This is a genomic window from Streptomyces sp. NPDC030862, assembly GCF_055571835.1.
The window spans coordinates 47,575-104,555 of sequence record NZ_JBVIEN010000004.1; the positions used below are offsets into that span (position 1 = coordinate 47,575).

Consider the following 56,981-nt stretch of genomic DNA (forward strand, 5'->3'; position numbering starts at 1 on the left):
CCCGCCAGAAGAAAGGAGAAGATAGCAGGAAAAAAGAGGACACCAAAGAAAAGCCAGACCCCACAAAAACGTGACCTCCCCCCCTCTTCCCAAGGGGCCCCCCCCCCGCTGCTGTGGTGACGCGCCCGGCGGGCGTCAGACGGGCTCCGGGACCGGCGGCCCCTCGCCGCCCTCCGCCCGTACCCGGTCCGCCAGTTGCTCCGACGCCAGCCGCGGCAGGAGCAGCCGCCACACGCCGGTGGGCGTGTGCCGGTCCCACCAGCGCGGGTCCGTCCGGCCCAGCGCCTCCAGCCCGACGGTGGCCGCGGCGACGACCGTCGTGGCGTCCTCGGGCCGCACGCCGTCGGCGAGCGCGCCCCGGCGGGCCGCGAGGGACAGGCCCTCGTCCACCCAGTCCACCCAGTACTGCCGCAGGTCCGAGCGGCTCTTCCAGGTGGCGTCCGCGCTCAGCCCGAAGCCGGCCCGCAGGATCACGTCCCGCCGGAGCCGCGCCACGAGGGCGTGCGAGGTGTCCACCAGGGTCTGCAGGCCGCCGCCCACGTCCCCGTGTTCGCTCCAGGGGGAGGCGATGCCGCGCAGGACCGCCATCGCCTCGACTTCCACCTCCTCCGCCAAGGCGCCCTTGTTGACGAAGTGGAAGTGCAGTGCACCGTTGCTCACACCTGCGCGGCGGCTGATCGACGTGAGGGAGGACGGGGCGAATCCCTCCTGGTCGAACACCTCGGCGGCGGAACGAATCAGCGCTTGGCGCGTACGGGCCGCCCGCTCCTGTTTCGTCATGTCGTGCTCCGTGGTCACAGTGGTCGGGCTGAAAGGGGCGCGGAAAGCCAGTGTAGGAAACCGCACGGGCGGTTTGTTAGCCCGACGGTAACCTGGCTGGAACCCCCTGGTTCGATGCGTACAAATCGCTCCTCAGCTAAGCGGAAACCGTCGTACCGGTCATGCCCCGCTCATCATGCGGTCACTCCGCGGTCTGCCGCCAGGCGATCTCACGTGACGCACAAGCGCTGTGCCGGAGGCTTGCCCAGGTCTCGCCGGGTGAGCCCTCATCCGGGCGAGTGACAGAGCGGTGAGGGGAGCACGATATGGCCAGCGACTGGTTCCGGCGATTCGGCGCGGAGGCGCCCGGCAGCGGGGTACGCCTCGTCTGCCTCCCGCACGCCGGTGGTGCCGCCAGCGCCTACCTCGGCCTCCAGCGGGAACTGACCCCGGATCTCGACGTCCTGGCCGTCCAGTACCCCGGCCGGCAGGACCGCCGCGCGGAGCCGCCCGTCGACGACATCGGCCGCCTCGTCCAGGCCCTCGCCGGCGAGGTGGAGCGCGAACTCGCCCCCGGCGCCGCCGCGGTGGACACGCCGCGCCCGTACGCGTTCTTCGGCCACAGCATGGGCGCCGTCCTCGCCTACGAACTCGCCAGGGAACTGGACCGGCGCGGAGTGCCCGGGCCCTGCCACCTGTTCCTGTCGGGCCGGTTCGCGCCCACCCCGCAGGGCGACGACACCGACCGGCTCGACAGCGACGAGAAGATCCTCGCGATGATCCGCCGCCTCGGCGGCACGGTCGGCGCCGTGTTCGACGACCCCGACGTGCTGGAGATGGTGATGCCGCCGCTCCGCGCCGACTACCGGGCCATCGGCACCTACACCTGGCGCCCCGGCCCGCCGCTCGACACCCCGCTGACCGTCCTCGTCGGCGACCGCGACCCGGTGGTGCCCGTCGACGCCGCCGTCGGCTGGTGCGCACACACGACGGCGCCCGCACAGGTGAAGGTGCTGACGGGCGGGCACTTCTACCTCGACCAGCGCACCGCCGAAGTGGCCGGCATCGTGCGGGACGCCCTCATACGGCAGGCCACATCGACGGGTGGTCCTGTTCCCCTCTGATGGGTCCGCAGTGGGCACCCCGGCGAACAATCGGAGACGGACGCCCGGTTCTTACGGGCGTCCGGATCCACCACCACGGGGCAGCGCGCCAGGACAGGAGCATGAGACGTGCGGTTCAACCTCATCGGTCCGTTCGAGATCGTCGCCGACGACGGCAGCGTCCACCTCCCCACCACCCCCAAGGTGTGCCAGACCCTCGCCCTGCTCCTCACCCGGCCCGGCGAACTGGTCCCGGTCGACTCCCTCATCCGGGAACTGTGGGGCGACTGCCCGCCCCGCAGCGCGCCCGCCACCGTGCAGACGTACGTCCACCAGGCCCGGCGCATGCTCAACGAGCACCGCCTCGGCTCGCGCGGGGACCAGCCGCTCGTCACCCGCCCCCCGGGCTACGCGCTGGAGGTGGACCCGGACGACGTGGACATCACCGTCTTCGAACGGCTCGTCACCGGTGCCCGCGCGGCCCTGGAGGACGGCCGGCCCGAGGCGGCCGCCCACGACCTGTGCGCGGCGCTCACCCTGTGGCGCGGCCCCGTCCTGTCCAACGTCCCCGCCGGCAAGGTCCTCGAAGGGCGCATCGTCTATCTGAGCGAACTGCGCATCCGCGCCCTCGAACTGCGCATCGAGGCGGAGGACCGGCTCGGCCGCCTCCGCGAGGTCATCCCCGAACTGCGCGCCCTGGTCCACGACTACCCCCTCAACGAGTGGTTCCACGGCCGGCTGATCTCCGCCCTGCACCGGGCCGGCCGTCGCGCCGAGGCCCTGGAGGCGTACCTCGACCTCTACCGCATCCTCGACACCGAACTCGGCCTGGAGCCGTCCCCCGAACTCCGGCGCCTGCACGCCGAACTGCTCCACACCGGCGGCGCTCCGGGCGCCGGCCCGGCCGTGTCACCCCTCTGGATGGCGTCCTTCGCCGTCTGAACCGTTCGGCCCGACGCCCCGTACCCCTGCCGAGGCCCCGCCGTACCCGCCGTACCCCTCCGTCCCCGTCCCACCACAGGAGCCCCGCCCATGCCATCGACCGCAACCGCCCTCCAGGCCACGACCGCCTGGCTCGAGTCCGTCGAAGCGGACATCCTCCGCCGCAACCCCGGCGAGCCGGAGTTCCACCAGGCCGTACGGGAGGTGCTGGAGACGCTTGCGCCCGTCGTGGCCGCCCGCCCCGAGCTGCGGGGGGCCCGGCTGGTCGAGCGGCTGGCGGAGCCGGAGCGGCAGCTCGTCTTCCGCGTGACCTGGCAGGACGACCGGGGCGGCATCCAGGTGAACCGGGGCTTCCGGGTGGAGTTCAACAGCGCCCTCGGCCCCTACAAGGGCGGCCTGCGCTTCCACCCCTCCGTCAACCTCGGCATCGTCAAGTTCCTCGGCTTCGAGCAGATCTTCAAGAACGCCCTCACCGGCCTGGGCATCGGCGGCGGCAAGGGCGGCAGCGACTTCGACCCGCGCGGCCGGTCGGACGCCGAGGTCATGCGGTTCTGCCAGGCGTTCATGACAGAGCTCCACCGCCACCTCGGCGAGCACACCGACGTGCCCGCCGGCGACATCGGCGTCGGCGGCCGCGAGATCGGCTACCTCTTCGGCCAGTACCGGCGCATCACCAACCGGTGGGAGGGCGGCGTGCTCACCGGCAAGGGCACCGGCTGGGGCGGCTCGCTGATCCGCACCGAGGCCACCGGCTACGGCAACGTGCTGTTCACCGCCGAGATGCTGCGCAAGCGCGGCGAGGACCTGGCCGGCCAGCAGGTCACCGTGTCCGGCTCCGGCAACGTGGCCCTCTACACGGTGGAGAAGGCCCAGGCCCTGGGCGCGGTGGTGCGCACCGTGTCGGACTCCGGCGGGTACGTCGTGGACGACAAGGGCATCGACCTCGACCTGCTCAAGCAGGTCAAGGAGGTCGAGCGCGGCCGCGTCGGCGACTACGCGGCCCGCCGCGGCGGCTCGGCCCGGTACGTGGCCGGCGGCAGCGTCTGGGACGTGCCCGCCGACGTGGCGCTGCCGTCCGCGACCCAGAACGAACTCACCGAACGGGACGCCCTGACGCTGGTCCGCAACGGCGTCAAGGCCGTCTCCGAGGGCGCCAACATGCCCACCACGCCCGAGGCCGTGCGCGTCCTGCGCGACGCGGGCGTCGCCTTCGGCCCCGCCAAGGCGGCCAACGCGGGCGGCGTCGCCACCAGCGCCCTGGAGATGCGCCAGAACGCCTCCCGCGAGGCGTGGCCCGCGGCGCGCGTCGAGGACGAGCTGACCCGGGTGATGCGGCGCATCCACGACACCGCGTACGAGACGGCGGAGCGCCACGGCCGCCCCGGCGACTACGTGGCGGGCGCCAACATCGCCGCCTTCGAGCAGGTCGCCGACGCCATGCTCGCCCAGGGCGTCATCTGACCCCTCCTCCCCGGCCCCCGCCCCCAGACCCCTTGGCGGCGGGGGCCGGGGCGCGTACCTCGATGGTGCGCGGGCCTGACCTGGCGTCAACTCGCCATCCGCGTTCAGCGTTGGCCGGCGCCGGTGAAGCTCACCTCAGCCGGATACCTCCGGGCCCGCTCCCCCCACTCGGAGCCCCCATGCGCCGTCGCCTCAACGGTCCCGTCGCCAGACCGCTCGCCGGACCGCTCGCCGCGGTCGTCCTCGCCGTCCCCGCCGCCCTCCTGCCCGCCACCGACGCCGCGGCGGTCCCCGCCGACAAACCGCGGGTGCTCGCCGCCTGGACCCAGCCCGCGCTGAGCAGCTACCAGGCCTGGGACGCCGCCCGCAGGAACCAGGCCGCCTGGAGCGCGTACGCCTTCGACTGGACGACCGACTACTGCTCCGGCGCGCCCGAGAACCCGCTCGGCTTCCCGTTCAAGGACGCCTGCGCCCGCCATGACTTCGGCTACCGCAACTACAAGGCGGCCGGCGCCTTCCCGGCCAACAAGCCCCGCCTCGACAACGCCTTCCACGCCGACATGAACCGCGTCTGCGCGACGTACTCCGGTGAGCTGCGCACCCGTTGCCAGGGCATCGCCTGGATCTACTACCAGGCCGTCGTCGTCGGCGGCAGGTCCGCGGCACCCCACGGCTCCCCCCTCGCCTGACCGGCCCGGCCGTCGCATCCTGGAGTCATGGCCCGAGTCAACGACGAGGTCCAGTCGCTGCTCCAGGAGTACGCCGACCTCATCGCGATCACCGGAGGCGACGCCTTCAAGGCGCGCGCCTACGAGAAGGCCGCCCGCGCCGTCGGCGGGTACCACCGCGACGTCTCCACGCTCGACGCCCAGCAGCTCCGCGAGATCCCCAACGTCGGCAAGTCCATCGCCGACAAGATCACCGAGTACCTCGCCTCCGGCCACGTCTCCGCCGTCGAGGAGCGCCGCGAGGCCATCCCCGCCGGCGTCCGCGAGCTGATCACCATCCCCGGGCTCGGCCCCAGGAAGGCCCTGGTGCTCTACGAGGAGCTGGGCGTCTCCTCCGTCGACCAGCTGCTCGACGCCCTCCACCAGGAGCGGCTGCGCGACCTGAAGGGCTTCGGCGAGAAGACCGAGGAGAACATCCTCCACGGCATCGCCCTGATGCAGAAGGCCAGCGACCGCATCCTCCTCGACTCCGCCATGGACACCGCCGAACAGCTCGTCTCCGAGCTGTCCCGCGTCACCGGCTGTGCCGGGTGCTGCTACGCCGGGTCACTGCGCCGCATGCGCGAGACCATCGGCGACATCGACGTCCTGGTGGCGGCCGAACGGTCGGCGCCGTTCATGGAGGCCCTCGCGAGCCTCCCGTACACCGCGGAGATCCTCGCCCACGGCGAGAAGAAGACCTCCCTCCGCACCACCAAGGGCCTCCAGATCGACGTCCGCGTCCTGCCGCCCGACTCCTGGGGCGCGGGCCTGCAGTACTTCACCGGGAGCAAGGCCCACAACATCCGCACCCGCGAGATCGCCGTGCGCCACAAGCTCAAGCTCTCCGAGTACGGGCTCTTCGACGCCGGGAGCGGCGAGAAGATCGCCTCCGAGACGGAGGAGGACGTCTACGCCCGCCTCGGCCTGCCCTGGATCCCGCCGACCCTGCGCGAGGACCGCGGCGAGATCGCCGCCGGACTGCGCGGCGACCTCCCCGACCTCATCGAGGAACGCGACATCAAGGGCGACCTGCACACCCACACCGACCTCACCGACGGCCTCGCCCCGCTGGAGGACATGGTCGCCGCGGCCGCCGAACGCGGCTACGCCTACTACGCGGTCACCGACCACGCCCCCGACCTCGCCATGCAGCGCATGACCAAGGAGAAGATCCTCGCCCAGCGCGAGCGCGTACGCGCACTCGACCGCGCCCACCACGGGATGCGCCTCCTGCACGGCACCGAGCTCAACATCGGCCCCGAGGGCACCGTCGACTGGCCCGACGACTTCCTCGCCGGCTTCGACCTGTGCGTGGCCTCCGTCCACTCCCACTTCACCCTCGGCCGCCAGGCCCAGACCCGCCGCCTCGTCCGTGCCTGCGAGAACCCCCACATCGCCGTCATCGGCCACCCCACCACCCGGCAGCTCGGCAGACGCCCGCCCATCGACGCCGACTTCGACGCGGTCTTCGAAGCCTGCGCCCGCACCGGCACCGCCCTGGAGATCAACGCCCACCCCAATCGCCTCGACCTCTGCGACGAGGACATCCTGCGGGCGAAGCGGTACGGCGTGAAGTTCGCCGTCGACTCCGACGCCCACGCCGTCACCCACCTGCCCTACCTGCGCTACGGCATCGGCACGGCCCAGCGCGGCTGGCTCACCAAGGACGACGTCATCAACACCTGGCCGCTGGGCAGGCTGCGCCGGTTCCTCCACGGCCAGGGCCACGGCCGCACCGCCGGCGAGGGATGAGCGGGTTATCACCCCCCCCACCGGCGCGCCGTCAGGACGGGATCGCCCTCAGCTTCGTGGTGAAGACGTGCGCGGCGACGTCCTCGCCGAGCTTCAGCCCGTCCGTCGCGTCCCACGGGTAGTGGACGCCCAGGTACACGCGACTGTCGGCGTTCTCGCGCGCCGCCTGGCTGAAACTGGTGTACGACCGCGTCCGCACGGGGGCGTGCGGGTCCTCCGTCGTCAGGCTGAAACTCACCCCGTCACCGTCGAAGAAGCGCTGCATGATCCCCGCCCACGCGCCCGCGAACGCCGCGTGCCCGGACGCCCACGCGGGGAAGCACGGCGTGGTGTTCACCCCCGCCCGGTTCGCCGACAGCGGCTTCCACGCCGGGTCGAGGCCCCCGTCCCGGATCGCGGACACCGGCCGCCACAGGTCGATCGGCGTCAGGTACTTCACGTCCCACTCGGCGATGGCCGCGTCGGCCATGGCGATCGACACCAGCGCGAACAGCCGCGCGTTCTGGTACGTGTTCAGGCCGCGCGCCTGCGCGACCTCCTTGGTGTGCTGGAGCAGCTGCCCCGGCGGCTTGTACGTACCGTCCAGGTCGTTCGCCCAGAACCAGGCGATCGCCGTCTGGTCGGCCGTCCGCTCCGCCGAGTTCGCCGCGCCCAGCCTGCGCACCGTGTCCACCTGGCTCTTGTACGCGGGGCTCGCGAGCATCTTCTCGTACGTGCCGTACATGCCCGGCGTCGGCGGCCGGAACTGCGCGCCGGAGCCGAGCGCGAACGGCTTCACCTCGCCCCAGCGCGGCGTGGCCGCCTCGCTCGCCTGGTCGCAGCCCGGGTCGGGCAGATCGGGGTAGCTCGTCGGCCGCCACGCGCCGGGCACCCCTTCCGCCGTGTACACCCGCTGGTCGTCGGCCTTGTCACCGGCGCGGGCGTTGCGCATCTGGGTCACCATCTGGTTGACCACGGTGGTGTCCAGCAGGTCGAAGTCGGTCGGCTGCGTCCCGAACCGCTGCGTGAACCTGTTGTCGAGGTACGCCTTCTGCTCGGGGAAGAGGCCCAGCAGGATGTTGTAGGCGGTGCGCCCCACCACCCGCTCCTCCTCACCCGGGCCCTCGTTCCAGGCCGCGTAGTTCGAGGCGGCGATGTACGGCTCCGAGGTCATCCGGTGCCAGCGCAGGCGGTACGAGCTCTCCGCGTCGTACATCGCGGCGTTCAGCATCGCGGCGGCGCGGGCCAGCGGACCGGGGGCGCCGCCGCGCGTGCGCATGAGCTGCAGCAGCACGTCGTTCCAGTAGTGCACCGGGTCCCCGGTGTAGTTCGGGGGAGCGGCGACCGCGCTCTGCGGCGGTAACGCGAGCGAGGTCCCGGCGGCCGCGGCCAGCGCGACGGCGAAGGCGACGACGCGTCTTCGGTGGGTACGGCGGCGTGAGGCCACGGTGCTGATCCTTTCGGCGGAGCCAGCGCACTGAGGCGATGTCGCGCAGGTGCTACCCCCGGTACGCACCCGCACGCGACCGGCCTACGGAATGACCGATTTCGGTCACCTCAAGGTCCGGCCCACGCCGACAGCAGCGCCGCCGCCGCACCCACCAGCGGATCGTCACCGTGTCCCAGGCCCCGGGCCGCGCCCAGCACGGCGGCCACGACCTCCGTGTCCCGCGCCTGGACACCGGCCGCCAGCAGCGGCGCCCACACCTCAGGGCCTGCCCCCGGCACCTCGCGCGCCCAGCGGCCGATCCCCGCCGCGTCCGCCCTTGGCAGCGGCGGGCACCCCGGCGGCCGCTCGGCCGCGACGGGCCCGGCACGGACGGCGGCGGCCAGCGCCGCGGCCAGCGTCGTGTGGTAGCAGGTCCCGAAGACGTACGCCGCCGCCTTGCCGCCGTCCAGACCGGCGAGCACCTCCGGGCGGTGCACCGGGCTCGGCACCGCGCCGTCCGGCCGGGCCGCCCCCGCCAGCGCGGCCCACGCGTCGTACACCAGCGCGTCACACGCGTACGCCCCGGTGAGCGCCGTGTCGCACAGCAGCAGCTCCGCCAGCAGGTCCAGCCCGCCGCGCACCAGCTGCGCGCCCAGCAGCACCCGCACCGCCCCGCGCAGCCGCGCCACCTCCCCGGCCCCGCCCAACAGGTCCCGGCGGTGGCCGAAGTCCGTGGCGTAGAACAGCGCGTGCGTCAGGGCGTACGTCTCGCTCGCCGTCAGCTGGAGCACGTCCGGGTCGAGCGCCGCGACGCTGCCCCGGTACAGCGTCCCCAGGTCCGGCAGCCGCGCCGGAGCCGTGAAACCGCCGCGGTCGGCGAAGTACCGCAGCTCCAGCCGCCCCAGCACCGGCTTGTACGCCCGGCAGTGGCCCCCGGCGTCCGCCGCCAGCAGCTCCTCGCACACCGCGCGCGGCCCCGGCTGCGGCCGGCCCAGCACCTCCAGCAGCGCCACCAGGTTGAGGTGGTACGGGAACAGCTCGTCACCGCGGCGCAGCCCCCGCCCGAACTCCGCCTCCGCGACGGCCTCCTCCGCCAGGTCCAGCGCCCGGCGCGCGAGCGGCGCCTCCCTCGCCACCACCCCCGCCCGGTCCAGCACCCGCACCAGCCCCAGCAACTCCAGCAGCGGACCCGGCCGGAAGGGCCGCCGCGGCAGGAACTCCTCCCACCGGCCCGGCGCGAACCACTCCACGTGCGCCTCGACCCAGCGCAGCGCCCCCGCAAGCACCCGCCGGTCCGCCGGCGCCGCCCCTGTACTCACCGCCCGCTCCGTACCCGCAGCAGCGCCAGCACCGCCACCAGGATCCCGCCCAGCACGCCCAGATCCGCCCACCACGGCAGCAGCCCGCCCCCGCCCAGCAGCGTCTGCCGGGCCAGGTCGACGGCGTACGTCATCGGGTTGGCGTACATCAGCCACGCCAGCCACCGCGGCGCGTCCTCGGCGCTGAAGACCGAGCCCGACAGGAACAGCATCGGGAACATGGCCAGCTGGACCGTCGCCTGGAGCGTCTGCATCCGCGTGATCACGGTCGCCAGGCACAGCCCGATGACGCTGAACACGGTCGCGGCCAGCGCGTAGCACCCCACCGCCGCCACGAACCGGCCGGCCGTCAGCTCCACGCCCATCAGCGGCGCGAACGCCAGCATCAGCACGCTCTGCGCCGTCACCGTCCCGGCCCCCGCCACCACTTTCCCCAACGGCAGGCACACGCGGGGCACCGGCGCCACCAGCAGCTCGCGCAACACCCCGAACTCCCGGTCCCACGCGTACGACTGCCCCGACGCCACCCCGATGGAGACGACCTGGATGGCGACGATCCCCGGGAAGACGTACGCGCTGAACGGCACGGGCGCGGCGCCCACCGCGTCCACCGAGCCGATCATGCCGTCAAAGCCGACCGCGTACACCAGCACGAAGAACAGGATCTGCACGGCCTGGCTGAACAGCACCCCCGGCCGCTTCACCTGCCGCAGCAGATCGCGATGGGCGATGACACCGATCGCGGCGAGCGACGGCCGGACGGAGGGCGCCTTCGCCGGCGCGCTCGCGCCCGCGGCGCTCATGACGCGCTTCCCGCCGCCGCCACGTACACGTCGTTCATGGACGGATGGCGTACGGACACGGTCAGACCGGGCACGTCCAGGGCCCGCACCACCGCCGCGATCCGCGCCTCCGGATCGGCGCAGTGCACCGCCACCCCGCCCGGCTCGACCAGCGCCTCGAAGCCCGCCGCCCGCAACTGCCGCACCGCCGCCTCCTCGTCCGCGCAGCTCACCACGATCCGCGACGCCTCCAGCGCGCCCTTCAGCTCCGCCACCCCGCCGCGCCGCACGACCCGGCCGCCGCGCAGGATGACGATCTCGTCGGCGTACTCCGCCTCGTCCATGTAGTGCGTCGCGAACAGCACCGTCACGCCCAGCTCGGCGCGCAGCCGTAGCAGGTCCGCCCAGACGGTCGCGCGCGCGGCTGGGTCCAGGCCGTTGGTCGGCTCGTCCAGGACGATCAGACCGGGCCGGTGCAGCAGGGCGCGGGCGATCTCCACCCGCCGGGCCAGCCCGCCCGACAGTTCCTCCACCGGCTGGCGGCGCCGGTCCGCCAGGTCGAACAGGTCCAGCAGCAGCGCGATCCGCTCCCGCGCGTCCGCCCGCCGCATCCCGAACAGCCGCGCGTGGAACCAGAGGTTGCGCTCTACCGACAGCTCCTTGTCCAGCGTCCGCTCCTGGAACACCAGCCCCAGGCGCCGGCGCGCCGCCATCGGCGCCTCGCGCACGTCGTGCCCGAAGATCCGTACCGTCCCGGCGGCGGGCCGCGCGGCCGTCGACAACACGCCCAGCAGACTGGACTTGCCCGCGCCGTTGGGGCCGAGCAGCGCCGTGATCCGGCCCGGGGGAGAGGCCATCGACACCCCGTGGACGGCGGTCACCCGGCCATGGCGCACGACCACGTCGGCCAGTTCGAACGCCGGCGCCACGTCGCCCGTCCCGCTCGTCTCCGCGCCCCTCACGCCAGCCCCAGCGTCCGGTCCCACGGCAGCGGTACGCCGTCCTCGACGGGCAGCAGCGCCAGCGCCACACCCGCCGCGCCCTCCAGCATCCCTGCCGTGTCCACGGCCCGGTGCGGCACCGGTGAACGCGCCGCCGCCGGAAAGCGCATCAGATGCCGGAACCCGAACGGCGCCTCCTCATCGGCACACGCGAGCACCTTGGCCACGAGCCGTTCCCGCCCCGCCACCAGCTCCGCGTCGCCCGTCGCCGCCGCGGCCCGCGCCACGATCCGCAACAGGCCCGCGTAGCCGTGGCACACCGTCGCGCCCTCGATCGCCCACAGCGCCTCGTCGCGCCGCAGCGCCGCCCGCAGCCCTTCTACGGCCGCCGCGCACCACTCCGGCCGCCCCATCGCCCGCCCGGCCCGCAGCAGCGCCGCGGCCACGCCCGGAGTGCCGTAACACCACGCCGTCCGCGTGAACAGCGCGCTCGGGCGCCGCTCCGCCACCTCGTGCTCCAGGCCCGCGCGGGCCGGCCAGTACGGGCCCGCCTCGTCGCGCAGCGTCCAGCCGAGCAGCCAGTCGGCGATCCGCTCGACGGCCGCACGCATCCCCTTCACCTCGCGTCCCGCCTCGTACGCCTCGTACGCCTCGTACGCCTCGTATGCCGAGCACAGCACCGCCAGCGGGCCCGCGATACCGTGCGCCATCCCCAGGTTGAGGTCCCCGCGCGGATAGTCACGCCGGTCCCGCTCGCTGACCTGGAGCTCCGGCGGCACCCACCACCCCGGCACCTCCTGCCCGTCCACCCGTACCGGCTCGGTCAGGCGCACCAGGTGCCCGAGGGACGCGGTCAGCGCCGACGCGACGACCGGCGACGCCTCCGCCGGATCGGCCGCCGCGTCCAGCAGCAGCCGGGTCGTGCCGGAGACGCCGTTGATCAGGTCGTATGCCGCCCACTCCACGCCCGGCCCGGTACGGGTACGCAACACCGCCAGCCGGTCCAGCTGGTCCTCGGCCAGCCAGGTGGCCAGCTTCCCGCGCAGCCCGGCGTAGTGCCCCTCCGGCCCGGCGCAGGTCTGCGCGGCGGCGAGCAGCGCGGCCGGACCCGAGAACAGACCCCGGTTCGGCGCCGTGTTCATCACCCGCCCGGCCGCCGCCAGATGCCGGTGGGCCACCGGCCGCCACGCCTCGTCGGCGCGCGCGAGCTCGCCGTACAGTAGCGCGGTGCCGGGCAGCCCGTTCGCGAGCGTCAACGGCCCCCACATCACGGCGTCGTACACCGGGTCCCGGTTGTCGTCGCGCGAGGCGACCGCCGCGACCCGCTCCGGGTCGGCGAGCTGCCCCGCCACCCGCTCCACGGCCTCCGCCGTACCGACCGCTGTCGTCATGACCGGTGCCTCCGTCGGTTGAGGTGATCCTGTACGGCGCCCCGGGCGATGCCGAGCACGGTCAGCTCGCGGGCGCTCTCCCCGCCGAAGAGGCGGTTGCACACCATGTGCAGCAGGCTGCCCACGACCCGGCCCTCCGGCGTACCGCCCGCCTCCCGTACGACGCGGGCCAGTTCGCGCACGGCCTCGTCGCGCGGGCGCAGCGCCTCCAGCGCGGCGGCACCGGCCGGGTCCCCGCCGCCGGTGAACGCGGGCCAGCCGCCGTACGGATCGACCGTGCGCCGCCAGTGCCCGGCGCGGCCCCGGTACGCGGCCGGCAGGTCGCGGCGCCCGCCGGTCATCGACAGCCAGGCCGCCGCCGCGTCGTCACCGCAGTCCTCCGCGAGGAGCGGATGACCGGGGTCCGGAGGGCCGAAGGCGTGCGCCAGCGCGGCGCACGAGACGACGGCCAGATCGTCGACGCCGTACGCGTTGCCCGGGTCCTTCGCCAGCCGTAGCAGCGCGAGCGCGGCCTCGCTGTCGTACTGGAACACCCGCTCCGCGAGCCGCAGCGCGGCCGGGCCGCCGTACCGCTCCACCTCCGGGTCGTACGCGGCCACGGCGTGCCCGCGCAGCAGCCCCCGCTCCCGCCACCGCGCCAGCAGCGCCCCCACGGCGGGCGCCGCCTCGCCCCACAGCCGCCCCGGGTCGGGGCCGTGCAGCCGCAGCCGCAGGTGGTGGCCGCCCTCGTCGGTGTAGCGGATGAAGAACCAGCCGTCGGCACCGTGCCCGGCCGCCGCCGCGACCAGCTCGGGAACGTGGTCGCGCAACAAGTCGTCCTGGGTCCGCGCCGCGCCGAACAGCTTCAGGTAGAGCCACTCGCCACCCAGGCCGTGCACGGCCCGCGCGGGCCGGTGGCTGCCCGCGTACGGGCGCCGGCGCGGCCCCCCGGTGTCGCGGCGCGTCAGCGGCACCACCAGCTCCGCCAGATGCCCGGCCAACGGACTGTCCAGCCAGCCCTCGTACTCGCCCGGCACCTCCTGCGCGACCAGGTCCGGGCGGCGCGCGACCTGGTCCCGCAGCAGCTCCCGGTGGAACGCGTCGTCCAGGTCCAGCAGCAGCCGCTGGTCCGCCGTGACGGCCAGGACCCGGCGCGGCACGCCCCAGGCGGCGCGCCAGTCGGCCACCGCACGCGACCAGCCCCCCTCGTCGGCGTCCCGCAGCGCCTCGAGCCGCCACACGGCCGGGGCCAGGACGAACCTCCCGTACCGCACACGCGGCACGAAGGGCGCGTCGGCGAGCGCGCCCCAGTTCCACGGCTCCCATAGCCGCTGGCCCTCCAGGCCGATCTCCCACAGCAGCCGTACGGCGTTGGGCGCCTGGGCCGGCGCGCTCACCATGTTGCCGAGGACCGGGACGATCTCGCGGCCGGTGGGCAGGTGCACGGCCGTCAGCCGCTCCAGCGTCGCGCCGATGCCGATGTCGGCGAGCCGCAGCTCCTCGACGCCGCCACCCGGCACGTCGGGTACGCCGACGGCGATGCGGCGGCCGGTGGCCGGGACGGTGTGCGCCAGGTTCGCCGCCCGGCCCGAGCGCGGCCGGAACGCCAGGTCCACCGGGACCGCCCCCTCGACGTGCACCGGGTTGTCACGGTGCAGCGCCGCGAACTCCGCGCGCCAGGCCGGGTCCTGGTCCGCGAACCGCGCGAAGGTCGACCCGGCGCGGTGCGAACCGGGCGACGGCGCCAGGAAGACCCGGAACACCCCGTCGTCCAGCGCTTCCACGGACGGGGCCACGACCTGGACGGTCACCTCGCAGGAGCCGGGGAGGTCGGCGGGGTCGGCCTCCACCGGGCGGTCGTGGCGCTCGTGGTGCAGCTCGGCCAGGTGCGCGTCGGTCAGGACCACCTCGCGCCGCCCGGCGCGCAGCGCGCCCGCGACCAGCCGCGCCATCGCACGGTCCCGGCGCGCGGTGCGCGGATCGTCCGGCTCGCCGGGCGGGGCCTCGCTGTTGGGCCAGCCGTAACCGGCCGGAGCCCCGAGCCCCGTCGACTCGTCGACGAGCTCCAGGACCGGTACCACCCGGTCGGCGCCGTACACGTCGAGGAAGCGGCGGTGGTAGTCGCGCAGCGCGAAGAGCCCGAGCTTGGGCCGGGACAGCCGCCACATCACCTCGGTGGCCCGCTCGACCACCTCCCGTACGGAGTACGGGAGGTGGAGCGCGGTGTCGAGCCGGGTGTCGATGTGCAGCGGCGTGTCGTCCGGCTCCACCACCCGCGCCGTCGCCAGCAGCCGGCCCAGCTCGGCGTGGCCGGCCCCGACGGGGCGGGCGTCGTACGCGTGCCGCTCGCGCTCGACCGCCAGCAGGCCCTCGTACACGCGGTACGTCCCGGCGGACGCGCCCCGCACGGTCGCGAGCAGCCCGAGCACGTGGTGCAGCGGGTCACCGCCGTCCAGGGGCGGGCGCAGCGCGGTGATGAGGACCTCCTGGCGGACCAGCTCCGCCAGCAGCCCCCGGACCCGCTCGGCGGGCGCCCCGGGAAACCCCTGCGCGGTGTGGCGCACGAGCTCCTCGTACGGCACCGGCGCCACGGCCCCGGCCACCGCCCGCGCGACGACGGGGGTGTGCCGCACCGACACCGTGGAGCGGCCCTCGCCGGTCTCCGGGAGCCGTACGCCCTGGTTGGAGGGCGCGGTCAGGACCAGTCGGTCCCCGCGTACGACGAGGGCCTGGTGCGCCTGGACGGTGAGCGCGGCCAGCACGGCCGGGTCGCTCTCCAGGCGGTGCACGACACGCGTGAGCCACTGCAGGTCGACGTGCGTGCGGGTGCGGTGGGACGTGCCGCGCGTCGCCTTGGCGGTCGAGTCGAAGTGCCCGGCCGCCACACCCGCGAACAGCCCGAAGGGCGTGGGGCGGGTACGCATCCTGATGTCGTAGCGCGCCACCGCGAGCGCGGCCCGGCGCAGCCGGGCCGCCTTGACGCCCTCGGGGCCGTGCTCGGCGACACGGCGGACGAGGGCGCTGAGGCTGGGGGAGGCGAGTTCGAGCGCTTCGCCGAGCAGGGGGTCGGCGGCGGCACGGGCGAGCACCGCGGCGCACGCGCCGAGGCTCAGAGGCCCGTCGGCCGACGGACCGGACGTCTCCGTCTCCGGGGCCAGCGGTGCCCGGTACAGGAAGACGTCCTTCGCCTCGAACAGTGCCGGCCGTGCCGATGATGTCTCCGGTGCCGCTTCCCCCACGGGTCTCCCTCTCCTCCTCCGTACGGCCCTGAACGCCCGTGGGACCGGGGCGGGCGACCCGCCGGCCCCGGCCCCACGGACGCGTCACGCTAGGCGGTTCAGCAGCAGTGGCTGCAGCCGGAGCCGCCACCCTCGCTGGTGCAGCCCGGGGTGCAGTAGGAGATGCTCGTGATGGCCGGGCCGGCGACGGACTGCTCCACGCCGATCTCCAGGTCCAGGTCGAACAGGTTTCCGTCGTTCTGCGACGGAGCAGGGGCGTTGATTCCCATGCTGAACTCCTCCGTTGAAACCGAATGGACGTTCGTGGACCGCGATCCGGTGCCCCACGGAATCACGCCGCGAGATGCCCGTTCAATGGCTTCCGCCCGGCTTGGCAGTCATGGCAGTTCGCTGGCAGGACGGCCACACCGCCCTCGCCCGCACGTCGCTTTCCGGTCGTACATCAATTCGGTGGCGTGGGACCGTGAACCGACGCGCCCGTTCTGGATACGTACGTGATGTGTGTTCGGACGAAGCTCTGCTGACCGCCGTGGCCCGCGGCGACCAAACCGCCCTCCGCGCCCTCTACGAGCGGCACGCCGCCGCCATGCTCCGCCTCATCCGCAGACTCACCTCCGACCAGGGAGTCGCCGAGGAAATCCTCCAAGAGGCATGGCTCGCCGTATGGCGCTCGGCGGGCGGCTTCCGAGGCGACTCCAGCGTGCGCGGCTGGCTCCTCGGCGTCGCCAGACGCCAAGCCCACAACCAGCTCCGCAGATCCCGGCCACAACTCACCGACCTCGCCGAAGCCCAGGACGTCCCCGACCCCGCACCCAGCGTGGAAGACCACGTCCTAAAAGAAGCCGAGCGCACCGAACTCGCCGCAGCCGTACGCGCCCTCCCCGAACACCTCCGCGAAGTGCTCGCCCTCGTCCTCATCGAGGAACTGGCCTACCCCGAAGTGGCCACCGTGCTCGCCATCCCGGTGGGTACCGTCAAAAGCCGGATGTCCCACGCGCGAAGGCGGCTGGGCAGCATGCTCGCCGCCACGCGGCTGGAAGGAACGGGACGACGATGACCGACCACCACCACCCCCACCAGCCCCAGCAGCCCCACTCCCTCACCGAACACCTCACCGACGACGTCCTGGCCCGCCTCGCCACCCGCACCCCCCGCCCGGACGACACCACCCCCCACCGCACGCATCTCACGCACTGCCCCGACTGCCGAACCCGCCTCGCCGTCTGGCAGGACATCGGCGCGGCGGTACGCGTCACGGACACCCCGGCACCGGCCGAAGCGGCCACCCCGACCGAGGCCGTCATCACCCCGCCACCCTTCGACGCCCTGCTCGGCCCCGCCCTCGCCGACCTCACCAGCCCCACCGCCACCACCGGCGACCCTCGCCGAGCCGTTTCCCCCGCCGCGGCCCTGCCCCCGGCCCCGGCCCGCACCACCGGCGTCGCCCGCCCCTGGCGCACCGCATGGCAACTCGCCGTCAGACAGGCCACCCTGATGCCCAGCCTCTGGGCACCCCTCAGCGCCGCCGGATTCGTCGGAGCCGCCCTCCTCGCGTCCGCGCACGTACCGGACCGGTTCGCCGTACGGCTCTTCGGCGCCGTGGCCGTCCTGCTGGTGATGTTCGGCGCGCTCATGGTCGCCTCGCCCGCCCGGGACCCCCGGCGCGAACTGCTCTTCACCCTCCCCGTGCCGCCGGCCGCCGTGTTCCTCGCCCGCCTCACCGTGGTGCTCGCCGTCGACGTGGCCCTCGCCATGGCCTGCTCGACACTCGTCGACGGGCCAGGGTGGTGGCCCGTGGTGTCCAGCTGGCTCGGCGAAGCCCTGCTCGCTGCCTCCCTGGCCCTCGCCCTCGCCGTCCGGCACTCACCGGCCGTCGGCGCGGCATCCGGCGCCACACTCTGGATGCTGGGCGTGTTCGGCGGACCTCAGGGCATCCTCGCCACCCCCTTCGACGGCCTGCTCGACGTCCTGCTGGCCACCACGCCATGGACCCTCCTGCTGGCCGCCGCCCTGCTGGCCTGGGCCGCCACCGCCATGCGCTCCTTCGGCGCCCCCGCCACTCCGTCGTCGTAGGCCCCGCCCGCCCCCGACACCCCCGCGCCTGCGCCCGCGGCCTGTGCTCGTCGTCCACGTCGGCGCATTCGTACGCGCCGTCCGTGAACCACCACAGGCCGCGCCGCTACGTACAGGGTGTACCGCCGCTCCCGGCCGGCATCCCGGTAGCCGACACCGGGCGGCGGTACACCACGCACGGCCGGCCCCCTGAGGAGGGAGCCGAAACGGGAGGAGCCGACATGACCGCTGCGACCTGGTGGACGCACGAGGTGCGCCGCTGCGGGAGGCAGGCCTACGCACTGCCCCTGCTGGCCGCCCTCCTCGCGTACGCGGCGATGGCCACCGGCCCCGGCGGCGGCGCGCTCCTCGGCCGCGCCCTGCTGACCACCGCGCTGCCCGCCGCCACCGCACTGGCCAGCGCGGCGATCGTCGCCCGCGAGCCGATGCTCGAACTCCACCTCTCCCTGCCCACGCCGTACGCACGCACCGTCGCCCGCCGCCTCGCCTGGCCCGCCACCGTCACCATCGTCGCCGCCGTCGCGCTCGTGACACTCCTCGCGGCCGCCGGGCGCGACCTCGACCCCGCACCCGCCCTGCTCGAACTGGCCGGCCTCACCGCCCTGCTGAGCGGCGCCGCCGTCTGGGCGACCGTACGGACCGGCTCCGCCGCCCCCGCCACCGGCCTCGTCGTCGCAGCCGTCCTCGCCAAACTCCTGCTCATCGACCGCGTCGTACCGGACGGAGCCGCGCAAGCCGTGCCCGCCCTCCTCGCCGGGGCCTGGCTCACCGCCCTCGCCCTGCGCGCCCTCGGCCCCGGCGGACCGACCGGCACCCGCCTCCGCCACACCGCCGGACCGCACCTCGGCACCCAGGAGGAAGCATGACCGCACTGCTGTGGACCCTGCGGTACGAGGCCCTCATGGCCGCCCGCCGCAAAATCGTCTGGGGCGCCGTCCTGCCACTGGCCCTGCTCAGCCTGCTGCTCGCCGCGACCTCACCCGTCGTCACCGGACACGGCGACCCCGCCGCCCGCACCGGCGCCGCCGCCGTCCTCGTCAACACCCTCTGCACCCTCGGCGTCGGCCTCGCCCTCGCCGACCGCCTCCGCCGCGACATCGAAGCCCGCGGCATGCCCGAACTACTCGCCGCCACCCCGGCGCGCCCCCTCCCACGCACCACCGGAGCCCTCGCCGGCCCCCTCCTCACCGCCCTCGGCCCCGTCGCCGCCCTCTTCCTCCTCTACGCCACCGTCGTCTCGGCCAGCAGCGGCACCCTCGCCCCCCTCGGCTCCGCCGCCGTCGCCCTGACCACCGCGGTGCTCCCCGCCGCGCTCCTCGTCACCGCGCTCGCCGGACTCCTCGGCGTACTCCTGCCAGTCGCCGCCGCCCGCGCCGTCACCGTCGTACTGTGGCTCTGGGCCTGCCACTTCCCGCCGACCTTCTCACCGCTCCCCACCGCGACCGGCACCGTCCTGTCACCACTCGGCGGCTACGCCCTGGTGGCGTGGGCACACGCGCCGCACGTGTGGGCGACCCGGCAGGGCACCGGCGCGCTGCGCCCCGCCGTCAGCGACACCACCGCCCTGCTGAACGTCGCCCTCGTCCTCGCCATGGCCGCCGTCTGCTACGCACTCGGCCACCTCGTCGCCCGCGCCACACACCACGGAGCATCATGAACATCACCACCGAGCAGCTCACCAAGATCCACCCCGGCGGCCGCCGCGCCCTCGACGCCGTCGACCTCCACATCGAAAGCGGCACCGTCGGACTCCTCGGAGCCAACGGCGCAGGCAAAACCACCCTCCTCCGCATCCTCACCGGAGTCCTGCGCCCCACCTCCGGACGCGTCACCGTCGCCGGACACGACCTGTCCACCAGCGCCGGCCTCACCGCCGTCAAACGCACCCTCGGCTACCTCCCGCAGGAACTCGCCCTCTACCCCGACCTCACCACCCGTGAATTCCTCGACTACATCGGCGTCCTCAAAGGCATCCACGACAAACGCGAACGCCGCCGACAAGTCGACGAGCACATCGCCGAGGTCGGCCTCCAAGACCGCGCCCGCGAACGCCTCGCCGGATTCTCCGGCGGCATGAAACGCCGCGTCGGCATCGCCCAAGCCCTCATGGGCAACCCATCCGTCCTCATCGTCGACGAACCCACCACCGGCCTCGACCCGCACGAACGCATGCGCTTCCGCACCCTCCTCGCCGGACTCGGCCACGGCCGCACCGTCCTCCTCTCCACCCACATCCTCGACGACGTCGCCCAGACCTGCCCCGAAGTAGCCGTCCTCTCCACCGGCCGGCTCGTCTTCCACGACACCACCAGCGCCCTCGTCAGCCAGGCCGCCGGCTGCACCTACATCACCCGTGCCACCGGCCCCGGCGGCCCGCCCGCCGGCGCCGAAGTCGTCAGCGCCGTCACCACCGCGGAAGGCACCGAATACCGCATCGTCACCACCACCCCGCCCGCCGGAGCACGCCCCGTCGAGCCCTCACTCGAAGACGGCTACGCCGCACTCCTCGCCGCCGACGGCGCCATCCACCACCCCACCAACGCACTCCGACAGTGAGGCAGTCACACCCGTGAAGACGACACACACCACCACCCGCCACCGCACCCACACCACCCTGGCCCTCCTCCTCAGCGGCCTCACCCTCACCCTCACCGTCGGTCTCACCGCGTGCGGAGGTGGCGGCCGCACCGACCCCGCCACCAAAGAACCCGTCCCCCTCCCGAGCCCCACCGCCGCCAGCCAGCAGCTGAGCGAGAAGAACCTCGGCTACATGTGGCCCCTCACCGTCGACCACGGCACCGCCGAATGCCGAAAAGGCGAACAAGCCGTCTTCACCGCCCCCGACGGCACCACCTACGCCCTCAACGACCGCGCCGAAGAAGCCGGCTACCGCGACATCGACGCCGTACGCGCCACCGGCGACGGCGGCGACAAAGTCAGCCTCGGCACCCTCCTCAGCACCACCATGAAACTCTGCCGATTCTCCCGGTGACAGCACCCGGCACGGGACACGGCCGGGCACGCGCACCCCACCAGCAGCACCACGCACCCGATCATCGGCCCGACCACCGATGACCACGGGACGACCACGGGGGACACGCCCTTGCACCCGCACGCCACACACACCAGCCACATCCACGTCCTCGCCCACGCCGGCCTCCAAACCCACCTCGACTCCCCGAACGCCCCACTCAGCACGGTCCGCACCATCCTCGACCGCGTCGACTTCGTCGACGACGAAGACCTCACCGCACCCGGCGACGCCATCGAGCTGCCCGTACTGATACCGGTCACCAGCGAATTCCAGGCCGAAGGCCTCCGTGCCGTACGCGTACGGCACCCCCTCTCCCTGCTTATCGCCGTCACCACCGACGTCTCGGGATACCGCACCTACTACGCCATCCGCTCCGGTGCGAACTTCGTCCTCAACCTCGCGATACCGGCCGAAAGCCAAATCGACATGCTGTACGCGCAGTTGCGGGCCCACAGCATGACCGCCACTCGGTGCGAGCCTGCCGAACCGGCCGAACCGGCCGACCCGGCTGCGGCCGAACCTGCCGCGCCCTGGCTCCAGGCCATCCGCAGCCACGACGAGCACCAGCACCAGCACCAGCCTGAGGAGCCGGCCCGTCCCAGGACGTATCAACAGGCGTCGCACCCGCCGGCCCTGTGCGAGGGAGACCTGGAGCTGGCGCGCATGCTCTGTACGTCGATGACCGTGTCGGAGATCGCCCGACGCCACTACTGCTCCGAGCGGTCCATGTACCGCCGCATCCGCAGGCTGTACGACGATCTGGGCGTCACCGGCCGTGCCGAACTGATGTCGATGGCCGCCGTGTTGGGCACGCGCCTGAGCCCGGGCCGCCAGGCGTTGACGGCCCGCGCGGGCTGAAGCCCCCGCTGATGGGCCCCGTGACGCTCGCGTCGGCGGGGCCCATCAGCGGTGCCGTCCACCGGGCCGGTCAGCGGATACCTGCATCGGCGCTTTCGAGCAGCCGGAAGAAGCCGGCTTCCACGTCTCCGTCGACGGCGAGGCCCGCCAGCGGCCCTTCGTACTGGGTGCGGCCCGACGCCAGGACCTGGACCCGGTCACAGACCTGGGCGACTTCGGCGAGCTGGTGGCTGGCGATGAGCACGGCCACACCTTCGCCGGCCAGCGAGCGGATGATGCCCCGCATCTCGCGGATGCCGACGGGGTCGAGGCCGTTGGTCGGCTCGTCGAGGACGATCAGCCGCGGCCGGGCCAGCAGGGCGACGGCGATGCCCAGCCGCCAGCGCATGCCGAGGGAGTAGGCGCCGACCCTCCGGTCGCGCGCGTCGGTCATCTTGACGAGGCTGAGCGCCGGTTCGATCCACTCCTCGGGCACGCACCGCAGCTTGGCGTGTACCTTGAGCGTCTCGTCCCCGGTCAGGGTCGGCCACAGCCCCGGTACTTCGATCAGGGCGCCGACATCGGCCAGCGACTCCCGCCCCACGGGCTTGCCGAAGATCTCGATGGATCCCGAGGTGGGCCGCTGAAGGCCCAGCAGCGCCTTCATCAAGGTCGTCTTGCCGGCACCGTTGGGCCCGAGCAGGCCGTAGACCTCGCCCGTCCTGACGGTGAGGTCGACCCCGTCGAGGGCGCGGTGGGAGCCGTAGTGCTTGTGCAGCTCGCGGATGCGCAGCGCGGGCGTCGGCGTGACGGGGGAGCCCGGCGCGGCGGGGGTGGTCGGCGTGGTCATGGGTCAGATCTCCTTACGGCGCATGTGCAGACTGCCGACGACCAGCAGGATCGCGGTCAGGGCGAAGGCGAGGACCACGGCGACCGGAATGGCCGACATCGCCGTCACCGGACTGTCCTTGGGCAGCGGTACACCGTTGGGCCCGATCCCGGCGAGGGGCAGCACCACCCGCATGGGCCAGGCGAAGGGAACCGCGTACCAGAAGTCCTTGTCCGAGATGAGGGCCCCGCTCAGCAGCCCGGCCACGCCCACGCCGATGCTGGGGCCCATGCCCCACACCACGGCGACGAGCACGGCCAGCGCGGTCATGGACAGGCCCACCAGCCACGGCAGGTACACCGCCGCGACCACCGTCCCCAGGGCGCCCGGGAACCGCCCGCTGACCGCCGCGCCGAGCGAGAGCATGACCAGCAGCACGGTCGAGGAGACGAACCCGAGGACACCGAGTGCGGCGACCTTGCCGACGAAGTACCGCCCGCGGGGCACGCCGTACGACAGCAGCAGCCGCCAGGCGTCCTGGTCGGCCCGGACCGACAGCGCCGCGGCCAGGCCCGCCGTCATCGGCACGAGCACGCCCCAGAACTCCAGGGTCACGTTCCGGAAGACCTCGAAGGTCTGGCCCGCCTTCGCCTCGGACGAGCCGAGCGCGCCGAGGAACAGCGGGACCGTGATGATCACGGGCGCGAGGAGGTGGTACCAGGGGATGAACCCCCGCTTGTGGCGGGCGAGCTCGGTGCCCACCACGGTCACCAGCGAGGGATTGTCGCGCCGACCCGCCAGGGGCGGGGCAGCCGTGTCGTACGCCATGGGTTCTCCTACCCGGCCCCGTGGGCCTGGCCGCTTGCGGTTACGCCCTGTACGTAGCGCGGCCGCGCGGCCCGGTTCACCGCCGGGAACGCCGGATGCTGCCACCGTGCGCCGTGTCGGCTGGCAGTCGGCGGACAGCTGACACGGGACTGCCAACCCCGCTGCCAGGGGGCGCACGGGGCGGGGCCGGAGTGCGAGGGTCGTAGGGCCCGGACCGGTCGAATCCCCCGTCGGCCGGTCCGCGGCATGGCTCATCGTCGTCCCACCAGTCCTCGGGGAGGACCCATGAAGACACTCCGCCCGCTCCACCGCACCCTCGCGGCCGCCGCCCTCGCCCTCACCCTCGGCGGCCTCCTCGCGCCCGCCGCCTCCGCGGCCCCCGCGGCCCCCGCGGCACCGGCCACCCTCGGCGGGATCCAGGTCATGAGGACCTGGCACGCCACGGTCCAGTGCCAGATCGTCCGCATCAGCGACAACAACGTCGTCGGGTACGAGCGCGCCGACGGCACGGGCAACAGCAAGGAAGCGGCCATCCACGACGCCCAGCGCAACGTGCCGGTCCCGCAGGGCCACTACAAGCGCCACTGCGACACCAAGCGCGTCTGGTAGCGTCGAACGTCCCTTCTCACCGGCACGAACTGGCACAGGAACAGGTGCGCGATGTCCGAGGACCCGAGTGTCTGGGAAGTACGGCTGGGTATCTACGCCACCGAGAAGCAGGCCGAAGAGGTCAAGGAGCGCATCACCAGGCTGCTGTGCCCGGACCCCGACCACGCGCCGCCCTGCCCGGTCCCGTGGTCGGTGATGCTGCTGCACGGGACGGACCTCGACGACGCCGAGGCGTACGAGGAGCTCGTCGAACAGGCCCGCATCGAGCGGGCCGCAGCCGAGGACCGCGACGGCGGGTAAGACGCTCGGCTAAGGCCGCGGGACCCCCGAGGTCCGCTCGCGCAGGGCGTGTTCCGCCCAGACGACCTTGCCCGTCCCGGTGTACCTGGTGCCCCAGCGCTCCGCGAACTGGGACACCAGGAACAGCCCCCGCCCGCCCTCGTCCGTCTCCGCCGCCCACCGCAGGTGCGGGGCCGTGCTGCTGCCGTCGGAGACCTCGCAGATCAGCGCCCGGTCACGGATCAGCCGTACGCGGATCGGGGCGGCGGCGTGGCGTACGGCGTTGGTGACGAGCTCGCCGAGGACGAGCTCGGTGGGGAACGCCTCGTCGGCCAGCCCCCACGCCTCCAGCGTCCGCCGGGCCTCCGCCCGGACGCGCCCCACGGCGGCAGGTTCCGCGGGCACGTCCCAGGTGGCGGTGCGGTCCGGCGCCAGCGTCCGGGTCCGGGCGACGACGAGCGCGACGTCGTCGCGGGGCCGCTCGGGCAGCAGGGCGTCCAGGAGCGCGCGGCAGGTCTCCTCGGGTGTCCGGCCCGGGTGCGCGAGGGTGCGGCGCAGCAGCCGGAGGCCCTCGTCGAGGTCGCGGTCCCGGTCGCGGTCCTCCAGCAGTCCATCGGTGTAGAGCACCAGGCTGCTGCCCTCGGGCAGGCGCACCTCGGCCCTCTCGAAGGGCAGGCCGCCGAGCCCGAGGGGCGGGCCGGTGGGCAGGCCGGGGAACTCCGCGCGCCCGTCGGGGTACACGATCGCGGGTTCGACGTGACCGGCGCGGGCCATGGTGCACACGCCCGAGACCGGGTCGTACACGGCGTACAGGCAGGTCGCCCCGGTGACCGTCAGCGCGTCGCCGTCCCCGCTGTCGTCCTGGTCGATCCGGGCGACCAGTTCGTCCATGTGCCAGAGCAGTTCGTCGGGGGCCAGGTCGAGGGCGGCGAAGTTGTGGACCGCGGTGCGCAGCCGCCCCATGGTGGCGGCGGCCCGGATGCCGTGCCCCACCACGTCTCCGACGACCAGACCGACCCGCGTGCCGGGCAGCGGGATGACGTCGAACCAGTCACCGCCGACGCCGCCCTGTCCGCCTTGCCCGGCCTGCGCGGGCAGGTAGCGGTGCGCGATCTCCAGGGCGGTGTGCCCGGGAAGGGAGCGGGGCAGCAGACTGCGCTGGAGGGTGACCGCCATGGCGTGTTCGCGGGTGTAGCGGCGGGCGTTGTCGATGCTGACGGCCGCGCGGGCGACCAGTTCCTCGGCGAGGGACACATCGCCCTCGTCGAAGGGCTCGGGCTCGTCGGCGCGCCAGAAGGTGGCCACGCCCATGATGACGCCCCGCGCCCGCAGCGGGGCGGCGATCATCGAGTGGATGCCGTACGCGACGAGCCGGCGGGCCCGGTCCGGTTCCTGTGACTGCCAGCCGTGGAACGCGGTCATGTCCGCCTCCAGTACGGCGCTGCCGGTGTCGAAGCCGCGCCCCTGCGGAGTGTGGGGCAGGAACCGGATGAGGGTGCCGGCGGGGTGGAGCGGCGTGCCGTCCCGGATGCCGCAGTACGCGACCCGGCGCATCTCGCGGAGGGAGCCGGTGCCCGTGGGCTCGCCGCCGCGCAGCACGGCGTCGGGGACGTCGACGGTGACGAAGTCGGCGAACCGCGGCACCGCGAACCGGGCGAGCTCCTGGGAGGTGCGTACGACGTCGAGACTGGTGCCGATCTCCACGCCCGCGTCGTACAGCAACTCGAGGCGGCTCTGGGTGCGGTCCGCCCGGCTGGTGACCTGCCGGAGTTCCGTGGTGTCCCGCAAGGTGGCGACGGCGCCGGGCGGCCCTCCGGTGCGGTCGCCGGTCAACCGCAGGCTGACGGCGAGGAGCCGGTCGCGGGCCGGGCGGACCTCGTCGGTGGCCGGCCGCCCGGAGTCCAGCAGCCGGGCCATTCCCGGCTCGATGCCCAGGTCGCCGACGTGGCGGCCCTCCGCGTCCGGGGGCAGACCGAGCAGTCGGCGCGCCTCGTCGTTGGCGAGCAGGAGCCGGTGGCCGCCGTCGAGGATGAGCACGCCCTCCCGGACGGAGTGCAGGACGGCGTCGTGGTGTTCGTACATCCGGGCCATCTCGGCCGGCCCGAGGCCATGGGTCTGGTGCCGCAGCCGCCTGCTGACCAGGGCGGCGCCGGCCGTCGCGAGGGCGAGAGCGGCGGCCGCGGAGCCCAAGACGACGGGCAGCTGGTGTTCGACGACACCACTCACCTTGTCGATGGTGATCCCGGTCGAGACGAGACCCACGACCCGGCCGCCGGGACCGGTGACCGGGACGACGTGCTGGATGGCGGGGCCGAGCGTGCCGTCGACGGTCTCCGTCACGGTGCCGCCGGCCGCGGCGGGGGCGATGGTGCCGATGTACCGCTCGCCGATCAGGTCGGGGTTCGGGTGGGTGTGACGCGTGCCGTCGGGGGACATCACGACGACGAAGTCCACGCCGGACGCCTCGCGGAGTCGTTCGGCGTGCGGCTGGAGGACGGCGGACGGGTCGGGTCCGGTCAGGGCGGCGACGACGCCCGGTGCCCTCGCGAAGGTCTCGGCCACGGCGGCCGAGCGCTGGCGCGCTTCCCGCTCGCTGTCGGTGCGCGACTGCAGCACGAGCGCCACCACGGCGGCGACGACGAGCAGCAGCACCACCGCCGCTTGCAGGGCGAACACCTGGCTGGCGACGGCACGCGTGCTCAAGCGCGAACGCAAGCGGCCGAAAGGTCCGGCCATGTCTCATTTTCTCATATGAGCTCTCCGGCCTCCGTCGCGCGGGACACGCTGAGTGTCGTAGTTGGGCCGAACGGGTGAGGCGGGCGAGGATAGGTCCCATGAGTAGGTACGAGAGGTACGACGTCACCGACGAACAGTGGGAGGGCCTGGCCCAGGTCGTCCCGCTTCGGGGGCGCAACGAGTGGCCGTCCAGGATCGACCACCGGACGATCCCGCAGGATTACGAGGCCGCCGAGCAGCGCCGCATGGTCGTACTGCGGGTGCAGGTCTTCGCGGACGCGCGCGAGGTCGCCGAGTACCTCATCGCGCAGATCCCGGTCCTGCTGGACCTCACCGGGGCGGACACCGAAGTCGCCAAGCGGATCCTCGACTTCAGCAGCGGCGTCGTCTTCGGGCTCGGCAGCGGCATGCACCGGGTGGACCGGAACGTCTTCCTGCTGGCGCCGGTCGGGACCGAGGTCGAGGGCGCGGCGGCGGAGACGGCCGTCCCCCATTCGTAGGAGCCCGTCCGGGTGAATCGGTTCGCCGCGCACGCGTGACCGTACGGTCCGGCCATGGACCGCACCCACACCACGCACCCGGCCCGCCCCGCCCTCACGCAGCTGCGGCTCTCCGCCTTCAGAGCGCACCGCGGGGCGGCCCTCCCGCTCGGCCCCGTCACCCTCTTCGCGGGGCCGAGCGGAAGCGGCAAGTCCAGTGCGGTCCAGGCGTACGAGGCACTCGCGCTGCTCGGCGGGGGAGCGGCGCTCGGCCGGGCGTTCCCGGACCCGGCCGGCTGCGTACCGGACGGCGCGGCGGCGGACGCGCAGGGGCGGCGGGGGTTCCGGATCGGCTGCACCGTGGACGGCCCGGCCGGCCCCGTACGGCTCGACCTCGCCGTGCAGGCGGAACCCGAACCCCGCATCGTGAGCGAGCGGCTGACGGACGCCGACGGGCGGGTGCTGCTGGCCACCGCGCCGCACGACCCGCGGCGGGGCACCGTGCGGGCCGAGTGGCTCACGGCCGGCCCGGCGTCCATGACGCGTGAGCAGCTGCCCGACGACCGGCTCGGCACGGCGCTGCTGCCGCTGCGGGTGGCGGGGCGGACGGACGGGCAGCGGCGGGTGTTGGCCGCGGCCGAACAGGTCGTCCTGGCGCTGCGGTCCGTCTTCCCGTGCCAGCCGCGGCCCGACCGGATGCGGGCGCCGGTGAAGCCGGGGGACGGCCGGCTGCGGCGCGGCTGCGAGAACCTCGCGGAGGTGCTGCACCGTACGCGCGCTGACTGCGTGCGGCGCCACGCCCGGCTGGCGGCCGCGGCCCGCGCGGGGTGCGCGGGGCCGGTACGGGACGTGGGCGTGGAGCGGCTCGCGGACGGCAGGGTGCGCGCGGTACTCGACCGGGGCGCCGGCGCGTCGCGGTACGGCACGCCGCTGGAGCGGCTCGGCGACGGCGAGCTGCGGTACCTGGCGCTCGCGCTGGTGCTGCTGACCGGGCCGCGGGTGCTCGCCGTCGACCAGACGGTGGAGGTGCCCGGAGCGCTGCAGACCCTCACCGTCCTCGCGGACGGCTTCGACCGGGACCTGGACGGGCGCCAAGTGAGGGAACTGGTGGCGCTGGCCGCGCTGATCTGCGGGGAGGGCCACATGCGGCTGGTGGGGACGGTCGGTGAGGCGGTGGCGGGGGCCGTGCGCGGGCGGGAGGGGGTGACGGTGGTAGACCTGGGGCCGTGACGGAACCGGATGTACGAGAACTGCAGCGTCGGCTGGCGGAGTTCGCGGCGGCGCGCGAGTGGCAGCCGTACCACACGCCGAAGAACCTGGCCGCGGCGCTGAGCGTCGAGGCCGCCGAACTGCTGGAGATCTTCCAGTGGTTGACGCCCGAGGAAGCGGCGCGGGTGATGGAGGAGCCGGAGACGGCGCACCGGGTCGCCGACGAGGTCGCGGACGTGCTCGCCTACCTGCTGCAGTTCTGCGGCGTGCTGGGCGTCGACCCGCTGGCGGCGCTCTCCGCGAAGATCGACCGCAATGAGCTCCGTTTCCCGGTGGGGCGGCCACCGGGGCGCGCCGCACGGGACGATCGTCACTCTCCGGAGTGATCGACTTATTCACACTGAGTTTCCTGTCCACAGATTTCCGAATTCCCCTGGCTTTTGGGTCCGTTCAGCCTCACTCTGGGTAGTGAAAGAGTGGGCGGACAGACGTACGAACGGGGGCGGCTCGGATGGACGCGGAACGACTCATCACGGCGGGTCGGAGTGGACTGGCGGAGAGCCGGGTGGCACTCGACATCGTGGCGGAGGCCTGGCAGGCACAGGCGCTCGCGCAGGCCATCGGCCGTCACCTGGCGCTGACCGGGCCGCCGGAGCTGCGCAACGACGCGCGGGGGCTCAGCGAGATCGGCGGGCGCGGCGGCACCGTGCCCGACCATCCCGGGCTGCGCGACGGGGGCGTGCGGGCCGCCCGCCTGACGGGTGTCGCCGATGTGCGAGGCACGTTACGGGCGCTGGGCGCGCTGCTGGGCGAGGTGGGCATGGCGCTCGTCGGCGTCGCCTGCGCCACCGACGAGGAGGGGCTGTACTGGCAGTGCATCGAGGCGATCGACGCCGCCGACGAGTCCAGTGACCGGGTGCGCGTCATGCTGCGCAGACTCACCGCGCGGCAGTCGGGCAGACCCTCCGGATCGCCCGGGCCGCCCGACGAGGAGCGGTCGGCGCGCGACCCGGCGGATCCGTCGGAGCTGCAGGACGTGAAGGACCTGAAGGACCTGAAGGGCTTAAAGGACTTGGAGGAGCTGACCGGCCTGTCGATCGATCTGCCGACGGATCTGTCCACCAACCTGCCGACCGGCCTGTCGACCGATCTGACGGACGCGGCGGACTCGATGGCGGGCCCGCCATGACCGGGAGTGCGCCGCCGGGACGCCGGATGGAGCGCCGGGCCGAGCGTCAGGCCGGTCGCTCGGGAGCGTCCTCGCCGGCGGCGCGGCCGCGGTCGGCCGAGCCCTGGAGGTCGGCGTCGAGCTGCGAGAGATCGGCGGTGAGCGCCGCCATCAACTCCTCCATCTGCTGCAGCAGGCCCTTGGGGGCGCCGGCGCCCTGTTGCTGTTCGGGCATTGCTTCCTGGGACATGAGGGCCTCCTCGGCGACGACGTGCCGACAGCTGCCGCCGGCACGCGGGCCGGGCGGTCCGGCTCCAGCCGAGCCAACGACGGGTACGGGCGGCGAGTCACCAGGTTCATGGATCTTCACCCGGGCGAGCCCGTGAAATGACGCCCGTTCGAACGGGCAGGATGGGGGCATGGATCTCCGCATCTTCACCGAGCCCCAGCAAGGGGCGAGCTACGACACCCTGTTGACCGTCGCCAAGGCGACCGAGGACCTCGGATTCGACGCCTTCTTCCGCTCGGACCACTATCTCCGCATGGGGTCCGTGGACGGCCTGCCCGGGCCGACCGACGCCTGGATCACGCTGGCCGGGCTCGCCCGCGAGACCAAGCGGATCCGCCTCGGCACGTTGATGACCGCCGCGACCTTCCGGCTGCCGGGCGTGCTGGCGATCCAGGTCGCGCAGGTCGACCAGATGTCGGGCGGCCGCGTCGAGCTCGGGCTGGGGGCCGGCTGGTTCGAGGAGGAGCACCAGGCGTACGGCATCCCCTTCCCGAAGGAGAAGTTCGGGCGCCTGGAGGAGCAGCTGGCCATCGTCACGGGCCTGTGGGAGACGGAGGCCGGCAAGACGTTCTCGTACGAGGGGAGGTACTACCAGCTGACCGACTCGCCCGCCCTGCCGAAGCCCGCCCAGGCCAAGGTTCCGGTGCTGATCGGCGGCCACGGCGCCACGCGCACCCCGCGGCTGGCCGCGCGGTACGCCGACGAGTTCAACATCCCGTTCGCCTCGCTGGAGGCCACGCGGGAGCAGTTCGGCCGGGTCCGGACGGCTGCGGAGGAGTTCGGCCGCCGCCCGGACGACCTCGTGTACTCCAACGCGCTGGTCGTCTGCGTCGGCAAGGACGACGCCGAGGTCGCCCGCCGCGCGGCCGCCATCGGCCGGGACGTGGACGAACTGAAGGCGAACGGCCTCGCGGGCTCACCCGCCGAAGTCGTGGACAAGATCGGCCGCTACGCGAGCCTGGGCTCGTCGCGGATCTACCTCCAGCTCCTGGACCTGACGGACCTGGACCACCTGGAGCTGATCTCGTCGCAGGTGCAGTCGCAGCTGGACTGAGGGCCGTCGTCACGACGGGCATAGGCCTTCATGGCCGACTCGTTCATGGCCGACTCGTTCATGGCGCACTCTCAGGGCGAGTCGCCGTAGCGGGTGGCCATCGCGATCGCGCGGTGGTGCAGGGACGCGCGCAACGACGCCGGGGCCAGGGCTTCCGCGTCCGTGCCGAGCTGCCACAGCGCCCACTCCGCGTGTCGTAGATCCTGGAAGGTCACCTCCAGTCGCAGCCAGCCGTCCGCGTCGGGTTCCGCGGCGCGGACGGCTACCACGGTGCCCAGCAGGTCCTCCCGTCGCTCGGGGCGCACCCGTATCAGCACGGCGATATGGCCGCTGGACAGAAACCGGGCGCAGCGTTCCCGCCAGGCGCGGTCCAGATCGACCTGGTTCGGTCGCTGTGCCGGTTCGGGGAGTTCCTCGGCGGCCAGCACCCGCGACAGCCGGTAGGTGCGGTCCGCGCCGGATCTCGTGGCCAGCAGGTAGCCCCGGTCCCGTACGGTGACCAGGCCGATCGGGTCCACCGTCCGCCACTGCGGCGCCTGGTCCGCGGCCGCGTAGTGGATGCGCAGTTTGTGTCCGGCGAGCACCGCGCGCCGAATCTCGATCAGCGCCGTGCCGGGCACCTCCTCAGCGACCGGCCGGCGTGAGAGCAGGTCGGTCTCCGGCTCGACGAGAAAGCGCTGTGCCGCGTCGCTCGCGGTGGCCCGATGGCTTTCGGGCAGGGCGTCAAGGACCTTGCGCAAGGCCGAAGCGAGCGCCGAGCCGAGGCCGAACGCCCGCTCGGAGCGCTTCGATCCGGCGGTCAGCAGGGCAAGGGCCTCATCGTGGTTCAGTCCGGTGAGCTCGGTCCGGAAACCGGGCAACAACGCGAACCCGCCGTGCCGGCCGCGTTCGGCGTAGACCGGGACGCCGGCTGCGGACAGCGCCTCGATGTCGCGCAGCACCGTCCGGGTGGACACCTCCAGCTCGCGGGCGAGCGTGTCCGCCGTCAGCCGCCCGTGCCGACGCAGCAGCAGCACCAGCGAGACCAGCCGATCGGCGCGCATGCGAGGACCTTATCGAATACATGACCGAGGGTGTCATGATTCGTTGGAAGGCTCCTCGTACGGACTCCCCGTGCATCGAATGGAGCTGACATGGCAGAGGCGCGAACGGCAGTGGAGCGAACGGCAGTCAACCCGGTGACGTGGTCGGCGGAACTGGGATTCAACCAGGGGGAGCTCGTCACCGGGCACACCCGGACCCTGTACTGCTCCGGGCAGACCGCGATGGGCGACGACGGCAAGCCCCGGCATGACGGTGACATGGCCGCACAGCTGGCGCTGAGCCTCGACAATCTGGAGGCCGTGCTCGGCGAGGCCGGCATGTCCCTCGCGAACCTCGTCCGGCTCAACGTCTACACCACCGACGTCGATCTGCTGTTCCCGCACTACGGTGTGCTGGCGTCGCGGTTGGGCGCCGCCGGGGTGGCGCCGGCCACCACGATGCTCGGCGTGACACGGCTGGCGGTCCCCGGCCAGATGGTCGAGCTGGAGGGGACCGCCGTCGCGTGAGGTGACCTCGCCGCCCGCTACAACCGCGGGTCCACCGGTTCCGACTCCAGGGCGAGGACCGCGAAGACCGCTTCGTGGACGCGCCACAGGGGTTCGCCGTCGGCGAGCCGGGAGAGGGCTTCCAGGCCCAGGGCGTACTCGCGCAGGGCGAGGGAGCGCTTGTGGCCGAGGAAGCGGGAGCGCAGGCGGTCGAGGTTGTCGGGGCGCGTGTACTCGGGGCCGTAGATGATCCGCAGGTACTCGCGGCCCCGGCACTTGATGCCGGGCTGGATGAGGCGGCCCTTGCCGTCGCGGGCGAGGGCCTGGAGCGGCTTGACGACCATGCCCTCGCCGCCGCGGCCGGTCATCTCCAGCCACCAGTCGATACCGGCCGCGACCGACGCCTCGTCGCCGGTGTCGACGTAGAGACGGCGGGTGGTCCGGAGCAGACCGGTGGTGTCGTGCTCGATCATGCGGTCGATCAGGGCCAGCTGCTCGTCGTGCGGGAGCGCGGCGAGGCTGCGGCCTCGCGCGGCGAGCAGCTGGAACGGCGCCAGCTCGACACCGTCCAGGCCGTCCGTGGTCCAGCAGTAGCGGCGGTACGCCTCCGTGAAGGCGGCCGCGTCGACCGCCCGGTCGCGCTGCCGCTCCAGCAGCCCGCCGACCTCGACCCCGCGCGCGGCGGCCGCCTCCAGCGCGGCGAGCGCACCGGGGAAGACGGCCGACGACGCGGCGCCCACCGCCGCGTACTGCGTGCGCAGCAGACCGGAGGCCTTGAGGGACCAGGGCATCAGCTCGGCGTCGAGCAGCAGCCAGTCCGTGTCGAGCTCCTCCCACAGCCCGGCCGACGTCAGTGCCGTGCGCAGACGGCCGAGGATCTCCTCCGTGACCGAGGCGTCGTCGAAGAACGGGCGCCCGGTGCGGGTGTAGAGGGACCCGGTGGGCCCGGTGGGCCCGCCGGCCCCGGTCGGGCCCGGCTCCACGCCGAAGTGCTCCCGCGCCGCCTCCGCGTCCCGGCACACCAGGGCCACGGCCCGCGACCCCATGTGCTTCTCCTCGCACACGACCCGCGCCACACCGTCGGCGGCGTAGGCGGCGAACGCCTCGGCCGGGTGCTCCAGGTAGCCCTCGCGGTTCGACGTGGCGGTGGGCGCCATGGTCGGCGGCAGGTACGGCACGAGCCGCGGGTCGACGGCGAAGCGGCTCATCACCTCCAGCGCCGCCGCGGCGTTCTCCTCGCGCACACCGACGTTGCCCGCGTACCGCGTCTCGACGACCCGGCGCCCGTGCACGTCGGCGAGGTCTAGCGGCCGCCCCTGGTGGCCGCCGGGGGCCTCGGTGGCGAGCGGCTTGACCGGCTCGTACCAGACCTTCTCGGCCGGTACGTCGACGAGTTCGCGCTCCGGCCAGCGCAGCGCCGTCATCCTGCCGCCGAACACCGCGCCGGTGTCGAGGCAGATGGTGTTGTTGATCCACGAGGTGTTCGGTACCGGCGTGTGGCCGTAGACGACGGCCGCCCGGCCCCGGTAGTCCTCCGCCCACGGGTAGCGCACCGGCAGGCCGAACTCGTCGGTCTCACCGGTCGTGTCGCCGTACAGCGCGTGCGAGCGCACCCGCCCGGACGTGCGGCCGTGGTACTTCTCCGGCAGGCCCGCGTGACAGACGACGAGCCTGCCCTCGTCCAGGACGTAGTGGCTGATCAGGCCCGCGATGAACTCCCGCACCTGCGCGCGGAACTCGTCGCTCTCGCGCTCCAGCTGCTCGATGGTCTCGGCGAGGCCGTGCGTGTGCTGGACGTTCTTGCCGTTCAGCCAGCGGCCCAGCTTGTTCTCGTGGTTGCCGGGCACGCACAGCGCGTCGCCCGCGGCGACCATGCCCATGACGCGCCGCAGCACGCCCGGGCTGTCCGGCCCCCGGTCGACGAGGTCGCCGACGAAGACGGCGGTACGCCCCTCGGGGTGGTGGCCGTCGACGTACCCGAGCTTGGCGAGCAGCGTCTCCAGCTCCGAGGAGCAGCCGTGGATGTCGCCGATGATGTCGAACGGCCCGGTCAGGTGCCGCAGGTCGTTGAACCGCTTCTCCAGGACGACCTCGGCCGCCTCGACCTCCTCGACGCTGCGCAGCACGTGCACCTTGCGGAAGCCCTCGCGCTCCAGGCCGCGCAGCGAACGGCGCAGCTCGCGCCGGTGGCGCTGGATGACGTGGCGCGGCATGCCCGCCCGGTCCGGCCGGGTGGCGTTGCGCGCCGCGCACACCTCCTCCGGCAGGTCCAGCACGATGGCGATGGGCAGCACGTCGTGCTCGCGCGCGAGGCGCACCAGCTGCCGGCGGCTCTCCTGCTGCACGCTGGTCGCGTCGACCACCGTCAGCCGGCCGGCCGCGAGGCGCTTCCCGGCGATGTAGTGCAGGACGTCGAAGGCGTCGCGGCTCGCGCTCTGGTCGTTCTCGTCGTCGGCGACGAGGCCGCGGCAGAAGTCCGACGAGATGATCTCCGTCGGCTTGAAGTGCTTGCGCGCGAAGGTCGACTTGCCGGATCCCGTGGCGCCGATGAGGACGACGAGGGACAGGTCGGTGACCGGCAGCCTGCGCTTGACGGTTTCGGTCTCGGTCATGCGGCCTTCTCCTCGGATACGGGGGCGGCCAGCGCGAACACGGCCATCTGCGTCGGCGGACCGACCTCGGGGTCGTCGGGCCCGACGGCCACGAACTCCACGCCGTACCCGTGCCGTCCGGCGACCGCCACGGCCCAGTCGCGGAACTCCGCACGCGTCCACTCGAACCGGTGGTCGCCGTGGCGTACGTGTCCGGCCGGGAGGGTCTCCCAGCGGACGTTGTACTCGACGTTCGGCGTCGTCACGAGCACGGTCGCCGGGCGGGCCGCGCCGAACACGGCGTACTCCAGGGCGGGCAGCCGCTCCAGGTCGAGGTGCTCGATGACCTCGCTGAGCACGGCCGCGTCGTACCCCTTGAGCCGCTTGTCGGTGTACGCGAGCGAGCCCTGGAAGAGCCGTACGCGCTCCGACTGCCGCTCGCCCATGCGCTCGATCCGCAGCCGTCGCGCCGCCAGGGACAGCGCCCGCATCGACACGTCGACACCGACGATCTCGGTGAAGCGCGGGTCCTTCAGCAGCTCGCGCACCAACTGGCCCTGCCCGCAGCCCAGGTCGAGCACCCGGCTCGCACCCGCGCCGCGCAGCGCCTCGATGATCGCCTCGCGCCGCCGGACCGCCAGCGGTACCGGACGTTCCTCCGTGTCGGTGTCCTCGTCGACGGCGTTGTCGATCTCCTCGACGTCGCTGTCGTCCGCCGCGGCCAGCCGCGCCAGCTCGATGCGTTCCATCGCCTCGCGCGTCAGCGACCAGCGGCGCGCCAGGTAGCGGCTGGTGATCAGCTTGTGCTCCGGGTGCCCGGGCAGCCAGCCCTCGCCGACCCGCAGCAGCTTGTCGACCTCGTCCGGCGAGACCCAGTAGTGCTTGGCGTCGTCCAGCACCGGCAGCAGTACGTACAGGTGGCGCAGGGCGTCGGCGAGCCGCTGCTCACCCTCCAGTACGAGGCGGACGTAGCGGGACTCGCCCCACTCCGGGAACCGCTCGTCGAGCGCGACCGGCTCCGCCGTCACCGCCCAGCCCAGCGGCTCGAACAGCTTCCGTACGAGCTCGGCGCCGCCGCGCGCGGGCAGCGCCGGCACCTCCACGCGCAGCGGCAGCGCCTGGCCGACGAGCTCCGGCCGGGCCTGGCACTGCCCCTTGAGCGCACTGGAGAAGACGTTGCCGAGGGCGACGGCCAGCAGCGAGGAGGCGGCGTACGGCCGGTCGTTGACGTACTGCGCGAGCGCCTGGTCGGGTGCGCCGCCGCGCCCCTTGCCCTTGCCGCGGCGTACGAGCGCGACGGGATCCACCTCCAGCAGCAGCGCCGCAGTGCAGCGCTCGGGCGACGCCTCCGGGTAGAGGACGTGCGCCGTGCCGTAGGAGGTGGAGAACGCCTGCGCCTTGTCCGGATGCTTGTGGAGGAGGAATCCGAGGTCGGTGGCGGGGCGTTCAGGGGTACCGGTCGTACTGATCGTCAGGAACACGTGTCCGAGTATCGACCGAGGTGGCCTCCTCCAACCAGGGAATTTCGGTCGCGGATCGCCGCGCAGGTACGGGACGCGGGCGGGGGAGGCGCGCGCCGAGGCGTGGGGAGGCGCGCGCCGAGGCGTGGGGAGGCGCACGGGGAGCATGGAAAGGTGCACCGTTTCGTGGCCCCCGGAGCGTGTTGACGCAGGTCGGGACGAGCCCGTACGTTCGTGGACGCGTGGAGTGACGGCCTCCCAACTGGGCCTGCAAAAGGGTCAGTTGGGAGGGACGATGTCTCCCCTTACCGGTGGCGGTGGACCGAGGGAGGGGACGGCCCACCGCCACCCCGACGAACCGACGACTGGGACGGCACATGAGCCCGCGCACCGCTCCACCACCCGACCGCCCCGAGCACACGACGGTGCACCAGATCGTCTTCCGCCCCCACGCCGACGGAGGGTTCGGTCCGGTCGCCTGGTCCCACAGCCGCGACATGGCCGACGCCGTCTTCCACCGGGTCGCCGCCCTGCTGCCGGGGCCCGGCGGCGAGGACACCGGGCCGGCGCTGCTGCGCCTGCGGTACGGGGACGACGTCCTGCTCGTGCACCGGTCGCCGTGGCGCGACACGGGCGACGGGGCGGGAGCCCTCTGCCACGCGCTCGTCGGAGCGGCGGAGCTCCTCACTCCGGTGACCTGCCTGGGGCTGCACGGCTGGTGCTGGCAGGGCAGCAAGCTGCCGCCCCGGGCGAGCGGGACGCTCCCGCCCGTGCCCCTGGCCGCGCTGGAACCGACGGCTCGCGAGGGCCGGATGCTGCTGGCGCGGACGCTGCGGCGGGCGCGGGACGAGCTGACGGGCGCGGTCGCCGAGCTGCTGCGCGACCCCGGCGCCCGCTTCACCCTGCTGGACCCGTCGGGCGGCGAGACGGCCTGCCGGGTGCTGTGGGGCCTGCACGGGATCTTCGGCGCGTACGCCGCCGGGGGCGAGTACGCCTCCGAGGGCGACGGCGGCTGGACCTTCGCCACGCGCGACACCGCCGAGACGGACGACGTGCGGTTCGTCTTCGCCGGGAGCCTGGCCGGTTCCGGTGCGCCGCCGGGCAGCGGCACGCGGCGGCGGACCGATCCCCTGGAGCGGCGCGCGGACCGGGCGGACGAGATCGCGCGGCGGCTGGTGGCGAGCCACCTGCGGTCCGACGTCGGCGCCACGCTCCGAACCGCCGCCGAGCAGGGGCCGGGCACGCTGCTGGACCTCGCGGAACGCGCCCTGACGCTGCTGGAGGGCGAGCCCCGTACCCGTACGCCTACCCGTACGCGGACGCAGGCGGCGGTACCGGTGAGCCCCGCCACCCCCGACTGGCCGGTGCCCCGGCGCGGGCCGCGCGGGCCGCTGCGCCGCGTCGCGCGCTCCGGCCCGCGGCGCCCCGGCCGGCTGGCCGCCGCGCTCGCCGCCGTCGTCGAGGCGGGCGTGCCGCTGCCGCGCGAGGCGGCGGCGGTGGCCCCGGACACCGAGCTCCTGCGGGCCCTGCGCCGGCCCGTCCCGTACGACGTGCTGACGCGGCTCATGGAGGAGGCCGTCGAGCGGTGGCCGTCCTGGAACCGCGAGACGCGCACCCAGCTGTGCGTCGTCCTGCTCGACCAGGAGCTCTTCCTCACCGACCGGCCCGTCGGCCTCGGCGACCCCGACTGCGAGGTGCGCGCCGCCAACGCCGCGTCCGTCTACCGCTGGGCGGTCCGCCCGCTGCTGGGCGACCCGCGCGTCGCCGACCGGGTGGCGGTCCTGCTGCCCCGGCTCAGCACCGGCCCGCACCGGGCCGCCCGGGCGGCTGTCCGGCGGATCGTGGAGAGCGACGAGCCGCGCCTGCCCGAGGCGGCGTGGCAGGCCCTGCTCATGGCCGCCTACACCGCCGAGCCTCCGCCGAGGCAGGAACCAGAGCAGGAACCGAAGCAGGGCCCGAAACCGGAGCCGAAGCCGGAAGCGGAGCAAGAACCGGAGCAGGAACCGGAGCAGGGACCGGAACCGGAGGCGGGGCCCGAGCCCGCGCCCGTACCCCAGGCGCAGCCCCCGGCGGAGTCTCCTCCCGCGCCCGCCGGGCTCTCCGCGCAGGACGGCCGCTTCGTCCTCTACGGACTCAGCGCCGCCCTCGTCGTCCTCCTCCTGGTGCTCATCACGCTGCTGACGGCCTTCTGACGGTACGTTCGTGCCGCACGCGGGGGCGCGCCGAGCGCGCGGCTCGGCCAGGATGGGTGCATGGGATTCCATGTCGATTCCGAGACCGGGCGGCTCCGCCGCGTCATCCTGCACCGGCCCGACCTGGAGCTGAAGCGGCTCACGCCCAGCAACAAGGAGCGGCTCCTCTTCGACGACGTGCTCTGGGTGCGGCGGGCCCGCCAGGAACACGACGGGTTCGCCGACGTGCTGCGCGACCGGGGCGTGACCGTCCACCTCTTCGGCGATCTGCTGCGCGAGGCACTGGAGTTGCCGGCCGCCAGGAAGCTCGTCCTCGACCGGGTCTTCGACGAGAAGGAGTACGGGCCGCTCGCCACGGACCACCTCAGGGCCGTCTTCGACGAGATGGACACGGCCAGGCTCGTCGAAGCGCTGGTCGGCGGGATGACGAAGCGCGAGTACCTCGCCGGCCACCCCGAACCGACCTCCGTCCGGTTCCATGTGATGGACCTGGACGACTTCCTGCTGCCGCCCCTGCCGAACCACCTCTTCACCCGGGACACCTCGGCCTGGATCTACAACGGCGTCGCCATCAACGCCATGCGCTACCCCGCCCGGCAGCGCGAGACCGTGCACTTCGAGGCGATCTACAAGCACCACCCCCTCTTCACCGGCCCGGAGGCGGGTGCCTTCCACCACTGGTCGGAGGGGCAGGACGACTACCCGTCCACCATCGAGGGCGGCGACGTCCTGGTCCTCGGCAACGGCGCGGTGCTGATCGGGATGAGCGAGCGGACCACCCCGCAGGCGGTGGAGATGCTGGCCCGCGGCATGTTCGCGGCCGGCTCGGCGCGCACGATCGTGGCGCTGGACATGCCGAAGAGCCGCGCGTTCATGCACCTGGACACCGTGATGACGATGGTGGCGCCGGACACGTTCACGCAGTACGCGGGGCTCGGCATGCTCCGCTCGTACACCATCGACCCCGGGGACCGGATGGGCACGCTCAAGGTCTCCGACCACCCGCCCGAGCACATGCACAGCGCCATCGCGGCGGCGCTCGGCATGACCTCCATCCGGGTGCTGACGGCGACGCAGGACGTGCACGCGGCCGAGCGGGAGCAGTGGGACGACGGCTGCAACGTGCTGGCGGTGGAGCCCGGGGTCGTGGTCGCGTACGAGCGGAACGTCACCACCAACACGCACCTGCGGCGGGAGGGCATCGAGGTGATCGAGATTCCGGGCAGTGAGCTCGGGCGCGGCCGGGGCGGTCCGCGCTGCATGAGCTGCCCGGTCGAGCGCGACGCCATATGAGCCGTCCTTCGCCGTATCTCACCCCGCCGACCGAATAGAAATGCTAACCCTCGTATAGACTTCCACGGTCCCCGACCCCCGTAACCCAGGAGCGCCCCATGGCCACCGATCTCACCGGCCGCCACTTCCTCAAGGAGCTGGACTTCACCGCCGACGAGTTCCGCAGCCTTATCGAACTGGCCGCCGAACTCAAGTCGGCGAAGAAGGCGGGGACCGAGGTCCAGCGGCTGCGGGGTCGGAACATCGCGCTGATCTTCGAGAAGACCTCCACGCGCACGCGCTGCGCGTTCGAGGTCGCGGCGGCCGACCAGGGCGCCTCCACCACCTACCTGGACCCCTCCGGCTCGCAGATCGGCCACAAGGAGTCGGTCAAGGACACCGCGCGCGTACTCGGCCGCATGTTCGACGCCATCGAGTACCGGGGCGACGCGCAGGCGACCGTCGAGGAGCTGGCCGCGTACGCCGGCGTCCCCGTCTACAACGGCCTGACCGACGACTGGCACCCCACCCAGATGCTCGCCGACGTGCTCACCATGACCGAGCACACCGACAAGCCCCTGGAGGCCGTGGCCTTCGCCTACCTGGGCGACGGCCGCTACAACATGGGCAACTCCTACCTCGTCACCGGCGCCCTGCTCGGCATGGACGTGCGGATCGTGGCGCCCAAGGCGTACTGGCCGGCCGACGACATCGTGGCGAAGGCGCGCGAGCTCGCCGAGGCCAGCGGGGCGCGCGTCACGCTCACCGAGGACGTCGCCGAGGGGGTCCGGGGCGCGGACTTCGTCGCCACCGACGTCTGGGTCTCGATGGGCGAGCCGAAGGAGGTCTGGGACGAACGCATCGCGGCCCTCGCTCCGTACGCCGTGACCATGGACGTGCTGCGCGCCACCGGCAACCCCGGCGTGAAGTTCCTGCACTGCCTGCCCGCCTTCCACGACCTGGGCACGGCGGTCGGCCGCGACATCCACGCGCGGCACGGCCTGACCGAGCTGGAGGTCACGGACGAGGTCTTCGAGTCGGAGCACTCCGTCGTCTTCGACGAGGCCGAGAACCGCATGCACACCATCAAGGCGGTGCTGGTCGCCACCCTGGGCTAGGGACCGGTACGGGATCGGTGCGGGACCGGTTAATCTCGGTACAGAAGGTGGGGTCCGGGCTCACATGTCCGGACCCCTTCCGCTTGTGCGCCACCCCTGCACGAGCCCGCACCACCGCCGGGAGAACCACCCATGCAGCGCCTCAAGACCCCCGCCCAACTGGTCGCCGAATCCGGCGCCGACCTGGAGGGGCATGGCCTCAAGCGCACCATGGGCCTCTTCCAGCTCGTGTGCTTCGGCGTCGGCGCCATCGTCGGCACCGGCATCTTCGTCGGGCTCTCCGACAGCGTCGCCGAGGCGGGCCCCGCGGTCGTCGTCTCCTTCGTGCTCGCCGCGATCACCTGCGTCTTCACCGCCTTCTCCTTCGCCGAGCTGGGCAGCGCCATCCCGGTCTCCGGCAGCTCGTACTCCTTCGCGTACGCCGCCCTCGGCGAGCGCGTCGCGTTCCTCACCGGCTGGTGTCTGCTGCTGGAGTACGGCGTGTCCGTCTCCGCCGTCTCGGTCGGCTGGGGTCAGTACCTCAACGAACTGCTCGACAGCCTCATCGGCGTACAGCTGCCCGCCGCCCTGTCCGCCCCGCCCGGGGACGGTGGCATCGTGAACGTCCCCGCCGTCGTGGTGATCGCCCTCGCCGCCGTGCTGCTGGTGCGCGGCGTGCGCGAGAGCGCCCGCGCCACCGCCGCCATGGCCGTCGTCAAGATCGCGATCCTGATCCTGTTCTGCGCGCTCGCGTTCAGCGCCTTCCGCTCGGGCAATCTCTCCCCGTTCGCGGCGCACGGCCTCGCCGGGGTCACCTCGGGTGCGTCGCTCGCCTTCTTCTCGTACATCGGCTTCGACGCGATCACCACCGCCGGCGAGGAGGTCAAGAACCCGCGCCGGAACATCCCGCTCGCGATCATGATCTGCATCGGTGCCGTCACGCTGCTGTACGGGCTGGTCGCCCTCGCCGCGATCGGCGCGATGTCCGCCGACGACGTCGCCGACCAGCCGGCCGCGCTCTCGCTCATCGTCGACGAGGTCACCGGCTCCGCCCTCGGCGGCGGGATCATCGCCTTCGGCGCGGTCGTCGCCATCGCCTCGGTCGTCCTCGCCGTGATGTACGGCCAGACCCGCATCCTGATGTCGATGTCCCGGGACGGGCTGATCCCGCGCGTCTTCGAGAAGGTCTCGCCGAAGACCTCCACCCCCGTCGCGAACACCTGGATCGTCGCCGCCGTCTTCGCCGTCCCGGCGGCCGTCGTGCCGCTCGACGTCGTGATGAACCTGACGACGATCGGCACCCTCGCCGTCATGGCCGTGGTCAACATCGCGGTGATCACGCTGCGCCGCCGCCACCCCGCCCTCGAGCGCACCTTCCGGGTGCCGCTCTACCCGGTCAGCCCGGTCCTGGGCGTCGCCTTCTGCCTGTACCTGATGTGGGGCACCGGCTGGACCACCTGGCTGCAGTTCGCCGTCTTCCTGCTGGCCGGCGCGCTGGTGTACGCGGGCTACGGGCGCCGCAACTCGCGCCTCGCCGCCGGCCCCGTGCCGGAGGCGGAGGAGGTCACGTCGTCCCGAGCCCCGGGAGCGTGAACCACACCGCCTTGCCCTGCGGGGTACGGCGGTGGCCGCACGCCGCGCTGAGCGTACGGATCAGGAGCAGGCCGCGGCCGTGCTCCTGCCACGGGTCCGGTGGCGTGGTGTGGTCGGGCGACAGGTCGCCGGGTGGCGCCGGGTCGCGGTCGTGCACCTCGACCTGGCACCCGGTCTCCAGCAGCTCCACCACCAGCTCGATCGGCGGGTCGCCGGGATCGGTGTGCTTCACCGCGTTCGCCACCAGCTCCGCCGTCAGCAGCTCCGCCGTGTCGGTGTCCGCCCACGCCGGAGCGTCGAGGTCCGCGAGGGCCTTCCGTACCAGCGCCCGGGCGAGTGGCACGGCGGCCGCGGAGTGCGGCAGGGCCAGGCGCCAGAAGGTGGGACCGGAGGCGGTGAGCACGGTGGCGGTCCTCCGTTCGGGTCGAGCCCCTCTGGAGGAGGGGGTGCGGCGGGGGTGCGGGTGGTCGTGCGGTGTCCTCCCCTCCACCTTACGGACCGCGACCGGCGGAGCCGGAGCCCAGGGGTCCTGGAATGCCCGCGTCCCTCTATCGCGTGTACGTGACGGTGGTCACGGTTGAGTGATAGCGTCGACGGGCAGGTACTCGCCAGGCAATCCGCTCGCCGAGGGAGGCCGCACCCCATGAGCCCCTTCACCAGCTCCGCGCCCCGGACCCCCGAGTGGCGCCATCTGAGGCTCACCGTCGACGACGGCGTCGCCACCGTGACCCTCGCCCGCCCCGCCAAGCTGAACGCGCTCACCTTCGGCGCCTACGCCGACCTGCGCGACCTGCTCGCCGAGCTGTCCCGCGAGCGCGCCGTGCGGGCCCTGGTCCTCGCGGGGGAGGGGCGTGGCTTCTGCTCCGGCGGCGACGTGGACGACATCATCGGCGCCACCCTCGCCATGGACACCGCCCAGCTCCTCGACTTCAACCGGATGACCGGCCAGGTGGTACGGGCCCTGCGCGAGGCGCCCTTCCCCGTGATCGCCGCCGTCCACGGGGTCGCCGCCGGCGCCGGAGCGGTCCTGGCCCTCGCCGCGGACTTCCGCGTGGCCGACCCCTCCGCCCGCTTCGCGTTCCTCTTCACCAAGGTCGGCCTCTCCGGCGGCGACATGGGCGCCGCGTACCTCCTGCCCCGGGTCGTCGGCCTCGGCCACGCCACCCGGCTGCTGATGCTCGGCGAACCGGTCCGCGCCCCCGAAGCCGAGCGCATCGGCCTGATCAGCGAGCTCACCGAGGAGGGCCGCGCCGACGAGCGCGCCGCCGCGCTCGCCCGCCGCCTCGCCGAGGGCCCGGCCCTCGCGTACGCCCAGACCAAGGCGCTGCTCACCGCCGAGCTCGACATGCCGCTCGCCGCCGCCGTCGAGCTGGACGCGGCGACGCAGGCCCTGCTGATGAACGGCGAGGACTACGCCGAGTTCCACGCCGCCTTCACCGAGAAGCGTCCGCCCAAGTGGCGGGGGCGGTGACCCGCCATGAGCCGTGCCCTGCGCGTGGCCGTCATCGGCGGCGGGCCCGGCGGCCTGTACGCCGCCGCGCTGCTCAAGCGCCTCGACCCCGCCCGTGACATCACCGTCTGGGAGCGGAACGCCCCCGACGACACCTTCGGCTTCGGCGTCGTGCTCTCCGACGAGACCCTCGGCGGCATCGAGCACGCCGACCCCGCCGTGTACGCCGCGCTCCAGGCGGAGTTCGTCCGCTGGGACGACATCGACATCGTCCACCGCGGCCGCACCCTCACCTCCGGCGGCCACGGCTTCGCCGCGCTCGGCCGCCGCCGGCTGCTGGAGATCCTCCACGCCCGCTGCGCCGAGCTCGGCGTACGGCTCCGCCTCCGCACCGAGGCGCCGCCCGCCGCCGAGCTGGCCGCCGCGTACGACCTGGTCATCGCCGCCGACGGCGTCCACAGCCGCACCCGCGAGACCCACGCCGACGTCTTCCGCCCCACCCTGACCACCCACCGCTGCCGCTACATCTGGCTCGCCGCCGACTTCGCCTTCGAGGCGTTCCGCTTCGAGGTCGCGGAGACCGAGCACGGCGTGATGCAGCTCCACGGCTACCCCTTCTCGGCGGACGCCTCCACCGTCATCGTCGAAATGCGCGAGGAGGTCTGGCGGGCGGCCGGCTTCGACGAGCTCGACACCCAGGAGTCCATCGACCGCTGCGCCAAGATCTTCGCCGAGGCGCTGCGCGGCCGGCCCCTGACCTCGAACAAGAGCACCTGGACCGCTTTCCGGACCGTCGTCAACGAGCGCTGGTCCCACGGCAACACCGTCCTGCTCGGCGACGCCGCCCACACCGCGCACTTCTCCATCGGTTCCGGCACGAAGCTCGCCGTCGAGGACGCCCTCGCGCTCGCCGCCTGCGTCGAGGAGCAGCCCGACCTCGACCGGGCGCTGGCGGCGTACGAAGCGGAACGCCGGCCCGTCGTCGCGTCGACGCAGCGCGCGGCCGCCGCCAGCCTGCGCTGGTTCGAGGAGCTCGCCGGCTACCTGGACCAGCCGCCACGCCAGTTCGCCTTCAACCTCCTCACCCGCAGCCGCCGCGTCACCCACGACAACCTGCGCCTGCGCGACCCGCGCTTCACCGGCGCCGTCGAACGCGACTTCGGCTGCCCGCCCGGCACCCCGCCGATGTTCACGCCGTTCCGGCTGCGCGGGCTGACCCTCCGCAACCGCGTCGTCGTCTCGCCCATGGACATGTACTCGGCCGTCGACGGCGTCCCCGGCGACTTCCACCTCGTCCACCTGGGGGCCCGCGCCCTCGGCGGCGCCGGGCTGGTCATGACGGAGATGGTGTGCGTCAGCCCCGAAGGGCGCATCACCCCCGGCTGCGCGGGCCTCTACACGCCCGCGCAGGCTGCCGCCTGGTCCCGTATCACCGACTTCGTGCACCGCCAGTCACCCGGCACCGCCCTCGGCGTCCAGCTCGGGCACTCCGGCCGCAAGGGCTCCACCAAGCGCATGTGGGAGGGCATCGACCAGCCCCTCGACTCCGGCAACTGGCCGCTCGTCGCCGCCTCACCCCTGCCGTACCGCCCCGGCGTCAACCAGGTCCCGCACGAGCTGCACCGAGCGGCGCTCACCGACATAAGGGAGCAGTTCGCCGCCGCCGCGCGCCGCGCCGCCCGCGCCGGGTTCGACCTGCTCGAACTGCACTGCGCCCACGGCTACCTCCTCTCCGGCTTCCTCTCCCCGCTCACCAACCGCCGCACCGACGCCTACGGCGGCTCCCTGGAGCGCAGGCTCCGCTTCCCGCTGGAGGTCTTCGACGCGGTCCGCGCCGCCTGGCCCGGCGAGCGGCCCATGACCGTGCGGCTCTCGGCCACCGACTGGGCGCCCGGCGGCACCACCGCCGAGGAGGCCGTCGAGATCGCCCGCGCCTTCGCCGAGCACGGCGCCGACGCCATCGACGTCTCCACCGGCCAGGTCGTCCCCGACGAACGCCCCGAGTACGGCCGCTCGTACCAGGCCCCGTACGCCGACAAGATCCGCAACGCGCTGAAGGTCCCGGTCATCGCGGTCGGCGCCATCTCCTCCTGGGACGACGTCAACTCCCTGCTGCTCGCCGGCCGCGCCGACCTGTGCGCCCTGGCGCGCCCGCACCTGTACGACCCCCACTGGACGCTGCACGCGGCGGCCGACCAGGGTTACGAGGGCCCCGCCGCCCCCTGGCCGGCCCCGTACCGCGCGGGCAGCCGCAAGCCCCCGACGGGCCGCACGGACGCGCCGAAGCCGCGGCTCAGCCTGACCCCCCGCCCCTGACGAAGTCCTCGCCCCGGTCCCGCAGGAGCCCGTGCAGCCCGCCGAAGACGGCCGCCGCCCGGCCGCCCGGCCAGCCCGCCGGGAGCAGGGCGGCCGGCAGGCCCGGGTCCGCGTACGGGAGGCGTCGCCAGGAGTCCAGGGCCAGCAGGTAGTCGCGGTACGCCTGCTCGGGGGAGGGCTCGCGCGTCGACCAGGTGCGCAGGACCGGCTCGTGGAGGTCGAGGAACTCCTCGTACAGCTTGGCGATCGCGGCCAGGTCCCACCAGCGGCCCACCGCCTCGGCCGTCGGCGCGAAGCCGAGGTGCTCGCCGCGGAACAGGTCCACGTACGGGTCGAGGTGCAGCCGCGTGAGGGTGTGGCGGGCCTCCTCGTGGAGGGCGGCGGGGGCGATCCAGACGCCCGGGGCCGCCGTGCCGAAGCCGAGGCGGCCCAGCCGGGAGCGGAGCAGGTGGCGCTTGTGCCGCTCGGCCTCGGGGACCGAGAAGACGGCGAGCACCCAGCCCTCCTCCTCGGGCGGCTCGCCGGCCGCGTAGATGCGCCGGTCGCCGTCGTCGAGGAGCTGGCGGGCGTCCGCCGACAGGGCGTACCCGGCCGCCCCGTCCGCCGTGCGGCGCGGCTCCAGCAGGCCGCGCCGCTTGAGCCGGGACACCGAGGACCGGACGGACGGGGCGTCCACGCCGAGGACCGCCAGCAGCCGGATCAGCTCGGCCACCGGCAGCGGGGCGTTGTCGGGCGTCCGCCCGTACGCGCCGTACAGGGAGACGATCAGGGAACGCGGAGTGTGCTGCTCGGCCACGTGATCACTCTAGGACGGGGTCAGGGCCGCGCGCGCAGCCGGAAGCGCTGGAGCTTGCCCGTGGCCGTCCGGGGAAGGGCGTCCAGGAAGACGATCTCGCGCGGGCACTTGTACGGGGCGAGGCGCGAGCGGACGAAGGCGCGCAGCTCCTCGGCCGTGGCGTCGTCGCGCGCGACGCCCTCGCGGACCACCGCGTACGCCACCGCGATCTGGCCGCGGACCTCGTCCGGCCGGCCCACCACCGCCGCCTCGACCACGTCGGGGTGGGCGAGGAGCGCGTCCTCGACCTCCGGGCCCGCGATGTTGTAGCCCGCCGAGATGATCATGTCGTCCGCGCGGGCGACGTAGCGGAGGTAGCCATCCGGTTCGCGGACGTACGTGTCACCGGTGAGGTTCCAGCCGTCCCTGACGTACTCCGTCTGGCGCGGATCGGAAAGGTAGCGGCAGCCCACCGGGCCGCGCACGGCCAGCAGGCCCTCCTCGCCGTCCGGGACCGGCCGCCCGGAGCCGTCCACCACGCGCGCCTGCCAGCCCGGCACCGGCACGCCGGTCGCCCCGGGCCTGATCGCGTCGTCGGCCGCCGAGATGAAGATGTGCAGCAGCTCGGTCGCGCCGATGCCGTTGATGATCCGCAGCCCGGTCCGCTCGTACCAGGCCCGCCAGGTGGCGGCGGGCAGGTTCTCGCCCGCCGACACGCAGCGGCGCAGGGAGCCGGTGTCGTGCCCGTCGAGGTTCTCCAGCATCACCCGGTACGCCGTCGGCGCCGTGAACAGCACCGACACCCCGTGCTCGGCGATCGCCGGCAGCAGCTGCTTCGGCCCGGCCTGCTCCAGCAGCAGCGCCGAGGCGCCCGCCCGCAGCGGGAAGATCACCAGGCCGCCGAGCCCGAAGGTGAAGCCCAGCGGCGGGCTGCCCGCGAAGACGTCGTCGGGCTCCGGCCGCAGCACCTGCGCCGAGAAGGTGTCGGCGACGGCCGGCACATCGCGGTGGAAGTGCATGCACCCCTTGGGCCGTCCGGTGGTCCCGGAGGTGAAGGCGATCAGCGCGACGTCGTCGGCGGCGGTGTCGACGGCGTCGTACGCGTCCGGGTGACGGGCCGCCAGCCGCAGCAGGTCGTCGGGCGCGTCACCGCCGTACGCCGTGACGCGCAACCCCTCCACCTCGGCCTTCACCAGGTCGTCGACCGACCGGACGTCGCACAGCGCGTGGCTGACCCGGGCCATCTCGCACATCACGGCGAGCTCCCCGGCGCGCGCCTGCGCCAGGACGGTGACGGCCACGCCGCCCGCCTTCATCACCGCCAGCCAGCAGGCCGCCAGCCACGGGGTCGTCGGGCCGCGCAGCAGCACGCGGTTGCCGGGCACCACGCCCAGGTCGCGGGTGAGGGCGTGGGCGATCCGGTCGACCCGCGTGCGCAGGTCGCCGTACGTCCACACGCCGCCCGCGCCGTCCCGGAAGGCCGGGCGGTCGGGGCCGAACCGCTCGATCGTGCGGTCCAGCAGCTCCGCACCGCAGTTGAGCCGGTCCGGGTAGCGCAGCTCGGGCAGGTCGAAGAGGAGCTCGGGCCACTGCTCGCGGGGCGGCAGATGGTCGCGGGCGAAGGTGTCGAGGTGGGCCGATCCGGTCAGCTCCATGATTCGCCCCCTGTGGAAGACCCTTGCGGGTGACTCCTATGGGTGATGGGAACGCCCATCGAGCGTATCGTGAAGGTGACGACAGTCAACGGTGCGCGATAGACCGGGCTCTGACGGATTCTTCGGAGGGGGCACGAATGCCCGCATTCTCACTTGATCCGGGACAGAAAGCATGGTGCGAGGAGCTGTGTGTCCTCGCGGCCGAACGCCTGCGCCCCCTCGCCGAGAAGGGCGAGCCGGGCCGCGTCAACCGCCCGCTCGTCGCGGCCCTCGGCGAACTCGGGCTGATCTCCCGCCTCTTCGGCTCCGGCGCCCTCGACCTGTGCCTGATGCGCGAGTCCCTCGCCCGCGCCTGTACGGAGGCGGAGACCGCCCTCGCGCTCCAGGGCCTCGGCGCCCACCCGGTCGCCGCCTTCGGTACGCCGGAGCAGCGGGCGCGCTGGTTGCCGGAGGTCACCGCCGGGCGGGCGGTGGCGGCCTTCGCGCTCAGCGAGCCGGAGGCCGGGTCGGACGCGGCGGCGCTCGCGCTGGAAGCCGTACCGGAGGGGGAGGGGTGGCGGCTGACCGGCGAGAAGTGCTGGATCTCCAACGCGCCGGAGGCCGACTTCGCCGCCGTCTTCGCCCGGACGACCCCGGGCGCCGGGGCGCGGGGCGTCACCGCCTTCCTCGTACCCGCCGACCGCCCGGGCCTGACGGGCGCTCACCTCGACATGCTCTCCCCGCACCCCATCGGCAGCCTGCGCTTCGACGGGGTGCCCGTCACGCGCGCGGACGTGCTCGGCGAGGTCGACCGGGGCTTCCGCGTCGCCATGACCACCCTCAACCTCTTCCGGCCCAGTGTCGGCGCCTTCGCCGTCGGCATGGCCCAGGCGGCCCTGGACGCGACGCTCGCGCACACGGCGCGGCGGAGCGCCTTCGGCGGCGTGCTGAAGGACCTCCAGGCGGTCGCCCACCAGGTCGCCGAGATGGCCACGCGTACCGAGGCGGCCCGCCTGCTGGTGTACGCGGCGGCGGCCGCCTACGACGCGAGCAACGGTGCGGGTGACGGCGCGGGCGGTGACGACGTGCCCCGGCACGCCGCCATGGCGAAGCTGCTGGCCACCGAGACCGCGCAGTACGTCGTCGACGCCGCCGTCCAGCTCCACGGCGCCCGCGCCCTGCAACGCGGCCACCTGCTGGAGCACCTCTACCGCGAGGTGCGGGCGCCGCGCATCTACGAAGGCGCGACCGAGGTGCAGCGCACGATCATCGCGAAGGAGCTGTACGCGAAGGAGTCGGAGGCGAAGGAGCTGTACGCGAAGGGGTCCGAGGCGCGGGAGCGGGCCGCCCGCGAGCCGCACGCCGTCGAGGAGTCGGCCTCATGAGCCTGGAGCGCGTCAACCCCGACGACCTCTCCCCGCCGACCGGCTTCTCGCACGCCGTCGTCGTCACCGGCTCCCGGCTGGTCTTCCTCGCCGGGCAGACCGCGCTCGACGGCGACGGCCGGGTGGTGGGGGAGAGCCTGCCGGAGCAGTTCGAGACGGCGCTCGGCAATCTGCTCGCCGCCCTGCAGGCCGCCGGCGGCACCCCCGCCGACCTCGCGCGCGTCACCGTGTACGCCACCGACGTCGCCGACTACCGGGCGCGCGCCGCGGAACTGGGCCGGATCTGGCGGCGGCTGGCGGGGCGTGACTATCCGGCGATGGCGGTGATCGGCGCGGTGCGCCTCTGGGACGAGGAGGCGCTGGTGGAGCTGGACGGGTTCGCGGTCCTGGACTGAACGAACGGTTCCGCGTCGGCGGCGACAAAGACCGCTCCTGACGGGTTGTCAGTGCAATATCACATTACTATGTTACGCGTCGTACAGCAGTGGCATGCACTCGACAATCCGACCTCACCCAGGAGTCGCACGTGCCCCAGCCCACGACACCAGGCCCCCTCCGCAGAACCGTCCTCGCCGCCGCGGTCGCCACCGCGACCCTGCTCGGCGGCGTCGTGACCGGCCTCGACGCCCCCACCGCCCACGCCCACACCACACACGCCCTTACCACCCGTGCCGCGGCCGTGGCACCCGACCCCCGCGAAGCCCCGCACGACCAGGTCGTACGCCTGGCCACCGCGCCGCGGCCGGCTCCGCGCCCCGCCCCCGCGCCGGGGGAACGCGCCGACGACGCCCGTGTCCCCGGGTCGCAGACGCCACAGGCTCCGGCCACCGCCGCCGCCGTCCCCGCCTGCACCCTGGACCGCGTCACCGGCTTACGCCCCGAGGAGTTCTCCGACTTCCTCGCCGACCCGGCCGTCACCGCCGACGGCTGCCTGCGCACCCTCCTGTGGACCTGGGACGCCCGCCTCGCCCCCGTCATGTCCGACGCCCACGTCCAGGCCGTCTCGCGCCGCGTCTCCGCCCTCGCCCCGGCGCACGACGGTGCGAACGGCACCCACCTGCTGGAGATGCTCACCTACCTGCACGCGGTCGTGTACCACGACTTCTCGCGCGGCGAGATCGACGTCACCGACCCGCCCACCACGGAGGCCATGCGCCGCGCCATCCACGCCTTCGGCTCGGCCGCCCGCTCCTTCCGCGCCACCCGCACCAACGCCGACACCCTGCGCGAGGCCCTCTACACCGGCAGCGCCGCCGGGCTGCGCCACTCGCAACTCGGGCTCATCCAGAAGGTGCTGGCCACCATGGACCGGTACCACACCACCACCTACCGCGACCCCGCCTGGGGCGGCGCCGCCCTCGCCGCGCTCTCGGTCAACTACCTCGGCGTGTACCCCGGCAACCGTGACACCGCCTTCCACACCCTGGCCGCCCGGAACACCGCGTACCGCGCCGCCTTCCGGGCCTTCGCCGACCACACGCACCTCAAGGGAACGCCCAACGAGTGGGTGGTGCGCGACGCGCTCGCCGAATACGGCCGCTTCGGCCAGATCGCGGCCGTCAAGGCGGAGATCGTCCCGGACGTGGGCGCCCTCCTCGACCCCGTCGTGCGCAACTTCGGCGAGGGCAGCGCGCCCTGGGCGCGCCTCGCCGGCTGGCTCGTCTTCTACGAGGCGTGCGCCCCGTACCGCGTCTGCAAGGACGACGTCGAGCGGCGGATCTTCCCGCACGCGTACCGCTACGACACCGGCGCCATCAAGGTCCGCACCGGTCTCGACGCCGCCACCGTCGACCAGCTGTACTACGCGGGCAAGCAGGTCAAGGCGCAGTTCCACCGCGTCCTCGGCACCGAGGAGCCGCTCGCCGGTGACACCAACACCGCCCTGACCGTCGTGCTGTACGCCTCCCGCGCCGACTACGAGAACTACCACCCGCTCCTCACCGGCATGGACACCGACAACGGCGGCATCTACATCGAGCGCGGCGCCACCTTCTACACCTACCAGCGCCGCGTCCCGCAGGACTCCTCGCTCACCCTGGAGGAGCTCTTCCGCCACGAGTACACGCACTACCTCAACGGCCGCTTCGCCGTGCCGGGTTACTTCGGTGAGGGACCCTGGTACGAAGGCGACCGCACCACCGCGATGGACGAGGGAACCGCCGAGTTCTTCGCCGGAGCCACCCGCGACGACGGCGTCGCCGTCCGCAGGTCGCTCGTGCGCGGCATCATCGCGGACACCGCCGACGGCAGCCCCCGCATGAGCGTGAACCAGCTGCTGCACGCCACCTACGCGGGCGACGGCTTCCGCTTCTACAGTTACGCGGGCACCTTCTTCTCGTACCTGTGGACCGAACGGCCCGCCCTGCTGCGCGAGATGTACCGGCACCTGCGCGCCGACGACCCCGCCGCCTTCGACGCCTGGCGCGACCGGGCGGGCCGGGACTCCGGGCTCCAGCGCGGGTACGACGCCTTCCTCGACGCGCGGATCGCCGAGGTGGACGACCTGTTCGTGCCGAACACCCGCTACGTCCCCAACGACCGGCTCGACCACGCCTCCGTCGAGGGCGTCCGCGCCGCCTTCGCGGCGGCGACCGGCGCCGACCCGCGCTGCACGGCCACCGCCGACCCGGCCAGGCCCCGCTTCCTCTGTACGGGCCGGATCACCGCACGGCTGACGGACGCCGCCAGCCCCGACACGGTCTTCCGCGACATGGCGGAGACCGTCGACTACTTCCTCCTCGACCGCGCGCGCCCGGCGGCCACCAACCTCGCCGACATGAACTGCGCCTTCGGGGAGGTGGAGATCCGGCCCGACCGCACCGGCGGCACCTCGCCCTACACCTGCGAGGGCCCGCTGCGCACCTGACCACCAACTCGCCGGTCCCGGGCGGGAATTCTCCGTACGGACCCTGTACGCGCGGCAGTAGTGCGTGAAATATTACTGCCGTGCCCACGCGACATGTGAGTCATGTGCCGGCCGCCCTGGACGCCGTGATCATCGGCGCCGGAGTCGTCGGTGCGGCCTGCGCCTACTACGCCGGCCGTGCGGGACTCGCCGTCGCCGTCGTCGACCGCGGCCCCGTCGCGGGCGGCACCACCGGCGCCGGCGAAGGCAACCTGCTCGTCTCCGACAAGGAGCCGGGCCCGGAGCTCGACCTCGCGCTGCTGTCCACCCGACTGTGGCGCGAACTCGCCGAAACCCTCCCACCGGAGGTCGAGTACGAGCCCAAGGGCGGTCTCGTCGTCGCATCCGACGGGGCCGCCCTCACGGCGCTGCGCGCCTTCGCGGCCGGGCAGCGCGCCTCCGGCGTCGACGCGCGCGAGCTCCCCGCCGACCGGCTGCCCGACCTCGAACCCCACCTCGCGCCGGGCCTCGCGGGCGGCTTCCACTACCCGCAGGATGCCCAGGTCCAGCCCGCCCAGGCCGCCGCCCGGCTCCTGCGCGCCGCCCGCGCATCGGGCGCCGTCGTCCGGCTCGGCGAGGAGGTCACCGCCGTGCTCACCGACCGGCGCGGCGCCGTCCGGGGCGTACGCACCACCCGGGGCGACCTCCAGGCCCCCGCCGTCGTCAACGCGGCCGGCACCTGGGGCGGGGCGCTCGCCGCACTGGCCGGCGTCCACCTGCCCGTGCTGCCCCGCCGCGGCTTCGTCCTCGTCACCGAACCGCTGCCGCCCCGCCTCGTACGCCACAAGGTGTACGCGGCGGACTACGTCGCCGACGTCGCCAGCGGCTCGGCCGCCCTCCAGTCCTCCGCCGTGGTCGAGTCCACCCCGGCCGGCCCCCTCCTCATCGGCGCCACGCGCGAGCGCGTCGGCTTCGACCGGACCCTGTCGACCGAGGCGCTGCGGCGGCTCGCGGCGCAGGCGACCGCCCTCTTCCCGGTGCTCGGCGGCGTACGGGCCCTCCGCGCGTACCACGGCTTCCGCCCCTACCTGCCGGACCACCTCCCCGCCATCGGGCCCGACCCGCGCGTGCCGGGCCTCCACCACGCCTGCGGCCACGAGGGCGCGGGCATCGGCCTCGCCCCGGCGACCGGGCTGCTCGTGGCGACGGCGTTGAGCGGCGGCCCGGCGCCGCTGGACGCCGAGCCGTTCCGCCCGGACCGGTTCGCCGCACCGGAAGGAGCCACCGCGTGAGACCCGCGACCCCGCCCCCCGCGACCCCGCCCCCCGCGGTGCCCGCACCACCCGCGGTGCCCGCGACCCCGTTCACCCTCACCTTCGACGGGCGCCCCCTGACCGCCCGGCCCGGGCAGACCATCGCCGCCGTCCTCTGGGCTCATGGCGTCCTCGCCTGGCGCACCACCCGCGGCGGCGGCGCCCCGCGCGGCGCGTTCTGCGGGATCGGCACCTGCTACGACTGCCTGGCGACCGTCAACGGCCGCCCCAACCAACGCGCCTGCCTGACCCCGGCCCGCCCCGGCGACACCGTCACCACCCAGGAGGGCACGGGCCATGACCGCTGACCTCGCCGTCGTCGGGGCCGGGCCGGCCGGGCTCGCCGCCGCGGGCACCGCCGCCCGGCTCGGGCTGAGCGTCACGCTGCTGGACGCGGGGGAGCGGGCGGGCGGCCAGATCTTCCGGCACCCGGCGCACGGGCCCGTCCCGCGCGCCGCCCGCGACCTCGTGCGCGGCCTCACCGGCGGCGTACGCCACCTGCCGTTGCACCAGGTGTGGACCGTCGTACGGGACGGTGAGGGCTGGCTGCTGCACTGCGTCGCCGGACCCGACGACAGGGCGGCCACCGTCCGCGCCCGCGGCGTCCTCCTCGCCACCGGCGCCTACGAGCGCCAGCTGCCGTTCCCCGGCTGGACCCTGCCCGGTGTCGTCGGCGCGGGCGGCGCCCAGGCGATGCTCAAGTCCGGCGGCGTCCTGCCCGGCCGCCGCGTCGTCGTCGCGGGCAGCGGCCCCCTGCTGCTCGCCGTCGCCACCACGCTCGCCGCCGCGGGCGCCCGCATACCCGCCGTCGTCGAGGCCGCCGAGTACACGGCGTACGCCCGCGAGGCCGCCGCGCTGGCCCGCAACCCGGGCAAGCTCGTCGAGGGCGCGCGGCACGGCGCCGCCCTGCTGCGCCACTCCACGCGGCTGCTGTCCCGCCACGCCGTCACCGCAGTACACGGCACGGCGCACGGCACCGCCCGCGTCGAGGCCGTCACCGTCGCACGCCTCGACCGCGACTGGCGGCCCGTCCCGGGCACCGGGCGCCGCATCCCCTGCGACGCGCTCGCCGTCGGCCACGGCCTCGTACCGCAGCTGGAGCTCGCCACCGGCCTGGGCTGCGCCACGCGCCGCACCGCCGACGCCACCCCCGCCGTCGACGTGGACGCCGAGCAGCGCAGCTCCGTGCCCGGGGTGTGGGCCGCCGGGGAGGCCTGCGGCGTCGGCGGCGCCGAACTGGCCCGTACGGAAGGCGAGATCGCCGCCCTCTCCGTCGCGGGCCGGCAGCCGCCGCGAGTCCTCGTCCGCCGCCGCGCCCGCCTGCGTGCCTTCGCCGAGGCGATGGCCGCCGCCCACCGGCCCGGCCCCGGCTGGACCGGCTGGCTGGACGGCGCCACCGAGGTGTGCCGCTGCGAGGAGGTCACCGCCGACCGGATCCGCGAGGCCGTCACCGACCTCGGCGCCCACGACACCCGGACCGTGAAGCTGCTCACCCGCGCCGGCATGGGCTGGTGCCAGGGCCGCATGTGCGGCCAGGCCGTCGCCCGCCTTGCCGGCGAGGACCCGGCGCCCGACCGGCGCCCGCTCTCCTGCCCCGTCCCGCTCAGCCATCTGGCACGACAACCTGGAGCCGACTGATGGACCACCGCACCTCCCCCTGGCACGGGATCATGGTCGCCACCGCCCTGCCGCTGCGCGACGACCTCACCATCGACTACGACGCCTACGCCGCACACGTCGCCTGGCTGATCGCCCAGGGCTGCGACGGCGTCGTCCCCAACGGCTCCCTCGGCGAGTACCAGACCCTCACCGACGACGAGCGCGCCCGCCTCGTGCGCGTCGCCGTCGAGGCCGCCGGCGACGGGTCCCGCGTGATGCCCGGCGTCTCCGCGTACGGCAGCGCCGAGGCCCGCCACTGGGCCGAGCAGGCCGCCGAGGCGGGCGCCGGCTCCGTCCTGCTGCTGCCGCCCAGCGCGTACCGCGCCGACGAGGGGGGCGTACGCGCCCACTACGCCGAGGTCGCGCGCGCCGGGCTGCCGGTCGTCGCGTACAACAACCCCCACGACACGCGCGTCGACCTGACGCCCGGGCTGCTGGCGGAGCTCCACGGCGACGGCAGCGTCGTCGCCGTCAAGGAGTTCAGCGGCGACGTCCGCCGCGCGTACGAGATCGCCGAAGCCGCCCCCGGGCTGGAGCTGCTGATCGGCGCCGACGACGTCCTGCTGGAGCTGGCGGTGGCTGGTGCCGTCGGCTGGATCGCCGGCTACCCCAACGCCCTCCCCGCCGCGTGCGCCGCCCTCTACCGCGCCGCCACCGCCC

50 protein-coding genes and 1 pseudogene (1 of these 51 running past the window's edge) are annotated in these 56,981 nt (G+C 73.8%); 33 read left to right on the forward strand and 18 right to left on the reverse strand.

The window, feature by feature from the left end; all coding sequences use genetic code 11:
• Window positions 1-135: 135 nt before the first annotated feature.
• Window positions 136-780, reverse strand: coding sequence for a ScbR family autoregulator-binding transcription factor (locus ACZ42X_RS12105; RefSeq protein WP_468287564.1), 645 nt, complete (start codon window positions 778-780; stop codon window positions 136-138).
• Between the two features lie 305 nt (window positions 781-1,085).
• On the opposite strand from ACZ42X_RS12105, the gene ACZ42X_RS12110 reads away from it, so the two are divergent.
• From ACZ42X_RS12110 to polX, 5 genes are all read left to right on the forward strand, one after another.
• Window positions 1,086-1,883: a thioesterase II family protein gene (locus ACZ42X_RS12110; RefSeq protein ID WP_468287566.1), complete on the forward strand. Its 798-nt coding sequence runs from the start codon at window positions 1,086-1,088 to the stop codon at window positions 1,881-1,883.
• Between the two features lie 108 nt (window positions 1,884-1,991).
• A complete protein-coding gene (locus ACZ42X_RS12115; RefSeq protein ID WP_468287568.1) occupies window positions 1,992-2,804 on the forward strand; it encodes an AfsR/SARP family transcriptional regulator in 813 nt (270 codons plus the stop codon).
• A gap of 90 nt (window positions 2,805-2,894) precedes the next feature.
• Window positions 2,895-4,265, forward strand: a complete 1,371-nt coding sequence (gene gdhA, locus ACZ42X_RS12120; RefSeq protein ID WP_468287571.1) for an NADP-specific glutamate dehydrogenase — start codon at window positions 2,895-2,897, stop codon at window positions 4,263-4,265.
• Between the two features lie 179 nt (window positions 4,266-4,444).
• Complete coding sequence (locus ACZ42X_RS12125) at window positions 4,445-4,954, forward strand: phospholipase (RefSeq protein ID WP_468287574.1); 510 nt, start codon at window positions 4,445-4,447, stop codon at window positions 4,952-4,954.
• 27 nt (window positions 4,955-4,981) lie between these two features.
• Complete coding sequence (gene polX / locus ACZ42X_RS12130) at window positions 4,982-6,727, forward strand: DNA polymerase/3'-5' exonuclease PolX (protein WP_468287577.1); 1,746 nt, start codon at window positions 4,982-4,984, stop codon at window positions 6,725-6,727.
• 31 nt (window positions 6,728-6,758) lie between these two features.
• Here polX and ACZ42X_RS12135 read toward each other — a convergent pair whose 3' ends face one another.
• The 7 genes from ACZ42X_RS12135 to ACZ42X_RS12165 form a co-directional block, all read right to left on the reverse strand.
• On the reverse strand, window positions 6,759-8,153 hold the full coding sequence (locus ACZ42X_RS12135) for a vanadium-dependent haloperoxidase (RefSeq protein ID WP_468287580.1): 1,395 nt from the start codon (window positions 8,151-8,153) through the stop codon (window positions 6,759-6,761).
• A 110-nt stretch (window positions 8,154-8,263) separates the two neighbouring features.
• Entirely contained in the window at window positions 8,264-9,454 is a 1,191-nt protein-coding gene (locus ACZ42X_RS12140; protein WP_468287583.1) for a DUF6895 family protein, read from the reverse strand.
• Window positions 9,451-10,257, reverse strand: coding sequence for an ABC transporter permease (locus ACZ42X_RS12145; RefSeq protein WP_468287586.1), 807 nt, complete (start codon window positions 10,255-10,257; stop codon window positions 9,451-9,453). The genes ACZ42X_RS12140 and ACZ42X_RS12145 overlap by 4 nt, the downstream gene beginning before the upstream one ends.
• A complete protein-coding gene (locus ACZ42X_RS12150) occupies window positions 10,254-11,198 on the reverse strand; it encodes an ABC transporter ATP-binding protein (RefSeq protein ID WP_468287589.1) in 945 nt (314 codons plus the stop codon). The genes ACZ42X_RS12145 and ACZ42X_RS12150 overlap by 4 nt, the downstream gene beginning before the upstream one ends.
• Window positions 11,195-12,568, reverse strand: a complete 1,374-nt coding sequence (locus tag ACZ42X_RS12155) for a lanthionine synthetase C family protein (protein ID WP_468287592.1) — start codon at window positions 12,566-12,568, stop codon at window positions 11,195-11,197. The genes ACZ42X_RS12150 and ACZ42X_RS12155 overlap by 4 nt, the downstream gene beginning before the upstream one ends.
• Entirely contained in the window at window positions 12,565-15,786 is a 3,222-nt protein-coding gene (locus ACZ42X_RS12160; RefSeq protein WP_468287595.1) for a lantibiotic dehydratase, read from the reverse strand. The genes ACZ42X_RS12155 and ACZ42X_RS12160 overlap by 4 nt, the downstream gene beginning before the upstream one ends.
• Before the next feature lie 98 nt (window positions 15,787-15,884).
• Window positions 15,885-16,055, reverse strand: coding sequence for a gallidermin/nisin family lantibiotic (locus ACZ42X_RS12165; RefSeq protein WP_361424432.1), 171 nt, complete (start codon window positions 16,053-16,055; stop codon window positions 15,885-15,887).
• 230 nt (window positions 16,056-16,285) lie between these two features.
• On the opposite strand from ACZ42X_RS12165, the gene ACZ42X_RS12170 reads away from it, so the two are divergent.
• From ACZ42X_RS12170 to ACZ42X_RS12200, 7 genes are all read left to right on the forward strand, one after another.
• Window positions 16,286-16,843, forward strand: a complete 558-nt coding sequence (locus ACZ42X_RS12170) for an RNA polymerase sigma factor (RefSeq protein ID WP_468287598.1) — start codon at window positions 16,286-16,288, stop codon at window positions 16,841-16,843.
• Window positions 16,840-17,859: a hypothetical protein gene (locus ACZ42X_RS12175; RefSeq protein WP_468287600.1), complete on the forward strand. Its 1,020-nt coding sequence runs from the start codon at window positions 16,840-16,842 to the stop codon at window positions 17,857-17,859. Before ACZ42X_RS12170 ends, ACZ42X_RS12175 begins: the two co-directional genes overlap by 4 nt.
• Before the next feature lie 221 nt (window positions 17,860-18,080).
• Window positions 18,081-18,725: a hypothetical protein gene (locus ACZ42X_RS12180; RefSeq protein WP_468287603.1), complete on the forward strand. Its 645-nt coding sequence runs from the start codon at window positions 18,081-18,083 to the stop codon at window positions 18,723-18,725.
• Window positions 18,722-19,516 (forward strand): hypothetical protein, encoded by a 795-nt coding sequence (locus ACZ42X_RS12185; protein ID WP_468287606.1) that lies wholly within the window; start codon window positions 18,722-18,724, stop codon window positions 19,514-19,516. Before ACZ42X_RS12180 ends, ACZ42X_RS12185 begins: the two co-directional genes overlap by 4 nt.
• On the forward strand, window positions 19,513-20,415 hold the full coding sequence (locus tag ACZ42X_RS12190) for an ABC transporter ATP-binding protein (RefSeq protein WP_468287609.1): 903 nt from the start codon (window positions 19,513-19,515) through the stop codon (window positions 20,413-20,415). Before ACZ42X_RS12185 ends, ACZ42X_RS12190 begins: the two co-directional genes overlap by 4 nt.
• 13 nt (window positions 20,416-20,428) lie before the next feature.
• Window positions 20,429-20,851 carry a DUF2511 domain-containing protein gene (locus ACZ42X_RS12195; RefSeq protein WP_468287611.1) on the forward strand — a complete coding sequence of 141 codons (423 nt, stop codon included), beginning with the start codon at window positions 20,429-20,431 and terminating at the stop codon, window positions 20,849-20,851.
• 111 nt (window positions 20,852-20,962) lie between these two features.
• The gene (locus tag ACZ42X_RS12200) at window positions 20,963-21,751 is read left to right on the forward strand and encodes a helix-turn-helix transcriptional regulator (protein ID WP_468287614.1); all 789 of its coding nucleotides are present in this window, start codon (window positions 20,963-20,965) and stop codon (window positions 21,749-21,751) included.
• A 70-nt stretch (window positions 21,752-21,821) separates the two neighbouring features.
• Here ACZ42X_RS12200 and ACZ42X_RS12205 read toward each other — a convergent pair whose 3' ends face one another.
• Complete coding sequence (locus ACZ42X_RS12205) at window positions 21,822-22,580, reverse strand: ABC transporter ATP-binding protein (protein WP_468287617.1); 759 nt, start codon at window positions 22,578-22,580, stop codon at window positions 21,822-21,824.
• 3 nt (window positions 22,581-22,583) lie between these two features.
• Entirely contained in the window at window positions 22,584-23,387 is an 804-nt protein-coding gene (locus ACZ42X_RS12210; protein ID WP_468287620.1) for a lantibiotic immunity ABC transporter MutE/EpiE family permease subunit, read from the reverse strand.
• A gap of 285 nt (window positions 23,388-23,672) precedes the next feature.
• Between ACZ42X_RS12210 and ACZ42X_RS12215 the strand changes: the two genes are divergently transcribed.
• Both ACZ42X_RS12215 and ACZ42X_RS12220 read left to right on the forward strand, forming a co-directional pair.
• On the forward strand, window positions 23,673-23,996 hold the full coding sequence (locus ACZ42X_RS12215; protein ID WP_468287623.1) for a hypothetical protein: 324 nt from the start codon (window positions 23,673-23,675) through the stop codon (window positions 23,994-23,996).
• Window positions 23,997-24,047: 51 nt separating this feature from the next.
• Entirely contained in the window at window positions 24,048-24,296 is a 249-nt protein-coding gene (locus tag ACZ42X_RS12220; RefSeq protein ID WP_468287626.1) for a hypothetical protein, read from the forward strand.
• A 9-nt stretch (window positions 24,297-24,305) separates the two neighbouring features.
• Here ACZ42X_RS12220 and ACZ42X_RS12225 read toward each other — a convergent pair whose 3' ends face one another.
• Window positions 24,306-27,011 carry a SpoIIE family protein phosphatase gene (locus ACZ42X_RS12225; RefSeq protein WP_468287629.1) on the reverse strand — a complete coding sequence of 902 codons (2,706 nt, stop codon included), beginning with the start codon at window positions 27,009-27,011 and terminating at the stop codon, window positions 24,306-24,308.
• Between the two features lie 98 nt (window positions 27,012-27,109).
• Between ACZ42X_RS12225 and ACZ42X_RS12230 the strand changes: the two genes are divergently transcribed.
• The 4 genes and pseudogenes from ACZ42X_RS12230 to ACZ42X_RS12245 all read left to right on the forward strand — a co-directional run.
• Window positions 27,110-27,511 carry a cell division protein SepF gene (locus ACZ42X_RS12230; protein WP_355364334.1) on the forward strand — a complete coding sequence of 134 codons (402 nt, stop codon included), beginning with the start codon at window positions 27,110-27,112 and terminating at the stop codon, window positions 27,509-27,511.
• A gap of 54 nt (window positions 27,512-27,565) precedes the next feature.
• Window positions 27,566-28,720 (forward strand): AAA family ATPase, encoded by a 1,155-nt coding sequence (locus tag ACZ42X_RS12235; protein ID WP_468287632.1) that lies wholly within the window; start codon window positions 27,566-27,568, stop codon window positions 28,718-28,720.
• The gene (locus tag ACZ42X_RS12240) at window positions 28,717-29,085 is read left to right on the forward strand and encodes a nucleotide pyrophosphohydrolase (RefSeq protein WP_361424476.1); all 369 of its coding nucleotides are present in this window, start codon (window positions 28,717-28,719) and stop codon (window positions 29,083-29,085) included. The genes ACZ42X_RS12235 and ACZ42X_RS12240 overlap by 4 nt, the downstream gene beginning before the upstream one ends.
• 125 nt (window positions 29,086-29,210) lie before the next feature.
• Window positions 29,211-29,651 (forward strand): annotated as a pseudogene (locus ACZ42X_RS12245) (DUF6099 family protein); the annotation flags it as partial.
• A gap of 283 nt (window positions 29,652-29,934) precedes the next feature.
• On the opposite strand, the gene ACZ42X_RS12250 reads toward ACZ42X_RS12245, so the two are convergent.
• Window positions 29,935-30,117 carry a hypothetical protein gene (locus tag ACZ42X_RS12250; protein ID WP_468287636.1) on the reverse strand — a complete coding sequence of 61 codons (183 nt, stop codon included), beginning with the start codon at window positions 30,115-30,117 and terminating at the stop codon, window positions 29,935-29,937.
• A gap of 169 nt (window positions 30,118-30,286) precedes the next feature.
• Here ACZ42X_RS12250 and ACZ42X_RS12255 point away from each other — a divergent pair, with 169 nt between their 5' ends.
• Complete coding sequence (locus tag ACZ42X_RS12255) at window positions 30,287-31,210, forward strand: LLM class F420-dependent oxidoreductase (RefSeq protein WP_361424482.1); 924 nt, start codon at window positions 30,287-30,289, stop codon at window positions 31,208-31,210.
• A 71-nt stretch (window positions 31,211-31,281) separates the two neighbouring features.
• Here the strand turns inward: ACZ42X_RS12255 and ACZ42X_RS12260 are convergent, their stop codons facing one another.
• Window positions 31,282-32,253 carry a helix-turn-helix transcriptional regulator gene (locus ACZ42X_RS12260; protein WP_468287639.1) on the reverse strand — a complete coding sequence of 324 codons (972 nt, stop codon included), beginning with the start codon at window positions 32,251-32,253 and terminating at the stop codon, window positions 31,282-31,284.
• A gap of 111 nt (window positions 32,254-32,364) precedes the next feature.
• Between ACZ42X_RS12260 and ACZ42X_RS12265 the strand changes: the two genes are divergently transcribed.
• The gene (locus tag ACZ42X_RS12265) at window positions 32,365-32,760 is read left to right on the forward strand and encodes a RidA family protein (protein WP_468288742.1); all 396 of its coding nucleotides are present in this window, start codon (window positions 32,365-32,367) and stop codon (window positions 32,758-32,760) included.
• 17 nt (window positions 32,761-32,777) lie between these two features.
• Here the strand turns inward: ACZ42X_RS12265 and ACZ42X_RS12270 are convergent, their stop codons facing one another.
• Together ACZ42X_RS12270 and ACZ42X_RS12275 are read right to left on the reverse strand one after the other, a co-directional pair.
• Window positions 32,778-35,351: a polynucleotide kinase-phosphatase gene (locus ACZ42X_RS12270; protein ID WP_468287642.1), complete on the reverse strand. Its 2,574-nt coding sequence runs from the start codon at window positions 35,349-35,351 to the stop codon at window positions 32,778-32,780.
• Complete coding sequence (locus tag ACZ42X_RS12275) at window positions 35,348-36,811, reverse strand: 3' terminal RNA ribose 2'-O-methyltransferase Hen1 (RefSeq protein WP_468287645.1); 1,464 nt, start codon at window positions 36,809-36,811, stop codon at window positions 35,348-35,350. Before ACZ42X_RS12275 ends, ACZ42X_RS12270 begins: the two co-directional genes overlap by 4 nt.
• Window positions 36,812-37,167: 356 nt before the next feature.
• Here ACZ42X_RS12275 and ACZ42X_RS12280 point away from each other — a divergent pair, with 356 nt between their 5' ends.
• The 4 genes from ACZ42X_RS12280 (at window position 37,168) to ACZ42X_RS12295 (ending at window position 42,944) form a co-directional block, all read left to right on the forward strand.
• The gene (locus ACZ42X_RS12280) at window positions 37,168-38,982 is read left to right on the forward strand and encodes a hypothetical protein (protein ID WP_468287649.1); all 1,815 of its coding nucleotides are present in this window, start codon (window positions 37,168-37,170) and stop codon (window positions 38,980-38,982) included.
• A gap of 60 nt (window positions 38,983-39,042) precedes the next feature.
• Window positions 39,043-40,275 carry an arginine deiminase gene (locus ACZ42X_RS12285; protein ID WP_468287652.1) on the forward strand — a complete coding sequence of 411 codons (1,233 nt, stop codon included), beginning with the start codon at window positions 39,043-39,045 and terminating at the stop codon, window positions 40,273-40,275.
• A gap of 98 nt (window positions 40,276-40,373) precedes the next feature.
• On the forward strand, window positions 40,374-41,372 hold the full coding sequence (gene argF / locus ACZ42X_RS12290; protein ID WP_468287656.1) for an ornithine carbamoyltransferase: 999 nt from the start codon (window positions 40,374-40,376) through the stop codon (window positions 41,370-41,372).
• 132 nt (window positions 41,373-41,504) lie between these two features.
• Entirely contained in the window at window positions 41,505-42,944 is a 1,440-nt protein-coding gene (locus ACZ42X_RS12295) for an amino acid permease (RefSeq protein WP_468287659.1), read from the forward strand.
• Here ACZ42X_RS12295 and ACZ42X_RS12300 read toward each other — a convergent pair.
• Window positions 42,916-43,347: an ATP-binding protein gene (locus ACZ42X_RS12300; protein WP_468287662.1), complete on the reverse strand. Its 432-nt coding sequence runs from the start codon at window positions 43,345-43,347 to the stop codon at window positions 42,916-42,918. The genes ACZ42X_RS12295 and ACZ42X_RS12300 overlap by 29 nt on opposite strands.
• 240 nt (window positions 43,348-43,587) lie before the next feature.
• Here ACZ42X_RS12300 and ACZ42X_RS12305 point away from each other — a divergent pair, with 240 nt between their 5' ends.
• Together ACZ42X_RS12305 and ACZ42X_RS12310 are read left to right on the forward strand one after the other, a co-directional pair.
• Entirely contained in the window at window positions 43,588-44,415 is an 828-nt protein-coding gene (locus ACZ42X_RS12305) for an enoyl-CoA hydratase family protein (protein WP_468287665.1), read from the forward strand.
• A 6-nt stretch (window positions 44,416-44,421) separates the two neighbouring features.
• A complete protein-coding gene (locus tag ACZ42X_RS12310) occupies window positions 44,422-46,710 on the forward strand; it encodes a bifunctional salicylyl-CoA 5-hydroxylase/oxidoreductase (protein ID WP_468287668.1) in 2,289 nt (762 codons plus the stop codon).
• Here the strand turns inward: ACZ42X_RS12310 and ACZ42X_RS12315 are convergent.
• Together ACZ42X_RS12315 and ACZ42X_RS12320 are read right to left on the reverse strand one after the other, a co-directional pair.
• The gene (locus tag ACZ42X_RS12315; protein WP_468287670.1) at window positions 46,688-47,506 is read right to left on the reverse strand and encodes a PaaX family transcriptional regulator; all 819 of its coding nucleotides are present in this window, start codon (window positions 47,504-47,506) and stop codon (window positions 46,688-46,690) included. The genes ACZ42X_RS12310 and ACZ42X_RS12315 overlap by 23 nt on opposite strands.
• A 20-nt stretch (window positions 47,507-47,526) precedes the next feature.
• Window positions 47,527-49,140 (reverse strand): AMP-binding protein, encoded by a 1,614-nt coding sequence (locus ACZ42X_RS12320; RefSeq protein ID WP_468287673.1) that lies wholly within the window; start codon window positions 49,138-49,140, stop codon window positions 47,527-47,529.
• 137 nt (window positions 49,141-49,277) lie between these two features.
• Between ACZ42X_RS12320 and ACZ42X_RS12325 the strand changes: the two genes are divergently transcribed.
• From ACZ42X_RS12325 to ACZ42X_RS12355, 7 genes are all read left to right on the forward strand, one after another.
• Window positions 49,278-50,504, forward strand: coding sequence for an acyl-CoA dehydrogenase family protein (locus ACZ42X_RS12325; RefSeq protein ID WP_468287678.1), 1,227 nt, complete (start codon window positions 49,278-49,280; stop codon window positions 50,502-50,504).
• On the forward strand, window positions 50,501-50,899 hold the full coding sequence (locus tag ACZ42X_RS12330; protein WP_468287681.1) for a RidA family protein: 399 nt from the start codon (window positions 50,501-50,503) through the stop codon (window positions 50,897-50,899). The genes ACZ42X_RS12325 and ACZ42X_RS12330 overlap by 4 nt, the downstream gene beginning before the upstream one ends.
• Window positions 50,900-51,030: 131 nt before the next feature.
• A complete protein-coding gene (locus ACZ42X_RS12335) occupies window positions 51,031-53,370 on the forward strand; it encodes a collagenase (protein ID WP_468287684.1) in 2,340 nt (779 codons plus the stop codon).
• A gap of 80 nt (window positions 53,371-53,450) precedes the next feature.
• Window positions 53,451-54,641: an NAD(P)/FAD-dependent oxidoreductase gene (locus ACZ42X_RS12340; RefSeq protein WP_468287687.1), complete on the forward strand. Its 1,191-nt coding sequence runs from the start codon at window positions 53,451-53,453 to the stop codon at window positions 54,639-54,641.
• 38 nt (window positions 54,642-54,679) lie between these two features.
• The gene (locus ACZ42X_RS12345; RefSeq protein WP_468288744.1) at window positions 54,680-54,970 is read left to right on the forward strand and encodes a (2Fe-2S)-binding protein; all 291 of its coding nucleotides are present in this window, start codon (window positions 54,680-54,682) and stop codon (window positions 54,968-54,970) included.
• Window positions 54,960-56,300 (forward strand): FAD/NAD(P)-dependent oxidoreductase, encoded by a 1,341-nt coding sequence (locus ACZ42X_RS12350; protein WP_468287690.1) that lies wholly within the window; start codon window positions 54,960-54,962, stop codon window positions 56,298-56,300. Before ACZ42X_RS12345 ends, ACZ42X_RS12350 begins: the two co-directional genes overlap by 11 nt.
• A protein-coding gene (locus ACZ42X_RS12355) for a dihydrodipicolinate synthase family protein (protein WP_468287692.1) crosses the window boundary here: on the forward strand, window positions 56,300-56,981 show its 5' portion. 215 nt of this gene lie beyond the right edge of the window; the window shows 682 of its 897 coding nt (coding positions 1-682); its start codon is at window positions 56,300-56,302; its stop codon lies off the right edge, out of view. The genes ACZ42X_RS12350 and ACZ42X_RS12355 overlap by 1 nt, the downstream gene beginning before the upstream one ends.

Bases quoted from the DNA above. Each gene is read 5' to 3' on its own strand.
- ACZ42X_RS12105 (WP_468287564.1), bottom strand. From the start codon at position 780: ATGACGAAACAGGAGCGGGCGGCCCGTACGCGCCAAGCGCTGATTCGT.
- ACZ42X_RS12110 (WP_468287566.1), top strand. From the start codon at position 1,086: ATGGCCAGCGACTGGTTCCGGCGATTCGGCGCGGAGGCGCCCGGCAGC.
- gdhA (WP_468287571.1), top strand. From the start codon at position 2,895: ATGCCATCGACCGCAACCGCCCTCCAGGCCACGACCGCCTGGCTCGAG.
- ACZ42X_RS12125 (WP_468287574.1), top strand. From the start codon at position 4,445: ATGCGCCGTCGCCTCAACGGTCCCGTCGCCAGACCGCTCGCCGGACCG.
- polX (WP_468287577.1), top strand. From the start codon at position 4,982: ATGGCCCGAGTCAACGACGAGGTCCAGTCGCTGCTCCAGGAGTACGCC.
- ACZ42X_RS12145 (WP_468287586.1), bottom strand. From the start codon at position 10,257: ATGAGCGCCGCGGGCGCGAGCGCGCCGGCGAAGGCGCCCTCCGTCCGG.
- ACZ42X_RS12155 (WP_468287592.1), bottom strand. From the start codon at position 12,568: ATGACGACAGCGGTCGGTACGGCGGAGGCCGTGGAGCGGGTGGCGGGG.
- ACZ42X_RS12165 (WP_361424432.1), bottom strand. From the start codon at position 16,055: ATGGGAATCAACGCCCCTGCTCCGTCGCAGAACGACGGAAACCTGTTC.
- ACZ42X_RS12175 (WP_468287600.1), top strand. From the start codon at position 16,840: ATGACCGACCACCACCACCCCCACCAGCCCCAGCAGCCCCACTCCCTC.
- ACZ42X_RS12180 (WP_468287603.1), top strand. From the start codon at position 18,081: ATGACCGCTGCGACCTGGTGGACGCACGAGGTGCGCCGCTGCGGGAGG.
- ACZ42X_RS12185 (WP_468287606.1), top strand. From the start codon at position 18,722: ATGACCGCACTGCTGTGGACCCTGCGGTACGAGGCCCTCATGGCCGCC.
- ACZ42X_RS12190 (WP_468287609.1), top strand. From the start codon at position 19,513: ATGAACATCACCACCGAGCAGCTCACCAAGATCCACCCCGGCGGCCGC.
- ACZ42X_RS12205 (WP_468287617.1), bottom strand. From the start codon at position 22,580: ATGACCACGCCGACCACCCCCGCCGCGCCGGGCTCCCCCGTCACGCCG.
- ACZ42X_RS12210 (WP_468287620.1), bottom strand. From the start codon at position 23,387: ATGGCGTACGACACGGCTGCCCCGCCCCTGGCGGGTCGGCGCGACAAT.
- ACZ42X_RS12215 (WP_468287623.1), top strand. From the start codon at position 23,673: ATGAAGACACTCCGCCCGCTCCACCGCACCCTCGCGGCCGCCGCCCTC.
- ACZ42X_RS12220 (WP_468287626.1), top strand. From the start codon at position 24,048: ATGTCCGAGGACCCGAGTGTCTGGGAAGTACGGCTGGGTATCTACGCC.
- ACZ42X_RS12225 (WP_468287629.1), bottom strand. From the start codon at position 27,011: ATGGCCGGACCTTTCGGCCGCTTGCGTTCGCGCTTGAGCACGCGTGCC.
- ACZ42X_RS12230 (WP_355364334.1), top strand. From the start codon at position 27,110: ATGAGTAGGTACGAGAGGTACGACGTCACCGACGAACAGTGGGAGGGC.
- ACZ42X_RS12235 (WP_468287632.1), top strand. From the start codon at position 27,566: ATGGACCGCACCCACACCACGCACCCGGCCCGCCCCGCCCTCACGCAG.
- ACZ42X_RS12250 (WP_468287636.1), bottom strand. From the start codon at position 30,117: ATGTCCCAGGAAGCAATGCCCGAACAGCAACAGGGCGCCGGCGCCCCC.
- ACZ42X_RS12255 (WP_361424482.1), top strand. From the start codon at position 30,287: ATGGATCTCCGCATCTTCACCGAGCCCCAGCAAGGGGCGAGCTACGAC.
- ACZ42X_RS12260 (WP_468287639.1), bottom strand. From the start codon at position 32,253: ATGCGCGCCGATCGGCTGGTCTCGCTGGTGCTGCTGCTGCGTCGGCAC.
- ACZ42X_RS12270 (WP_468287642.1), bottom strand. From the start codon at position 35,351: ATGACCGAGACCGAAACCGTCAAGCGCAGGCTGCCGGTCACCGACCTG.
- ACZ42X_RS12280 (WP_468287649.1), top strand. From the start codon at position 37,168: ATGAGCCCGCGCACCGCTCCACCACCCGACCGCCCCGAGCACACGACG.
- ACZ42X_RS12285 (WP_468287652.1), top strand. From the start codon at position 39,043: ATGGGATTCCATGTCGATTCCGAGACCGGGCGGCTCCGCCGCGTCATC.
- argF (WP_468287656.1), top strand. From the start codon at position 40,374: ATGGCCACCGATCTCACCGGCCGCCACTTCCTCAAGGAGCTGGACTTC.
- ACZ42X_RS12295 (WP_468287659.1), top strand. From the start codon at position 41,505: ATGCAGCGCCTCAAGACCCCCGCCCAACTGGTCGCCGAATCCGGCGCC.
- ACZ42X_RS12305 (WP_468287665.1), top strand. From the start codon at position 43,588: ATGAGCCCCTTCACCAGCTCCGCGCCCCGGACCCCCGAGTGGCGCCAT.
- ACZ42X_RS12310 (WP_468287668.1), top strand. From the start codon at position 44,422: ATGAGCCGTGCCCTGCGCGTGGCCGTCATCGGCGGCGGGCCCGGCGGC.
- ACZ42X_RS12320 (WP_468287673.1), bottom strand. From the start codon at position 49,140: ATGGAGCTGACCGGATCGGCCCACCTCGACACCTTCGCCCGCGACCAT.
- ACZ42X_RS12325 (WP_468287678.1), top strand. From the start codon at position 49,278: ATGCCCGCATTCTCACTTGATCCGGGACAGAAAGCATGGTGCGAGGAG.
- ACZ42X_RS12330 (WP_468287681.1), top strand. From the start codon at position 50,501: ATGAGCCTGGAGCGCGTCAACCCCGACGACCTCTCCCCGCCGACCGGC.
- ACZ42X_RS12350 (WP_468287690.1), top strand. From the start codon at position 54,960: ATGACCGCTGACCTCGCCGTCGTCGGGGCCGGGCCGGCCGGGCTCGCC.